Here is a 43,945-nt window from a genome sequence, read left to right as displayed (position 1 = left end):
CGCCGAGGTGCTCACGCTCGACCACCGCCGTCTTCAGCCCGAGCTGCGCGGCGCGGATCGCGGCCACGTAGCCGCCCGGGCCCGAGCCGATCACGACGACATCGTATTGGGTGCTCATGTCTCCCCTCCGGCAAGGATTCTCTCCTGCAGCGTAAGGGTTGACGCTGAGCGAGGCAATCGACGCGCGCAGGGTCGGCGTTGTCCGATCGGTACGGGTTCAGCCGCGGCGGATATCACCCCATGTAACCGCCGCCGGCGCGGTAGCGCCGCTCGGCCTCGGTGTCGCGGCGGCCCAGCGGCCGGTTGCGGCTGGGGAAGCGGCTGAAGCGGCGGATCACCTCGCGGTGGCGCCGGGCATGGTCGAGGTTCTCCGCTCCCGTCTCCGGCAGCCTCAGCTTGATCAGCCGCACGCAGCGCTCCTGGAAGGACAGGTCCTCGGCATGCATCAGCGGCAGATAGAAGAACTGGCGCCCGGGCTCGGCGACGCGCTTGTCGAAGCCGCGGCGCAACGCCTCGTTGGCGGCGCGCAGCGCCCGGCGGTCGGTGCTGTAGGCCTCGGCCGTGCCGCGGTACATGTTGCGCGGAAACTGGTCGAGCACGATCACCAGTGCCAGCGCGCCGGACGGGCTCGCCAGCCAATTGTCGAACTCGCCCGCGGCGGCGCGCCGCCACAGTGGCTCGAACCGCGCGCGGATCCGGGCGTCGAGCTCCGGGTCCGTCCTGTACCAGCGCTTCGGTCCCACCTCCTCAAGCCAGAAGCGCAGCACATCATCGCTGTCACGCCCCATCGTGCCAGCCTCATTTTACCATCCCGATGTGTTGAATATACCGCCATCGCGCGCGCCACGATATTCCCAATCCGGCGCGCGCGCAGCGAAAACCGACGCGGGCGGCGGTCGGTCAGGCGGGGCTGTCCTCGCTGTCCGGCGCGGTCTCCGCCGCCTGCACCGTGACCTCCTGGGCGATCTCGGCGGTGACCTGGGTGCCCGAGACCAGGCTGATCGGCGCCATCGGCGCCGGCTCGACGCGGCTGCGGCCCACGGTGCTGCGATAGAGCGCATAGGCCATGATCAGCGCCATCAGCACGGCGATGAAGGCCAGGAAGGTGTCGGGGCCGATGCGCTGCATCAGGTAGCCGACCAGAACGGGCGTGCCCGCCGCGCCGACGCCGTTCAGCACGATCAGTCCGCCCGAGGCCGAGGCCATGTCCTCGTTCGCCAGGAAGTCGTTGGTGTGGGCGATGATCAGCGAGTAGGTGGGATTGGTGGTGCCGCCCAGCAGGAAGGCGGTGAGCACCAGTGCCTCGAATGTGCCGCCGAAGATCAGGCCGATCAGGCTGCCCACGGCGCCCAGCCCGGTGACGATGGCGATAAGCTGGCGCCGGTCCATGCGGTCCGAGAGCCAGCCGATCGGGTACTGCAGCGCCAGCCCGCCCACATAGATCGCGCCGATGAAGATGGAGATCTCGGGCGTGGTCAGCCCGATCGCGGCGCCGAACACCGAGGCCATGCCGAACTGGCAGGCGAACACGGCGCCGAGCAGGAAGGTGCTGACGCAGCCAAGCGGCGAGGTGCGGAAGAGCTGGCGCAGCGACATGCGCCGCGAGGTCGAGAAGCTCGGCGCCGGCCCGGCCGAGAGCAGCATCGGCAAGAACGAGACCGAGACCGCAACCGACATGATGACGAACAGGTTGTAGCCCGCCGGGTCCGCAGTGTTGACCAGCCCCTGCGCGGCGATGATGCCGAGCATCTGCACGATCAGGTAGCCCGAGAGGATGCGTCCGCGCGTCTCGTTCGTGGCGCTGTCGTTCAGCCAGCTCTCGGCCGTGACGTAGACGCCCGAGTAGCAAAAGCCGACAAGGAGCCGCATCAGCGTCCAGGCCACCGGGTCGACCACCGACGGGAACACGATGAACGCGGCCGAGATCATCGAGCCCAGCGCCGCGAAGACGCGCACATGGCCGACACGGTGCACCAGCCATGGCGTGAGCTGCGCGCCGCCCAGGAAGCCGGCGAAGTACCCGGCCATGACGAAGCCCATGGTGGACGAGCTGAATGCCTCGATGCCGCCGCGCACGCCGATCACGGTGCCCTGCATGCCGTTGCCGAGCATGAGCAGGAACATGCCGAGAAGAAGCGCCCAGGTCTTGCCGATTGCGCCCGTCATGGAGGGAACCCCAAGGCTGTCTCGCCCGAGCCATGCCGGGACTCGCGCGCGAAAGCTATCCTGAAAACGTCATCGGGGCTGTCGGCGAGAAGCCTCGACCTGCGACCTCGTCACTCACCGGGCGCAGCGCGCGGGATGAGCAGCGAAGCGTCGCCGTAGGAATAGAAGCGATAGCGCCGGGCGATGGCGTGGGCGTAAAGCGCCAGCATGCGCTCGCGCCCCATCAGCGCCGAGACCAGCATGAACAGCGTCGAGCGCGGCAGGTGGAAGTTGGTCATCAGCCCGTCGATGGCGCGAAAGCGATAGCCCGGCGTGATGAAGATCTCGGTCTCGCCGCGGAAGGGATGAATGGTGCCGTCCGGCGCGGCGGCGCTCTCCATGAGCCTCAGCGCCGTGGTGCCGACCGCGATCACGCGTCGGCCCGCCGCCCGCGCCGCGTTGATGGCCGCGGCGGCCTCAGCCGATATCTCGCCGTGCTCGGCGTGCATGCGGTGGCGCGAGACGTCCTCGGTCTTGACCGGCAGGAAGGTGCCCGCGCCCACATGCAGCGTCAGCCGGGCCGTGAGCACGCCGCGCGTGGCCAGCGCGCGCATAAGTGGCGCGTCGAAATGCAACGCAGCGGTGGGCGCGGCGACCGCGCCCGGGCGCTCGGCGAAGATGGTCTGGTAGTCCTCGGCATCCCGCGCATCCGCCGGGCGGCGCTGGGCGATGTAGGGTGGCAGGGGCATCACCCCGGCTGCCGCGATGGCGGCGTCGAGCTCGGGGCCCGTGCGGTCGAACGCCAGCGCGATGGTGCCGTCCGCCGCCTTCGCCTCGATGCGGGCCGTGAGCCCGCCGGCGAAGTGCACAAGGTCGCCCGGGCGAAGCCGCCGGCCCGGCCGCGCCAGCGCCCTCCAGCGGCCCTCTGCCCCGTCCTCGATCAGCGTCACCTCGACCCGGGCCGTGCCGGTGCCGTCGCGCGTCTCGCGCCGGCGCTCGCCGAAAAGCCGCGCGGGGATCACGCGGGTGTCGTTGAACACCAGAATGTCGCCGGCCGCCAGCACCCCCGGCAGATCGCAGACGTGCGAATCCTGCGTTTGCTCCCCGCGCGCGACCAGGAGCCGCGCGGCCCGGCGCGGGCGCACGGGGCGGAGCGCGATCAGCTCCTCGGGCAGGGCGAAGTCGAAGTCGGCGAGCTTCATCGGCCCGCCCTTAGCGGGCAGGGCGGCGGGCGTCCAGTCCCGGGCCTACTTGTGGTCGGCCGCGACGTAGACCTTGATCATGCGATCCGGGTCGCTGACCGCGCCCGAGCCGGGAGCCCCGCGCTTGATCTCGTCCACGTATTGCATGCCGCTGATCACCTTGCCCCAGACCGTATACTGACCGTTCAGGTGCGGCGCCGGGGCGAACATGATGAAGAACTGGCTGTTCGCCGAGTTCGGGTCCTGCGTCCGCGCCATGCCCACCGTGCCGCGCTCGAACGGCACGTCGGAGAACTCGGCAGGCAGGTCGGGCAGGTCCGAGCCGCCTGTGCCGACGCGCGCCGGGTCGTAGCCGTGGTTCAGGTTGCCGTACTTCACGTCGCCGGTCTGGGCCATGAAGCCCTCGATCACCCGGTGGAACGCGACGCCGTCATAGGCGCCTTCGCGAGCCAGCTTCTTGATGCGCGCCACGTGCTTGGGCGCGACGTCGGGCAGCATCTGGATATAGACCTTGCCCGTCTTGAGCTCGATCACCAGGGTGTTCTGGGGGTCCTTGATGTCCACGGCCTTGGCCTCCGTCACTGAGAAGGTGAAGATCACGGCCATGAGCGCCGCGACGAGTCTGATCATGGTAGGGCTGAGCTCCTGTCTGCGGGATGGGGGCCGATCCCCGGTTCGGTCCGTTGGCTCCGGGAATCGCGCGCTTAGATATTCCGAGCCTCATAAGCCACAGCGGCGCCGAGCGATACCCCGGCGCACCCGGCGTGGGCGGCACGTCACCCCTCGCGGGTGAAGGTCCCCGTCGCCGTGCTCGCGTCGCTGGGACGCTCATACCTGCCTTTGAGCGTGGTTTCGTCGATGTGCGAATAGGTCGCCTTGGCGCCGCCATACAGGTGCACGGTCAGCGTGCCGCCCTGGATCGAGGCGGCCGGGTCCTCGTAGGTGCCGGGAGCCGCGTTGCCGCAACTGCCCCAGGAATAGAGCACGTGCGCACTGTCCGCCTGAACATCGCTGACCTTGATGGAACCGGAACAGGCGCCGTCCCAGCTTCCCGACCATGTCCCCTCCCATTGCTGCTTCGCTCCGGCAGCATTGGCGTTCATGGGCTGTGTGGAATCCGGCTTCTTCTGCGAAATTCCGCAAGCGCCAACCGCAAGCGCAAGACCAAGTACAGTAATGGCAATCGCATGTTTCATCGCTCTGCTCCCTTTTTGCGCTAAAGGTTTCGCAACGCAATGACTGTCAGCCGCGAGGGCGGGCATCAAGCCGTATAGACTGGACTCATACTTGCTAGAAGCGCTGCTTCAGCGCCGTGGCGACCTCGGGTGAGACGAATTGCGAGACGTCGCCGCCCATGCGGGCGATTTCCTTGACCAGCTTCGAGGCGATCGGCTGGTACTGGGCGCCGGCCATCAGGAAGACCATCTCGATGCCCTCGCTCAGCGCCCGGTTCATGCCGACCATCTGGAACTCGTACTCGAAATCGGCCACCGCGCGCAGCCCGCGGATGATCAGGCTGGCCCCGACCTCTTCGGCGAAGCGCACCAGCAGGTTGTCGAAGGGCTGAACCGCGATCTGCATGCCGCTGGCGGCGCCGATGGGCGCAACCTCGTGCTCGACCAGGGTGACCCGCTCCTCGACCGAGAACAGCGGCTTCTTCTCGGCGTTGATGGCGACGCCGATCACCAGGCGGTCGACCAGCTTCGCCGCGCGGCGGATGATGTCGCCGTGGCCCAGCGTTACCGGGTCGAACGTGCCGGGATAGAGCCCTGTGCGCACCTGAGCCTCCTCAGCCCCCTGCTACGGCGGCACAGGCAACATCGGGCAGGCGCGCGGGTCAAGGGGAAAGCGGGCGGGCGCGACGCTTTATCCACCGATCATGCTGGCCATCGCCTGGTTTTCCTGCTCGATCTCGGTGATTCGCGCCTTGACCACGTCGCCGATCGAGACCAGCCCGACCATGCGGCCGTCCTCGAGCACCGGCATGTGGCGGAAGCGCCCCTCGGTCATGCGCTCCAGCACCGAGATGGCGTTGTCGGACAGGGTGCAACTCTCGACCTCGCCGGTCATCAGCTCGCGCACGCTGAGATCGAGGCAGCCGCCGCCCCGGCGCGCCAGCGCGCGCACGATGTCGCGCTCGCTGAGGATGCCGGCGATGTCCCGGCCATTCTCGCTGACGATGAGCGCGCCGATACGCTTCTTGTCCAGCCGTGTCGCCGCCTCGGCAACGCTGGAGTCGGGCGCGATCGTCTGGATATCGGCGGAGCCCTTCAGCTCGAGGATCTGCTTGACGATCATGACAAATCTCCCAGTTCCAAACACCCCCGATGGTGCGGTGCAGCGCGATTGAAGTCAACGAAATCGGAATTTCACGGCGCAATTTTCGGTCCGACTCTACGACGGAACCCCGACTTGGAGGCGTTAACCATTTACATCGCCTGAAGGCGCTCCGGGGGCCAAGGCAGAGACAGAGACAGGAGAAATCGACATGAAACCGATGCACACCGTCGCCGCCGCTGCAATCGCCCTGAGCGGGCTGGGACTAGCGTCACCCGCCGCGGCCGGCCCCAGGGCCGACCTCGCGCTCTCGACGAGGGCGGCGCCCCTGATCCAGGTCGAAGACCACTATTACCCCTGGCAGAACAATGACTACGGGAACCAGGGCACCGATCGCGGGCGCTATGGCCCCAACCACTGGGACCGCCGCAATGGCAGCAACAACCATTGGGACCGCCGCCAGGGCAGCCCCAATCACTGGGATCGCCGCCAGGGCAGCAACAACCACTGGGACCGCCGCCAGGGCAGCCCCAACCACTGGGATCGCCGCAGCAGCCAAGACAACCATGGCGACTGGAATCGCGGGAATAATGACTGGCGCTGGGGATACGGAGACAACCGCGACTGGCGCGGGGGCCATGACTGGCATCACACGCATTGGCGCGTCGAGCATCACCCGCGTTACCGGTACTGGCGCGGGCGGCCCTTTTACCGCCATGACTACGTGGTGATCCACGACTACCGCGTGTACCGCCTGCCGCCGCCGCGGCCCGGATACTTCTACGCCCGGGTCAACAACAACGTGTTTTTGGTGGCCGAGGCGACCAAGCGCATCGCCGACGCCTTCGAGTTGCTGAACGCGGCCGGGCACTAGGCCACTACTGAACCGGAAGGGTGGCGGCTACTCCGCCGCCATCCGCCCCGCCTTGACCAGCATCGGCCGCAAATAGCGGCCGGTGTGGCTTTCCTCCACCTCAGCCACGCCCTCGGGCGTGACGGCGGCGACGATGCGTCCGCCGCCGTCGCCGCCCTCGGGGCCCAGGTCGATCAGCCAGTCGGCGGTCTTGATGACGTCGAGGTTGTGCTCGATCACCACCACCGTGTTGCCCTGCTCGACCAGCTCGTGGAGCACCTCGAGCAGCGTCTTCACGTCATGGAAGTGCAGCCCCGTGGTCGGCTCGTCGAGGATGTAGAGCGTGCGGCCGGTGGCCTTGCGGCTCAGCTCCTTCGACAGCTTCACCCGCTGCGCCTCGCCGCCCGACAGCGTCGTCGCCTGCTGGCCGATCTTGACGTAGCCCAGGCCCACGCGCTCCAGCGTCTCCAGCTTCTCGCGGATCGAGGGGATGGCGTCGAAGAACCTGACCCCGTCCTCCACGGTCATGTCGAGCACGTCGGCGATCGACTTGCCGCGGTACTTGATCTCCAGCGTCTCGCGGTTGTAGCGCGCCCCCTTGCAGGTGTCGCAGGTGACGTAGACATCGGGCAGGAAGTGCATCTCGATCTTGATCACGCCGTCGCCCTGGCAGGCCTCGCAGCGCCCGCCTTTGACGTTGAACGAGAAGCGGCCGGGCTTGTAGCCCCGCGCCCGCGCCTCGGGCAGCCCGGTGAACCAGTCGCGGATCGGCGTGAAGGCGCCGGTGTAGGTCGCCGGGTTCGAGCGCGGCGTGCGCCCGATCGGCGACTGGTCGATGTCGATCACCTTGTCGAGGTGCTCGAGCCCCTTCAGTGACCGGCAGGGCATGGGCTGCAGGCGCGCGTTGTTCAGCCGGTTGGCGGCGGCCTTGTACAGCGTCTCGACCGTCAGCGTCGACTTGCCCCCGCCCGAGACCCCGGTAACGCAGGCGAAGGTGCCGAGCGGGAACGCGGCGGTGATCTCTTTCAGGTTGTTGCCCGAGGCGCCCTCGACCGTGAGCGTCCGCCCGTTGCCGGGGCGGCGGCGGCGCGGGATCGGCACCTCGCGCCGCCCCGCCAGGTAGTCCCCGGTCAGTGAGCCGGCGCTCGCGGCGATCTCATTGGGCGTGCCGGCAGCGACCACGTGGCCGCCATGCACCCCGGCGCCGGGACCGAGGTCGAGCACGTGGTCGGCGGTGCGGATCGCCTCCTCGTCGTGCTCCACCACGATCACGGTGTTGCCCTGGTCGCGCAGGCCCTTGAGGCTGTCGAGAAGCCGCCCGTTGTCGCGCTGGTGCAGCCCGATCGAGGGCTCGTCGAGCACGTAGAGCACCCCCGTCAGCCCCGAGCCGATCTGGCTCGCGAGCCGGATGCGCTGGCTCTCGCCGCCCGAGAGCGTGCCGGCCATGCGCCCGAGCGTCAGGTAGTCGAGCCCGACATCGACCAGGAATCCCAGCCGCGCCCGGATTTCCTTGAGAATGGCGGCGGCGATCTCGTTGTTCTGCTTGCTGAGCTTCCTGGGCGCCCGCTCGACCCAGTCGAGCGCGTGGCGGATCGAAAGCTCGGTGACCTGCCCGATATGGTCGCCGCCGATCTTCACCGCCAGCGCCTCCGGCCGCAACCGGTGGCCGCCGCAGGCGCCGCAGGGGCGCTCGCCCTGGTAGCGCTCGAACTCTTCGCGGACCCACGCCGAGTCGGTCTCGCGGTAGCGCCGCTCGAGGTTCGGGATCACGCCCTCGAACGGCCGCTTGACCTGATAGACCCGGCCGCCGTCGTCATAGCGGAAGGTGATCGCCTCCTCGCCCGAGCCGTGCAGCAGCACCTCGTGCGCCTGCTCGGGCAGCCTGCGCCAGGGTGTCGTGGTCTTGAAGCCGTAATGGTCGGCCAGTGCCTCGACGGTCTGGCGGAAATACGGGGTCCTGGACTTGGCCCAGGGGGCAAGCGCGCCGTCCATCAGGCTGACCGATTCGTCGGGCACCACCAGCCGCTCGTCGAAGAACAGCTCCACCCCCAGCCCGTCGCAGGCCGGACAGGCGCCGAAGGGGGCGTTGAACGAGAACAGCCTCGGTTCGATCTCGGGGATCGAGAAGCCCGAGACCGGGCAGGCGAATTTCTCGGAAAAGGTGATACGCTCGGGCTCGCCCTCGCCCTGACTTCCGCTCCCTTGCGGCGCCGTCTCGATCACGGCGATGCCGTCGGCCAGCGCCAGGGCGGTGGAGAACGAGTCCGCCAGTCGCGTCTCGATGCCGGGCTTCACCACGATGCGGTCCACCACCACGTCGATGTCGTGGCGGACCTTCTTGTCCAGCGCGGGCGGCGCGTCGAGGTCGTGGAAGGCGCCGTCCACCTTGACCCGCTGGAAGCCCTGCTTCCTCAGTTCCAGGAACTCCTTGCGGTACTCGCCCTTGCGGTCGCGCAAAACGGGGGCCATGAGGTAGGCCCGCGTGCCCTCCGCCATCGTCATCACCCGGTCGACCATGTCCGAGACCTGCTGTGCCTCGATGGGCAGGCCGGTGGCGGGTGAGTAGGGCGTCCCGGCACGCGCGAACAGGAGCCGCAGGTAGTCGTAGATCTCGGTGACCGTGCCGACGGTGGAGCGCGGGTTCCTCGACGTGGTCTTCTGCTCGATCGAGATGGCCGGGCTCAGCCCCTCGATATGGTCCATCTCCGGCTTCTGCATCATCTGCAGGAACTGCCGCGCATAGGCCGACAGCGACTCCACATAGCGCCGCTGGCCCTCGGCATAGATGGTGTCGAAGGCGAGCGACGACTTGCCCGAGCCGGACAGCCCGGTGATCACGCTCAGCGCATTGCGCGGGATGTCGACGTCGATCCCTTGCAGGTTGTGCTCGCGCGCGCCGCGCACGGAGATGAACTTCAGCTCGGCCATGCCCTCAACCCGATTCCGTCACCGCCCCGAGAGATAACTTCCGGGCGGGCGATTGCGAGTCCCGGCGCAGTGTAAACGAAACATGAACATCCGCAAGCGCGACCGAGGGGCGCCGGGCTCGCCCGACTCAGCGGCCTGCGGTGTTTGCCATTGCGCCCGGCGGCGTCAGTCTCTGCTGGCCGCCGCGTCGGCGAGGTTTTCCCGCGACGCCTGGGGGGCTTTTCCGGTTCGCGCCAGTTGCGGCCCCCTGTGCTGCCCGGGCTTGGGCCGGGCCGGCACCAGGCGGTCGCTCATCAGCTCCTCGATGAACAGGCTGAGCAGTTGCGAGCGGCTGTTGACCCCGGCCTTGGAATAGATCGCGTTGCATTGCGCCTTGACCGTGCCCTCCTTGGTGTGGCGCAGCGCCGCGATCTCGGCGATGGAAAAGCCCTTGATCGCCAGCAGCGCCACGTCGCTTTCCGACGGCGTCAGGCGCCAGGCCTCGAAATGCGTCTCGAGAAGCTCCAGGAACGCGCCGGAGGCCGCCTTGAGCTGGGCCTCCACCTTGCCCTGGCGGGTCAGCAGCCGCCGGATCTCGATCGCCGTCAGGCCGATGCTCAGCCCCAGCGCCGCCACCAGAACCCCTTCGAGCTTGTGGTGGTCGATGCCGTCGAGCAGCCCGCGCCAGCCGAACAGGTCGGCGGTCACGTCCGCGAGGAAGAAGCTGGCGCACAGAACCTGCACCACCAGAAGGGTGGTCAGCGCAATGGCCCTGCCGGAAACCCCCGACAGGGCCAGCTTCAGCTTCGATCTCGTCTCTGCCATCCGCTCGCGGCCTCTCGGCCGCGGGCGTTACTCACCCGGGCCAGGAATCTGCTTCTTGCCGGTTATCATAGCGCGAACCAGGTTAACTTTGGAACGCCGCGTGTCGTAAAACACGCCGACAAGATGCAGGCAGACGCAGAGCGCCACCCAGTCGGCCAGCGCGGAATGCAGATTGGCGACCCAGGCCACGCCCCAGTAGGCGTCGGTCGTCATCATGTAGCCGGTGACGCCCAGGGCGATCATCGTGGCCCACAGGTTGTAGACCATCAGTGCGCCCAGCGGGTTGTGCGAGAGATGCAGATCCTCTTCGCCCCGCGCCAGCCCCGCAAGGTGCGACCGCGCCGCCTGCAAGCTCGGAGGGAACGAGCTGAAGCGGGCGTGGCGGGGGCCGATCAGCCCCCAGACCAGGCGCAGGACGACGAGTGTCACGACCGTGTAGCCGACAAGCCGGTGCGTGAGCGAATCGGGGTGCACGACCACAAGCTCGGCCAGCACCATGGTGGCGACGACCCAGTGGGTGACGCGGACGAAGATGTCCCAGACAGGGATGTGGCGCATCGTCGCGGCCCTCCCTCTGCGGGTCAGTTCTTCAGCTTGAACCGCTTCACCACGCCGGTCTTGGTGTCGACGTAGACCTCATAGCGCTTGCCCGACTTCATCGCATAGCCCTCGAGCATGCCGTCCTCGTTCTCGAAGCGGCGAACCGTGTAGCCCATCTTCTTCAGGCTGGCGGTGACCTGCTTGGAGTTCGTGCCAAGCGTCTTGCCCAGCATTTCGGTCGAGGCGGTGGCGAATGCCGGCGACAGGGCCATCGACAGGGCGAGGGCGCCCGCGGCGGCGGCGAGGGTCAGTCGGTTCTTGCTCGATTGCATCGGTTTCTCCAGTTCTGCCGATTGGATTGCGGAGCCACGAAGCGGCGCCGCTGTCGCCAACTGGGAGTCTTGGCGCGCCAGCACCATTGCGCACGGGTTTAGCGCAGCGGTTCTATAACTCAGGTTTAGGGCCGCGCAGGCCCGTGCTGCGCCGATTTCGGGGCCGTTTTCAGGGCTGTGGCGCGCGGTTTTCTGCCCGGTCGCGACCCGCGCGCCGACCTGACGGTGCGGTCCCAGATGGCGCCGGCAAGGCCCGGCCCTCGACAGCGCTCCCCCATGAACGCGGCTCGGGCGTCGTGTCTGCTTGTTCGGTCTTAGGGCAGCGTGGTCGCGGCAGGCAGCACTCGGCGCCGTTCTCGCCGCGCCGCCTACGCCCCGGCCCCGCTCAGTCGCGGGGCCCGGGAATCTCCTTCCTGCCGGTGATCATGGCGCGGACCAGGTTGACCTTCGAATACCAGGTCTCGAAGCCGACACCCGCCACATGCAGCAGCACCGAGATCAGCACCCAGTTGGCCAGCAGCTCGTGCATGCCCGCGACCAGCTCGACGCCGTGCAGGGCGGATGTGGTCGACAGCCAGCCGGTCAGCCCGGTCGCGAGCAGCGATATCCACAGGTTATAGGCCATCAGCGCGCCCAGCGGGTTGTGCGACAGATGCGTCTCGCGCCGCCCGCGCACCAGGCTGCGCAGATGCGCCTTCGCCGCCTCGAGGCTGGGCGGGAAGGCCGTGAAGCGCGCGTGCCGCGTGCCCACCAGCGCCCAAAACAGGCGCAGGGCGATCAGCGCCAGCGCGGCGTAGCCGGCCCAGCGGTGCACCGCCCAGCGCGGGCTGAGCACGGTGAGATCGGCGATCACCAGCAGCGCGACCGCCCAGTGGGTGGCGCGCACGATCAGGTCCCATACGGGGATGCTTCGCATGACGGTTCGTTCTCCGGTTGACTGGGGCCCGGCGCGGCGCAGCCGGCTGCGCGGCGGCGGCCGTCGCGGCTGCGGGGCGTGGGGACCGCTCGATTTCCTCAGGGTCTGCCTCGAAGCGGTGCGGCGGTGCCGCGGCTCCGTGCATCGCCCGACTTGGTGTGCGCCGCAGCATTGCGCAAGGGGCGAGGGCAGGCCTTCCATGTGCCGCGCTCATGCGGCAGCTTGCCGCAGCCGGAGCGAGGGCGCCGGCGCTGCCACTGCTGGCGCGGCGTGTGTTCCGGGCGGCCTTGTGCCCGGCGGCGCTGGGCGCGAGGATGCCGCGAAGCTCAAGGGAGGGACCGATGGAACAGGTTCGCATGACGCTGGCGCAGTGCCATGAGCTGGCCGTCGAGGTGCTCGAGGCCAATGGCTGCGATGCACCGAACGCCGCGGCGATCGCCGACACTGTCACCGCAGCCGAGCGCGACCGGGCCAAGAGCCACGGCCTGTTCCGCCTGCCGGGCTACGTCACCAGCCTGCGCAACGGCAAGGTCAACGGCCAGGCCGCGCCCCGCGTCGAGCGGCTTGGCCCGACGGTGGTGCGGGTGCAAGGCGACCGCGGCTACACGCCGCTCACCCACAAGCTCGGCCTGCCGCTTCTGATCGAGGCGGCGCGCGAGAGCGCCATGGCGGCGCTCGCGATCACCCGCACGCACCATTTCGCCGCGCTCTGGCCCGAGGCCGAGGCGGTCGCCGCCGAGGGGCTGGTGGCCCTCGCCTTCACCTCCTCGCCGCCCTATCTGGCGCCGGCCGGCGGCCGGCACCCGTTCTTCGGCACCAATCCGATGGCCTTCGCGTGGCCGTGCCGCGGCCGCCCGCCGATGGTGTTCGACCAGGCCTCGGCCGCGATGGCGCGCGGCGAGATCATGATGGCGGCGCAGGAGGGCCGGCGCGTGCCCGAGGGCGTCGGCATCGACTCCGAAGGCAACCCGACCGGCGACCCCGAGGCGATCCTTGCGGGCGCGCAGTTGCCCTTCGGCGGCTACAAGGGCTCGGCCATCGCGCTGATGGTGGACCTCATGGCCGGTCCGCTGATCGGCGAGGTGACCAGTATCGAGGCCGGCGACGCCGACAACGGCGACGGCGGCGCCGCCACCGGGGGCGAGCTGATCCTCGCCATCGATCCGGCCCGCCTGGGCGCCGAGGACGCCGCCGCCCATGGCGAGCGCCTGTTCGCCCGCATGCTGGCCGAGGACGGCGTTCGGCTGCCCGGCGACCGGCGGCTCAAGGCCCGCGCCGAGACGCCGGAGCAGGGCATCGAGGTGCCCAAGGGGCTTTACGATCGCATCGAGGCGCTGCGGCGCGGTTAAAGTGCCTTAACCATAAAAATCGTTCAAAGTGCGTATTCAATAAAATCAATGATTTAAACCCGTGTCCACGTGTGGACATGCGCGCACCCCCCGCCTTGGGCCCCGGGCCTGACCCGGGGCCTCATTGGCCAAACTGAATCACGGGAGGTCCCGGCTCGCGGGCCGGGACCCGAGGCGATGCCGGTCCCCGGCGCCTCAGGCGTCGGCCAGCATCTCGGCGCGCTTCTCGATCATCTTATCGGCGTCCTTGCCGTAGAGCTCCTGGTAGTGGTCGAACTCCGCCTCGTAGCGGCCGACCCCCTGGGTGATCGAGCGCAAATCGTTGATCAGGCCCTCGAGCGCCGTGCCGGGAAGCTGGGCGCGGAAGATGTCCCAGCCCTCGGCCTCGCCATCGCGGTCGAAGCCCATGACCTGCCCGCGCCTGGACGACACCAGCGGGTTGAGCGAGCCGGTATAGATCGAGGGGATGTGGAAGCGCACATCGTAGATCGGCTCCAGCAGCACCGGCGCGGCCTGCTCCAGCGCCTCCTTCACGCCGCCGCGCGCGGCGATGCGGAAGGCCATGTCCGAGCTGTCGACCGCATGGTACTGGCCGTCGGTCAGCGTCACCTGCACGTCGACCACGGGAAAGCCCAGCGGCCCGCGCTCGGTGGCGTCCTTCGCCCCGGCCTCGACCGCGGGGATGTAGTTGCGCGGCACCGAGCCGCCGTGGATGGTCTGCTCGAACACGAAGCCGGCGCCGCGCGGCCCGGGCGCCACGGTCAGCTTCACGTCGGCGAACTGTCCGGCGCCGCCGGTCTGCTTCTTGTGCCGGTAGTGCACGTCCTGCTTGCGGGTGATGGTCTCCTTGAGCAGCGGCGCGATCGGCGCCTCTGCCGTCTCGACGCCGAACTCCTCGGCCAGGACCTCGCGGGCGTGGCGCAGGTGCTGCGCCCCCTGGCCCGAGAGCACATGCGCCCCGGTCTCGCGGTCGGTGGCGACGCCCAGCGACAGATCCTCGGCCACGATCTTGTTCAGTGCCTCGGAGAGCTTGGCGTCGTCGCGGTCGCTGGCTGCCTTGACCCCCTGCGCCATCACCGGGTTGAGCGCCCTGTGCCAGGCGGGCGCGGCCACCGGCTGGGCCGCGTAAAGCCGTCCCGGCTCGAGATGCTCGGACTTGATCGCCGCGACCACGTCGCCCGCGGCTGCCTCGGGCAGCGGCTGCGGCTTCGCCTCGGCCACCGTGGTCAGCGGCCCCAGCGGCGCGCCCCCCAGCGTGTCGCCGGTCTTGAGCGGCTGGAAGGCACGCAGATAGGCGGTCTTGCCCACATGCTTGCGGTGGCGGGCAAGCAGCACGCCGGCGGTCGCCTCGCCGCCGAGCCGCTCGGCCAGCCCCTCGACCTGCGGGGTTTCGTGGCGCAGCGCCTTCATCAGCCGCACCATGCCGTTGCCATGCGCCGCCGAGCCGATGAAGGCCGGGGCCACGCGCCCCTCCTGCAGCACCCGGGCGCACAGCGCATAGACCGGCCCGGCGGCAGGCTCGCGGTCCTCGATCAGCTCCTCGAGCAGCCAGTCGTCGTAGTCGGAGAGGCTCTCGAGGAACTCGGCCCGGGCCTCGTGCTCGCGGTCGGCGAGATCGCCGGGAATCTCGATCAGCTGCGAGGGCTCACCCTCGCGGTAGCGCCAGGCGCGCTCGGAGACGAGGTCGACGGCGCCGACGGCGCGCCCCTCCTCGCGGATCGGGATCTGGCGCAGCACAACCGGGTGGCGTGAATAGCCCTGCAACGCGGCGACGATATCGCGCGCCGGCGATTGCGCCTCGTCGATCCGGTTGACCATCAGGAAATGCGGCACGCCCGCCTGCTCGGCCAGGCGGATGAAGGGCGCGGCCAGCACCGCGTGGTCGGGCTGGGGCGAGACGACGATCACCGCGGCATCGGCGACCAGCAACGCGTCCAGGCTCTGCTGCAGGAACTCGAGCGAGCCAGGGCAGTCGAGGGCCACCCAGTCGTCGCCGAGAAAGCCGAACCGGACGATTCGCGTCTCCGCCGGCGCAGGGGGCTGGGGGTGTCCGTCCTCGAGCCCGGCAAGCCGGTCGACCAAGGCCGACTTGCCCGTGCCCGAGGCCCCCAGCACGGCTATGCATCTCGTCATGGTGTTCCTCCCGAAACCGGTCCCGCTGCTTCTCTGGGCCGCCCGGGACGCGCCCTGATGCTGTCACCGGGTGCAGCTTGTCGAGTTCTGTCCTGCCACCATAAGCTCGCTCAGCGCGAAGTCCAGCCGGCCGGATCGACTCGCGCCGGCCCGTTTTAACGCGGGCTTAACCGTGCTGCTGGCCTGTGGCGCGGAGCGCCGTTATGGTGCGAGGCGAGCGGAATCGGGCAGCACGGGACCGGGCAAGGAGACAGGGGCGATGGCGGGCAGCGTGAACAAGGTGATCCTGATCGGCAATCTGGGCGCGGATCCGGAGGTGCGCAGCTTCCCCGACGGCGGCAAGCTGTGCAATCTCAGGATCGCGACTTCCGAGAGCTGGCGCGACCGCGAGTCGGGTGAGCGGCGCGAGCGCACCGAGTGGCACAACGTGGTGATCCGCTCCGAGCCGCTGATCCGCATCGCCGAGCAGTACCTGCGCAAGGGCTCGAAGATCTATGTCGAGGGCCAGCTCGAGACCCGCAAGTGGCAGGATCAGTCCGGCCAGGACCGCTACACGACCGACGTCGTGCTGCGCCCCTATCGCGGTGAGCTGACCATGCTTGACGGCCGCGGCGAGGGCGGCGGCGGGCGCTCCGACTTCGGCGGCTCGCAAGACGGCGGCGGCGGCTTCGAGCGCGGCGGCGGGGGCGGGCGCGACGCCGACGACGAGATCCCGTTCTAGCGGCGGCCGCGATCTTCCCGCGCGCCCTCAGCCGATCGCGATCTGCCTGCCGCGCTGGCGACGCACCCGCAGCTCCAGCCACAGCGTGAACATTGCCAGCGCCATCCAGCTGCCGTGGAACAGCACGCCGGCAAAGACGACGACCTCTCCGGGAATCGGCCCGATCGCGGCACGCGTGAACAGCTGGCTCACGCTCTCGATCGGCGTCGGGTGGATCGCCAGCTTGCCGTAATAGGCGATGGCCTGGACCAGCAGGATAAAGCCGTAGTTCTTGCGCAGCCGCCGCCCGATGGCGCGGATGTAGCTGATGTGGAAGTTCGGCCGCAGATAGTCGTCGGCCAGAAGCCTGTCCCAGCGCCCGTCGCGCCGGATGCCTTCGCCGTGCAGCATGGGCGTGATGATGTCGATTTCCATCAACCGGCAACGCGCGCGCCAGATGTTGAAATAGCGGTAGCGCCGGGCCTCGAGCATCAGGAAGACCACGACCAGCAGACCGACCAGGATCAGCGGCAGGGGCGAGGCGAAGGCATTCGAGAACGACACTGACAGCGCGATGCCCGTGGTCACCACCGCCCAGTTCGTGGTGTGGTCCAGCCGCGCCCGCCACGTGGTCGAGCGGTAGACTTCGGCGCGGTAGAGATGCGCGATGGCGGCGAGATGCGCGCTGGAGAAATCGTCGGGCGGAACGTCGCCTCGGGCCGGCCCGGCGGCCTCCCGATCGGGCGCGCCGACGGTACCTTGAACGGTATCCATGGTCATGTCTTCCCCCTGCCGCGCCTGGGCTGGCGTTTTGCACCAGCTTACTCCCGCGGGGCGGCGTCGCACAGGGATTTACGAGAATTCGCGGCTGTCCACAGATGCTAGTGTTCCCGCCCGGATGCGCCGCAAGATTTCGGGGCCGCCATTGCTCCCGGCGGGGCGCTGTCCTATACTCCGCGCGCGCGAGACGATCCCACCGATGATCCCGCTCGGCACGGTCGAGGCCAGGAGCGCCCCTTGAACGACGACGACGATTCCACGGGCGGCGGCGAGGGCCCGGACGAGCCGAGCCGCCAGCCCCACTCCGGCCCCTCGATCTCGGTCGAGGAGGAGATGAAGCGCAGCTATCTCGATTACGCCATGAGCGTGATCGTCAGCCGCGCGCTTCCCGACCTGCGCGACGGGCTCAAGCCGGTGCACCGGCGCATCCTGTTCGCCATGCACGAGGCCGGCTACACGCACGACAAGCCCTACCGCAAGTCGGCCCGCGTGGTCGGTGACGTCATCGGAAAATACCACCCGCACGGGGACTCGGCGGTCTACGACGCGCTGGTGCGCATGGCGCAGGACTTCTCCATGCGTCTGACCCTGATCGACGGCCAGGGCAACTTCGGCTCGATGGACGGCGATGCCCCGGCGGCGATGCGCTACACCGAGGTGCGCATGGCCAAGGCCACCGCCGCCTTGCTCACCGACATCGACCGCGACACGGTCGACTTCCACCCCAACTACGACGGCCAGGACCGCGAGCCCGAGGTCCTTCCGGCGCAGTTCCCCAACCTCTTGGTCAACGGCGCCGGCGGCATCGCAGTGGGCATGGCCACCAACATCCCGCCGCACAATCTGGGCGAGATCGTCGACGCCACCCTGGCGCTGATCGAGCGCCCGGAGATGACGCTGATCGAGCTGATGGAGATCGTTCCCGCGCCCGATTTCCCGACCGGGGCCCTGATCCTCGGCCAGGCCGGCGCGCGCAAGGCCTATGCTACCGGCAAGGGCTCGGTGGTGATGCGCGCCAAGACCCGGGTGGAAGAGATCCGCAAGGACCGCTTCGCCATCGTGGTCGACGAGATCCCCTACCAGGTGAACAAGTCGACCATGGTCGAGCGCATCGCCGAGCTCGCCCGCGAAAAGCGGATCGAGGGCATCGCCCACGTCCAGGACGAGTCCGACCGCTTCGGCGTGCGCGTGGTGATCGAGCTCAGGCGCGACGCCACGCCCGAGGTGGTGCTGAACCAGCTCTACCGCTTCACGCCGCTGCAGACATCGTTCGCCTGCAACATGCTGGCGCTGAACCACGGCCGGCCCGAGCAGCTCGACCTCAAGGCGATCCTTCAGGCCTTCATCGCCTTCCGCGAGGAAGTGGTCGCGCGGCGCACCGCGCATCTGCTGGCCAAGGCGCGCGAGCGCGCCCACATCCTGTGCGGCCTCGTGGTCGCGGTCGGCAATGTCGACGAGGTTGTGGCCACCATCCGCGCCTCGGCCGATCCCCAGACGGCGCGCGAGCGACTGAAGGAGCGGCGCTGGCCGGCCGGCGACATCCTCGAATACCTGCGCCTGATCGACGACCCGGCGCACCCGGTCAACGAGGACGGCAGCTACAACCTCTCCGACACCCAGGCCCGCGCCATCCTCGACCTGCGCCTGCAGCGCCTCACCGCGCTCGGCGTCTCCGAGATCGGCGACGAGCTCAAGGGCCTGGCCGAGAACATCCGCGACTATCTCGAGATCCTGCGCTCGCGCGAGCGCATCCTCGGCATCGTCTCGGACGAGCTCAGCGCCGTGCGCGACGAGTTCGCCACGCCACGCCGCACGCAGATCGTCGAGGACGAGGGCGAGGTCGAGGACGAGGACCTGATCGAGCGCGAGGACATGGTGGTGACCGTCACCCATGGCGGCTACATCAAGCGCACCCCGCTCACCGAGTTCCGCGAGCAGCGCCGCGGCGGCAAGGGGCTCGCCGGCATGGCGACCAAGGAGGAGGATTTCATCATCCGCCTCTTCGTCGCCAATACGCACACGCCGCTCCTGATCTTCACCACCGACGGCATGGTCTACAAGCTCAAGACCTGGCGCCTGCCGGCGGGCGGGCGCACCAGCCGCGGCAAGGCGATGGTCAACATCCTGCCGATCCCGCAGGGCGTCTCGATCGCGGCCCTCATGCCCGTCGACGTGCCCGAGGAGGAGTGGGAGAGCCTGCAGATCGTCTTCGCCACCTCGGACGGACAGGTGCGGCGCAACGCGCTGAGCGACTTCACCAATGTCCGGGCCAACGGCAAGATCGCCATGAAGCTGCCCGAGGACGTGTCGCTGATCGGCGCGCGCATCTGCGACGACGGCGACGACGTCATGCTGGTCACCGCCCAGGGCAAGGCGATCCGCTTCCGCGCCACCGACGTGCGCGTCTTCAAGGGCCGCGAATCCACCGGCGTGCGCGGCATCCGGCTCGCCCAGGCCGACGAGGTGGTCTCGATGGCCGTGCTGCGCCACTTCGTGGCCGAGCCCGACGAGCGCGCCGCCTACCTGAAGATGCGCCGCGCCATGGCCGGCCTCGCCGACGAGCCCGAGGACGCCGAGGAGCCCGAAGAAGCGGTCGCCGAGATCGCGCTGGCCCAGGAGCGCTATGCCGAGATGTCCGCCGCCGAGGAGCTGATCCTGACGGTGACCGAGACCGGCTCGGGCAAGCTCTCCTCGAGCCATGACTACCCGGTGCGCGGGCGCGGCGGGCAGGGCGTGTGGGCCATGGACTCGAAGATGCGCGCCGGCCGGCTGATCGCCTCGTTCCCGGTGATGCAGGACGACCAGGTCATGCTGGTCACCAACACCGGCAAGTCGATCCGCTGCCCCGTCGCCGGCATCTCGTTCCGCTCGCGCACCGCCGGCGGCGTGCGCGTCTTCCACACCGCTGAGGGCGAGCACGTGGTCTCGGTGGCGCTGATTGCCGAGAACGGCGAAGAGGACGACGAGCCGGGGGCGGAGTGACCCGGCCCGAGGCGAGCGATCCCCGCCGCGCGCGACGATAGCCGCTGGTGCGCCGCGCTTCGGTGCGCTGGGCCTCAGTGGTGGTGGTAGGCGGCGATCCGGCGCACGGTCCAGATCACCGCGTCGCGCATCGACTCGCCCAGTGCCTTGTCGAAGGCGGCGATGATCGGAAGCATCTTCGAGGAGGAGACGTCCGCCACGCGGCCGAAGGATTTCGAGCCGATGATCAGGCCCTCCGGCTCCTTGACGATCTTCATGTTGAGCCGGACCTCCACGCGCAGGGGCCCCTTGTCGCCGTCGATCTCCTCGGCCTGGAACTCGCGCAGCTCGCTCATCAGCGTGAAGTCCGGGCTCAGCCCGATCGCCTCGAGGCCCACCGATTCCACCTTGTCGGTGTTCTCGAAGGATTCGACCAGCCGCGTCTGAACCATCAGCGGCGCCCGGTCGACCCAGCGGGCGTCGGGGAAATACTCCACCTGGTACGCGTTGGGCTTGACCGCGATACGGTCGGTGTTGACCGAGCTGGCCGCCGTCGGTTCCTCGACCACCAGCTGCGCGGTGATCTTCGGCAGGTCCGCGGGGTAGGTGCTCTTGGGCGAGACCTCGTAGAGATTCACCGGCTTGGTCGCGGCCCCCAGCGTCGCGAGGCCGGTGCAGCCGCCGAGCAGGGAGAGCGCGAGCACCGCCAGGGCGGTGCGGGCGGGAGCTGCAAGCATCGTCATCTCCTGTATTCGGGGGCCTGGGTGCCCAGGAAGAACCGCGCGGGGTCGCTCTCGATCTTCGCCGTCAGGCGTTGCAGGTTGTTGATCAGCCGGCTTGCTTCCTCGACGAAGCGCACGAACTGGGGCAGGCCCGCCTGCATGAAGGTCTGCAGCTGGCCGGAGTTGTCCAGCACCAGCTTGTCCAGCCGGTTCACCAGCTGGGAGGTTCGTGCCAGCGTCCCCTTGAGCTGGCCGGTGATGCCGGGCAGGTCGGCCGAGACCTGGTCGAGCGAGCTTTGCAACTTGGCGATCGTCTCGCGCGAGTCCGACAGGATCTGCGTGACGTCCCCGTCGACCAGCTTGTTGACGCGTTTGAACGTGCCCTGTGCCGTGGTCAGGGTGCCGCTCGCGGCGTCCATCGTGCGGTTGACCGCGGCCAGCGTGTCGTTGGCAGTGTGGAAGGTCTCGGTGGCCGCGGCGATCGCATTCTGCGCGCCACTGGCAATGCCGTCGAGCTTGCCCGAGGCGCCGGTCAGGTTGTGACTCAGCGTCGCCACCGTCTTGTTGACGTTGTCGGTGGCGGTGCGAACATTGGCGATGATCGCCGGCAGGTCGTCCTTAATCGCCTTGTTTGCCGTGGTGATCGCCACGTTCGCCGACGCCAGCGTCCGCCGTGCATCGGCCACCAGCGCGGCCGCGTCGCCGTTGACCAGCGTGTTCACGCTCTGCGCCGTCTGGTTGACGCTGTGCAAGGTGTCGGTCGCGGCGTCGATGGCGGTATCGAGCTTGGCCAGCGTCGCCTGGCTCTCGGTCAGCCGGGCGCTGGCCACGTTGGCCAGTTGCTCGACCTTCGCCGCCATGCTGTCGGCCCGCGTGCCGACCTTGGTCACCACGGTCTGAATCGACCCGGCGGTGGACTGCACCTTGTCGATCAGGCCGGGCAGACGCCGGGTCATCAGCCCGTTGGCACTGTCGAAGGTCTGCTTGGCGCTCGCGAGCGTGGTCGAGGCGGTGGCCATGGTCGCCTGCGCGGTGTCGATGGCGCGCCGCGCGTCGGCCACCAGTTGCGCGGCCTGGCCCTTGGTCAGGCTGTCCACGCTCTGCGCCGTCTCGTCGATCGAGGCCATGGTCTGGCGGGCGGTGTCGAGGGTCGCGCCGAGCTTGCTCATCGTCTCCTGTGCATCGGCCAGCCGGGCCGCGGCCAGGTCGCTGATGCCGCCCAGCTTGTCGGCGACCGCGCCGGCCTTGTTGCCCACCTCGGTGACCACGCTCTGGATCGTGCCGGCAGTCGACTGCACCTTGTCGATCAGGCCGGGCAGCTGGCCCCCGATCATGCTGTCCGCGGTCTCGAAGGTCTTGCGTGCGGCGGCCAGCGTCTTGGTCGCCTCGTCGATCGTCGCCTGGCCCCGCTCGATTGCCGCGCGCGCGGTCTTCAGCGTCTCGTCCGCCGTGCCGAGCGCCGTGGTGGCACTAGAGGCCACGCTGTCGAGCTTGTCGGAAAAGGCGCCGATCGCCTGCGAGGCCTGGCCCAGCTTGCTGGACAGGTTCGAGAAGTCGCCCAGCGCCGAGTCCAGTTTGCCCGACGCGCTAGCGAGGTTGCCCAGCATGGTGGTAATGGCCTGCCGGTTCTTGTCGCTGACCAGGCCGTTCAGGTCGTCCATCAGGGTGTTCGCCTTCGCCAGCAAGTCCGGCGCCGCCTGCACCAGGCTCTGCACCGCCGATTTCTTTGACTGGATCACCGCCACGTTCTGGCCCGGCTTGGGCCGCAGCGGCTTGGCCTCAGGCGTGCCACCGGTCAGCGAGACATAGGTCACGCCGGTCAGACCCTGGTACTCAAGCGTGGCATAGGTGTCTCTCTTGACCGGCGTCTCGGCGGCGACCTCGATGCGCACCCGGATCTTGGAGGGGTCCGGCTTGTAGAGCGACAGCTGCACCACCTGGCCCACCAGCAGGCCGTTATAGCGCACGTCGCTGGCCTGACTCAGCCCCGAGACGTCACTGAACAGCACGTCGTAATAGGCGTATTGTTGGTTCACCTCGACCTTGGCCAGCCACACGACGAAGGCGAGCGCACCCAGGATCCCGGCCAGGGTGAAGGCCCCGATGAGCACGAAGTTCGCGCGTGTCTCCATCTCGTTCGCTCCCCTCGTCCTCAGCCCGCCAGGGCCGAGCGCGCCCGCGGTCCGTGGAAATACTCGCGGACCCACGGGTGCTCGACCCGCATCATGTCCTGCATCGTGCCGGCAACCAAGACCTTCCTATCCGCCAGCACCGCGATCCGGTCGCACACCGCGTGCAGCGTGTCGAGATCGTGGGTGACCAGGAACACGGTCAGCCCCAGCGCCTCGCGCAACTGGACGATCAACTCGTCGAAGCCCGAGGCGCCGATCGGGTCGAGCCCCGCCGTCGGCTCGTCGAGGAACACGATCTCGGGGTCGAGCGCCAGCGCCCGCGCCAGCCCGGCGCGCTTGCGCATGCCGCCCGACAGCTCGGCCGGGTACTTCCTCCCCGCCTCCGGCTGCAGCCCGACCATGGCGACCTTCAGCGCCGCCAGCTCGCGCGCGATCGCCGGGCGCAGCCCCAGATGCTCGCGTATCGGCACCATGACGTTCTCGAGCACGGTGAGCGAGGAGAACAGCGCCCCGTCCTGGAACAGCACGCCCCAGCGCTCCTCGAGCCGCCGCAGCTCGGCCTCCGGCGCCGTCAGCACCTCCGTTCCGAGCACCCGGATCTGCCCGGCCTCGGGCCGGTTCAGCCCGACGATCGAGCGCAGCAGCACCGACTTGCCCGCGCCCGAGCCCCCGACCACGCCGAGGATCTCGCCGCGCCGCACGTCGAGGTCCAGCCCCTCGTGCACAAGTTGCGCCTCGAAGCGGTTGACCAGCCCGCGCACCTCGATGACCGCTTCGCGGTCCCGCTCGCCCGGCGCGCTCAAAGCCCGATCTCCGCAAAGAAGATCGAGAACAGCGCGTCCGCCACGATGACGCCGAAGATCGCCAGCACGACCGAGGCCGTGGTGCGCTGGCCCACCGACTCGGCGCTGCCCTGCACCTGCATCCCCTCATAGCAGCCGACCACGCCGATGATCGCCGCGAAGAACGGCGCCTTGATGAAGCCGATGGCGAGGTGCCACACGCTGGTGGTCTCGTAGAGCCGCGTGACGAACATGCTGGGCGAGACGCCGAGCTCGAGCCAGGACATCAGCGCGCCGCCCACCAGCCCGGCCACGTCGGCGATGACGCCGAGCACCGGCAGCATCACGATCAGCGCCAGCACGCGCGGCAGCACCAGCACCTCGACGGGGTCGAGTCCGATGGTGCGCATGGCGTCGATCTCCTCGCGCAGCTTCATCGAGCCGATCGCCGCCGTGAAGGCCGAGCCGGAGCGCCCCGCCACGATGATCGCGGTCAAGAGGATGCCCAGCTCGCGCAGCACCGAGACGGCGATCAGGTTGACGACGAAGATCTCGGCTCCGAACTGGCGCAGCTGCACCGCCCCCTGGAAGGCCAGCACGACGCCGATCAGGTAGGCCAGCAGCACCACGATCGGCACTGCGTTCAGCCCCACCTCCTGCATGTGATAGACCAGCGAGGTCAGCCTCAGCCGCCAGGGCCGCACCAGCGTGCTGCCGAGCCGCGCCACGATCAGGCCGAGGAAGCCAAGCATGGCGACGAAGCCGCCGACCCCCTCGACGGTGTGCCGTCCGAGCGCCTCCAGCCAGGTCGAGAGCCCGCGCGCCGGCGCGGCGGGAATCCCGGCCCGGGCGCGGCTGCGGGCCACGGTCTCGATCAATCCCCGCTGTGCCGCCGTGCCGCCCTCGATCGTGGCGGCCACGCCCTCGGCCTCGAGCCGCGCGATCAGGCGGGCGATCAGCCAGGCGCCGCCGGTATCCAGAGCCTTGAGCCCCGACAGATCGACCACCACCGGTCCCCGGCGGGGCGGCTCGGCGAGCGCCCGCTCGATCGCGTCGAGCGTCGAGGTGACCAGCGCGCCGCCCAGGCGCAGCACCACGCGCCCGTCGCGCTCGTCGATGGCGACCGCCGGCTCCGTCATCGGCTGACCCGCACCTGTGCCCCCGCTTTGCCCTCGCGTCCGCACCGCATCCGTCCTGCTTAGCAGAAATGCCGGAAAATCGACACGTTTGGCAGGAGGCGCGCGCCCGCCGTGCCCGGCGTGATGCACCCCGGCACCGCCTTTGACCTGAATCAAGGCTGCCGGACGGGGCGGGCACTAGCCACCGCGACATCGCCGGCGGCCTTGAAATGGCGGCATGTCCGCCGACATGGATGGCGAACCGCAGGCGCCGGGCGCTCCGCCCCGGCCCGGAGCATGGACCGAGCACGGATCGAGGACGAAGCATGGGCAAGGAGGGGCCGGTCATGGGGGCGCACAGGCTCGAGGGCCTGTTCAATCCGAGGGCGATCGCCGTGGTCGGCGCCAGCGCCGAGCCCGGCGCGGTCGGCGCGCGGGTGTTCGCCAACCTCGCCGAGGGCGTCTACAAGGGCGCGGTCCTGCCGGTGAATCCGAGCCATCGCAGGCTTGCCGGTCGCCGCTGCTATGCATCGCTCAAGGAGATCGAGGAGGATGTCGATCTCGCGGTGATCGCCACGCCGGGTCGCACGGTGCCGGGCATCCTGCGCGACTGCGGCGAGGCCGGTATCCGCGCCGCCATCGTGCTCTCGGCCGGCTTCGGCGAGACCGGCGAGGGCGGGCGCGGCGCCGAGGCCGAGCTGCTGGATACGGCGCGTCGCCACGGCGTGCGCTTCCTCGGCCCCAACTGCCTCGGGCTGGTCCGGCCCGGGATCGGCATGAACGCCACCTTCCTCGAGGCGCCGGCCCCGCCGGGGCGGCTCGCCATCGTCTCGCAGTCGGGCGCGCTGCTCTCGGCCATCGCCGACTGGGCCGGGCCGCACCATCTGGGCTTCTCGGCCATGGCCTCGCTCGGCAACGCGGTCGACATCGACTTCGGCGACGTGCTCGACTACCTCACCAGCGACGCGAAGACCGACGCGATCCTGCTCTATGTCGAGGGCGTGCGCCATTCGCGCTCGTTCATGAGCGCGCTCAGGATCGCCGCGCGCGCCAAGCCGGTGATCGTGCTCAAGGCCGGGCGGCACATGAAGGGCTCGGCCGCGGCCAGCACGCATACCGGCGCGCTGATCGGCTCGGACCAGGTCTTCGACGCCGCGCTCGAGCGTGCCGGCGTGGTGCGCGCCCGGACCTTCGGCCAGCTCTTCGGCGCCGCCGAGATTCTCGCCGCCAAGACGCCGGCCGCGGGCAACCGGCTGGCCATCGTGACCAATGGCGGCGGGGCAGGGGTGCTGGCCGCGGACCGCGCCGGCGACCTCGACGTCGAGGTCGCCGCGCTGTCGGGTGCCACGGTGGAGCGTCTGAACGCGCTGCTGCCCGCCTACTGGTCGCGGGCCAATCCGGTCGACATCCTCGGCGACGCCGCGCCTGCGGCCTACCGCGAGGCGGTTGCGGCCTGCCTCGCCGACCGCCAGATCGACGGCGTGCTGGTGCTGCTCACCCCCCAGGCCATGACCCGGCCACAGGAAGCGGCGAAGGCCGTCATCGAGGCCGGCAAGGGGCGCAACAAGCCGCTCCTCGCCTGCTGGATGGGCGAGACCTCCGTCGCGGCCGCGCGCACCGTGCTCAGCGAGGCCGGCATCCCCGACTTCACCACGCCCGAGCGCGCCGTCGAGGCCTTCGCCCACCTCGCCAGCCACCAGCGCAACCAGCGCCTGGCGCTCGAGCTGCCGAACCCGCTCTCCGACCTGCCCGCACCCGACGCCGAGGGCGCCGCGATGATCGTCGAGGCGGCGCTGGGCGAGGGACGCGAGATGCTCTCGGACATCGAGTCCAAGGCCGTGCTGCGCGCCTTCCACATCCCCACCGCCATGACGCTGGAGGCCGACAGCCCGGCGCGCGCCCTGACCGCCGCCGAGACGCTGGGTTTCCCCGTTGCGATGAAGATCGACTCGCCCGAGATCTCGCACAAGTCCGACATCGGCGGCGTGCGCACCAACATCATGTCGGCAGCCGACGTGCGCCGCGCCTACCGCGAGATCACCGAAGCCGCCGCCGCGGCCCGGCCCCAGGCGCGCATCCGCGGCGTCACGGTCGAGGCCATGGCCCGCGACCCGGAGGCGCGCGAGCTGGTCGTCGGCACCAAGCGCGACGCGGTGTTCGGCCCGGTCATTATGTTCGGCGCCGGCGGCACCATGGTCGAGGTGCTCGAGGATAACGCCGTGGCGCTGCCGCCGCTCAACGAGGTGCTGGCATCGCGGCTGATCAACCGCACCCGGGTCTCGCGGCTCCTGGCTGCGGTGCGCAACCGTCCGGCGGTCGACCGGCAGGCGGTGATCGAGGTGCTGCTGCGCATCTCCGATCTCGTGTGCGAGCTGCCGCATGTGGAGGAGCTCGACATCAACCCTCTGTTCGCCGGACCGGCCGGCGTGCTGGCGGTCGACGCGCGCATCCGGGTGCGCCGTCCGCCCGCGGCGGCGCGGCCCTACGCGCACATGGCGGTGACGCCATACCCCAAGCATCTCGAGCAGACGGTATTTCTCGCCGACGGCGCCGAGCTGACGATCCGCCCGATCCGTCCCGAGGACGCCGAGAACGAACAGGCATTCGTGCGCGGCCTCTCCTCCGAAGCCAAGCGCTTCCGCTTCATGCGGGCGCTCAACGAGCTGACGCCCGAGATGCTGGCCCGCTTCACCAACATCGACTACGACCGCGAGATGGCGCTGGTCGCGGTGGTGGGAGAGGGCGCGCAGGGCCGCCAGATCGGCGTCGCCCGCTACGTCATCAACCTAGACGAGCGCAGCGCCGAGTTCGCCATCGTGGTCGGCGACGAGGCGCAGAACAAGGGCATCGGCACGCGGCTCATGCGCGCCCTGATGCAGGCGGCGCGCGAGCACGGCCTGCAGGCGCTCGTCGGCGAGGTGCTGGCCGACAACGCGCCGATGCTCAAGCTGGTGCGCGAGCTGGGCTTTTCCACGCGCCGCTCGGCCGAGGATGCCGGGGTCTACACGGTCGAGCGCTGGCTGTGAGAAAGGCCACTCCCGCCTTCCCTCGTTCCGAACAATTTTGATTAGTCAACGGCCGCTGCGGGGGCTAATCTCCCGGGCCATCGGACCGTACTGGAGGGAACATGAAAAGGCTTTTGTTGGCCGCGGCCGCCGCTGCGTTGATCGCTGGCAGCGCCCAGGCAAAGACCCTGGTCTACTGCTCCGAGGGCTCGCCCGAGGGCTTCAACCCGCAACTCTACACCGCAGGCACCACCTTCGATGCCTCGTCGAAGACCATCTTCGACCGGCTGGTGCAGTTCAAGCCGGGCACGACCGAGGTGATCCCGGGCCTGGCCGAGAGCTGGGAGGTCTCCGATAACGGCCTCGAATACACCTTCCACCTGCGCAAGGGAGTCAAGTTCCAGACCACCAAGAACTTCAAGCCGACCCGCGACTTCAACGCGGACGACGTGCTCTACTCATTCAACCGCCAGCTCAAGAAGGATAACCCGGACCACGGCCTGTCGGGCGGCAACTACGAATACTTCAACGCCATGTCGATGCCCGAGCTGATCAAGAACATCGTCAAGGTCGACGACATGACCGTGAAGTTCGTGCTCACCAAGCCGGATGCGCCGATGATCGCCAACCTGGCGATGGACTTCGCCTCGATCATGTCGGCCGAGTACTCGAAGAAGATGCACGAGGCGGGCACGCCGGAGAAGATCGATCTGCAGCCGGTCGGCACTGGCCCGTTCCAGCTGGTCGACTACCAGAAGGACGCAGTGATCCGCTACAAGGCCAACCCCGACTACTGGCAGGGCAAGGCGGCGATCGACAACCTGATCTTCGCCATCACGCCGGACGCCTCGGTGCGGCTGCAGAAGCTGAAGGCGAACGAATGCCAGATCATGCCCTATCCGAACCCGGCGGACCTCGACGCGATCCGCTCGGACCCGCATCTCAAGATGCTGCAGCAGGAGGGCTTGAACGTCGGCTACCTCGCCTACAACACCAAGCAGCCGCCGTTCGACAACCCGATGGTGCGCAAGGCGCTGAACATGGCGATCAACAAGAAGGCGATCATCGCCGCCGTGTTCCAGGGGGCCGGCCGGGTGGCCAAGAACCCGCTTCCGCCGACCATCTGGTCCTATAACAAGGATACGGTGGACGATCCCTATGCGCCTGCGGTGGCCAAGAAGATGCTCGCCGAGGCGGGGGTCAAGAACCTGCACATGAAGATCTGGGCGATGCCCGTGCAGCGGCCCTACAACCCCAACGCCCGGCGCATGGCCGAGCTGATCCAGGCCGACTTCGCCAAGGTCGGCGTCACGGCCAAGATCGTCTCCTACGAGTGGGGTGAGTACCTGGCGCGCTCGAAGGACGTGCATCGCGACGGCGCGGTGCTCCTGGGCTGGACCGGCGACAACGGCGACCCGGACAACTTCCTCGCCGTGCTGCTGGGCTGCGACGCCGTCGGCGGGGCCAACCGTGCCAACTGGTGCTATCCGCCGTTCGAGGACCTGATCCAGAGGGCCAAGACGCTGTCCGACCGCAAGGCGCGGGCCAAGCTCTACGAGGCCGCGCAGCTGGTGTTCAAGAACCAGGCGCCCTGGGCGACCATCGCCCACTCGATCGTCTTCATGCCGATGCGCAAGGACGTGGTCGGCTACAAGATCGATCCGTTCGGCGGGCACTACTTCTACGGTGTCGACATCAAGGGCTGATCGAAGCCTCTTGCGGGGCGCGCGCGCTCGCGGGTGCGCCCCGCTCCGCCCCCGGGGGGGAGAGGTGGACGGGCCGCCAGGCCATGCGGTCCACGCCTGACTGCCTTCCGAGGCCCCGCGACCCCTCGCCGGCCGGGAGCCCCTGAGCGATGCTGCGCTTCCTGATCAACAAGATCGCGCTGCTGATCCCGACCTTCATCGGGGTCACCATCGCTGCCTTCGCCTTCATCCGGCTGCTGCCCGGCGACCCGATCCTGCTGCTCGCGGGCGAGCGCGGCGTGACGCCCGCGCGCCACGCCATGCTCGAGGCCGAATACGGCTTGAACAAGCCGCTGTGGCTGCAGTACCTGCACTTCCTCGACAATGTCGTGCACGGCAATCTCGGCGTCTCGGTGGTCACCAAGACCCCGATCCTGCAGGAGTTCCTGGCCCGCTTCCCGGCGACGCTGGAGCTGTCGATCTGCGCCATGATCTTCGCCGTCGCGCTCGGCCTGCCCGCGGGCGTGCTCGCCGCAGTGCGGCGCGGCTCGGTGTTCGACCACGCGGTGATGGGGGTCAGCCTGACCGGCTACTCGATGCCGATCTTCTGGTGGGGGCTGATGCTGATCATCCTGTTCTCCGGCATCCTCGGCTGGACGCCGGTCTCGGGGCGCATCGACCTGGTCTACTATTTCGACCATCCGACCGGCTTCATGCTGATCGACTCGCTGCTGTCGGACCAGCCGGGCGCCTTCCGCTCGGCGGTCGCGCACCTGATCCTGCCCTCGATCGTGCTCGGCACCATCCCCCTGGCGGTGATCGCGCGCCAGACCCGCTCGGCCATGCTCGAGGTGCTCGGCGAGGACTATGTGCGCACCGCCCGCGCCAAGGGCCTGTCGACCTTCCGCATCGTCGGTATCCATGCGCTGCGCAACGCGCTGATCACCGTCATCACGGTGATCGGCCTGCAGGTCGGGGTGCTCATGGCCGGCGCCATCCTGACCGAGACCATCTTCGCCTGGCCCGGCGTGGGCAAGTGGATGATCGACTCGATCTCCCGGCGCGACTACCCCGCCGTGCAGGGCGGGCTCCTGTTGATCGCCGGCATCGTCATGCTGGTGAACCTGGCCGTCGACCTGGCCTACGGGCTGGTCAACCCGAGGATCCGCCATGACTGACGAGGCGATCGAAACCGTCGCACGCCCGGCCGGGCCGCCGCCGGGCACGTTCGGCCATGACCTGCGCGTCTTCTGGGCCTATTTCTCCGAGAACCGCGGCGCCCTGGTCGGGCTCGGCTTCGTCGTGCTGGTCGTGTTCCTCGCGCTGTTCGCCAACTTCGTGGCACCGCTCGATCCGGCGGCGCAGAACCGCGCCGCCTTCCTGGTGCCGCCGATCTGGTCCGAGGGCGGGCGCTGGCCCTACATCCTGGGCACCGACGCGGTCGGCCGCGATCTGCTCAGCCGGCTGATCTACGGCGCGCGCTACTCCATGTTCATGGGCGCCATCGTGGTCACGCTGTCGATGCTCGTTGGCATCACGCTGGGGCTCCTGGCGGGATATTTCCGCGGCGTGCTCGAGACCGCGATCATGCGGGTGATGGATGTGATCCTCGCCTTCCCCTCGCTCTTGCTGGCGCTCGGGCTGGTGGCCATCCTCGGGCCGGCGCTGATCAATGCCATGATCGCCATCGCCATCGTGTACCTGCCGCATTTCGTCCGGCTCACGCGCGCCAACGTGCTCAGCGAGAAGGGCCGCGAATACGTGATCGCCAGCCGGCTGGCGGGGGCGGGCAATGGCCGGCTGATGTTCAACACCATCCTGCCCAACTGCATGGCGCCGCTGATCGTGCAGGGCACGCTCAGCTTCTCCAACGCCATCCTCGATGCCGCCGCGCTCGGCTTCCTCGGCATGGGCGCCCAGCCGCCGACGCCTGAATGGGGCGCCATGCTGGCGGAGGCGCGCGAGTTCATCCTGCGCGCCTGGTGGGTGGTCACCTTCCCCGGCCTCGCGATCCTGCTCACGGTGCTCGCCATCAACCTCATGGGCGACGGGCTGCGCGACGCGCTCGACCCGAAGCTGAAGCGGAGCTGAGGCATGGCGCTGCTGGAGATCGAGAACCTCACCGTCCGCTTCGCCACCGCCTCGGGCGCCTTCACCGCGGTCGAGGGCGTCGGCCTGAGCGTCAACCCGGGCGAGGTGCTGGCCATCGTCGGCGAGTCCGGCTCGGGCAAGTCCGTGGCCATGCTGGCGGTGATGGACCTCTTGCCCTGGACCGCGACGGTGACCGCCGACCGGCTCGCCTTCGACGGCCAGGACATGCGCTCCATGAGCGCCGCCCAGCGCCGCGACCTGCGCGGCGGCGCCATGTCGATGATCTTCCAGGAGCCGATGAGCTCGCTCAACCCCTGCTTCACCGTCGAGTTCCAGATCGACGAGATGCTGCGCGCCCACACCGATCTGGGCCGGCGCGAGCGGCGCGCGCGCGCCGAGGAGCTGTTGCGCCAGGTCGGCATCCCCGACCCCAAGAGCCGGCTCAAGGCGTTCCCGCACCAGCTTTCGGGCGGCATGAGCCAGCGCGTCATGATCGCCATGGCGATCGCCTGCCAGCCGCGGCTCTTGATCGCCGACGAGCCGACCACGGCGCTCGACGTCACCATCCAGGCGCAGATCCTCGATCTCCTGCTCGAGCTGCAGGCGGAATACGGCATGGCGCTGATCCTGATCACCCACGACATGGGCGTGGTGGCCGAGACCGCGCACCGCGTCGCGGTGCAATACGCCGGCTGGCAGGTCGAGACCCAGCCGGTGCGCAGCCTGTTCCGCACGCCCCACCACCCCTACACCGCGGCGCTGCTCTCCTCGCTGCCCGAGCGTGGTCAGGGCGCGCGGCGCCTGCCGGTGATCCCCGGCGTGGTGCCGGGCCAGTTCGACCGCCCGGCAGGCTGCCTGTTCAACCCGCGCTGCCCGCGTGCCGACGCGCGCTGCCGCCGCGAGGTGCCGATGCCGCGGGCGGGCGACCCGACCGGCACGCTGTGCCATTACCCGCTCGCCGGAGACCGGCCATGAGCCCCCAGCCACCGATCCTCGTCGCCCGCGACCTGACCCGCCACTACCAGGTCTCGCGCGGGCCCGTCGCCAGGCCCGCGGTGGTCAAGGCGCTGAACGGCGCCTCGCTGTCGGTGCGCGCCGGCGAGACGCTGGCCGTGGTCGGCGAGTCCGGCTGCGGCAAGTCCACGCTCGCCCGCGTGCTGACCATGATCGAGCCGCCCACCAGCGGCGAGCTCGAGATCGCGGGCAAGGTGATCGACATCTCCGCGGGCCGTCCCTCGGCCGAGCTGCGCCGCTCGGTGCAGATCGTGTTCCAGAACCCCTACGGCTCGCTCAACCCGCGCAAGACCGTGGCGGACATGCTCGACGAGCCGCTCAAGCTCAACACCTCCATGCGCCGGCGCGAGCGCCGCGAGGCCGTGCTCGAGATGATCGCCAAGGTGGGGCTGCGCCCCGAGCATGCCGACCGCTTCCCGCACATGTTCTCGGGCGGCCAGCGCCAGCGCATCGCCATCGCCCGGTCGCTGATGCTGAACCCCAGGATCCTGGTGCTCGACGAGCCGGTCTCGGCGCTCGACCTCTCGATCCGCGCCCAGATCCTGAACCTGCTCGCCGACCTGCAGGACGAGTTCGGGCTGGCCTACATCTTCATCAGCCACGACCTCAGCGTGGTGCGCCTGATCGCCGACCATGTCATGGTGATGTATTTCGGCCGCCCCGTGGAGGAGGGCTCGGCCGAGGCCATCTTCGCCGAGCCGCGCCACCCCTATACGCGCGCCCTGTTCACCGCCACCCCGGTGGCCGACCCCGAGCGGCAGAAGCTGCGCATCAAGCTCGAGGGCGAGCCGCCCTCGCCGCTGTCGCCGCCCACCGGCTGCCCCTTCCACCCGCGCTGCCCGCTGCGCGTGGATCGTTGCGTCCGCGACGAGCCGCAGGTCTTCAGCTTCGGCGAGCAGCACTCGGCCTGCTGGCGCGCGGCGGAGGTGCCGACGGCCTGGAAGGCGCGCGCCTCGACCGTCGGGGCCTGAGCATGGCGGCGGGGTGTGCACATGGCACAAAAGCATAAATTATTGTAATTATAGTGAAAAAAATTCAGCGCATATTTTCGGCCAAAGCGCTCTGCTAAGCTAGATGGCCGCATGAGCAGCCCCCCTGTCGATATCCTGGTCGTCCTCGCCGCGCCCTTCATCGGCAGCTTCATCGGGCTTGCCGTGAGACGCCGGGGCACCGGCGCCTCGATCGTGCGCGGGCGCTCGCGTTGCCCTGCCTGCGGGCGGACGCTGCGCCCGGCCGAGCTGGTGCCGCTCGTCAGCTGGCTGGCGTTGCGCGGCCGCTGCCGCGGCTGCGGCGCGCGCATCGGCTTCTACGAGCCGGCGGTGGAGCTGGCCGCGCTGGGCCTGGCGCTTTGGGCCGTCCTCGCCGCGCCCGGCTGGATCGGCTGGCTCGGCGCGGGGCTCGGCTGGACGCTCCTGGCGCTCAGCCTGATTGACCTGCGCGAGATGGCGCTGCCCGACCTCCTCACCCTGCCGCTGATCGGCGTCGGCCTCGCGGTCGCGGCCGCCGCCGGCTGGCAGCCGCTCGACCACCTGATCGGCGCGGGTCTCGGCTTCGCCGGCTTCGCCGCGCTCGGCTGGGGCTGGGAGCGCGCCACCGGGCGCGAAGCGCTGGGCCTGGGCGATGCCAAGCTGTTCGCCGCCGCCGGCGCCTGGCTCGGCTGGCAGGGCCTGCCCTCGTGCATGCTGATCGCGGCGCTGGCGGGGCTGGGCCTGGCGCTGGCGCGCGCGCTGGCCGGCAGCGGCGGCCTCGGCCAGCCATTGCCCTTCGGCCCGGCGCTGGCCGCAGGGTTCTGGCTGACCTGGGCGCTGGGGCCGATTCAGTTTGCGTGAAGCACGGCCTTAACCGATACTGTTAAGCCCAAGGGGGACAAGGCAATGCTCGTCTCGCTCGATGACCGCGAAGACTTCACGCGCGCGCTGGGCACGGCGCTGATCGAGCGCGCCAAGCTGAGCGAGGCCGGCTTCGAGCGCGCCGCCCGCCTCGCCGGGGCGCAGAACGAGAGCGTGGTGCGCGTGCTGGCCCAGCTTGGCCTGGTCTCCGAGCGCGACCTCGCCCAGACCATGGCGGCGCTGACCGGCCGGCCCGTGGTGGCGGCCGAGGAGATGCCCGAGGCGCCGGTCGAGATCGGCGGCCTCAGCCCGCGCTTCCTGCGCGAGCGGCGCATCCTGCCGATCGGCGCGGCCGAGGGGCGCATCGTGCTCGCGGTGGCCGACCCGCTCGACCGCTATGCCATCGACGGGGTCCGGCTCGCCACCGGCGTCGCGCCCGAGCTGCGCATCGCCGAGCCGGGCCTGATCGAGGCGACCATCGAGGCGCTCTACGCCGCGCCCGATCTCGCCCCCGCGGCCGAGGTCGAGGGCGACCTCGAGCTCGACGTGGCGCGGCTGCGCGACATGGCCAGCGAGGCGCCGGTGGTGCGCTGGGTCAACGCCCTGATCGCCCATGCAGTCGAGGCCCGCGCCTCCGACATCCACATCGAGCCCTTCGAGGCCAGCGTGCGCGTGCGCTTCCGCATCGACGGCGTGCTGGTCGACCAGGACCCCGCCGCCATGCGCCTGCGCGCAGCCATCGTCTCGCGCATCAAGATCATGGCGCGGCTGAACATCGCCGAGCGCCGCCTGCCGCAGGACGGCCGGGTGAAGATCGTGATTCGCGGCCGCGCCATCGACCTGCGCGTCTCCACCATCCCGACGCTGCACGGCGAGAGCGTGGTGATGCGCGTCCTCGACCGCGACGCGGTGACGCTGGACTTCCGCGCGCTCGGCTTCTCGGACGCCGAGCGCACCCAGCTCGAGGAGGTGCTGGACCAGCCGCACGGCGTCTTCCTGATCACCGGGCCCACGGGCAGCGGCAAGACCACCACGCTCTATGCCGGGCTGGTCCGCCTCGCGAGCCCGGAGAAGAAGATCTTCACCGTCGAGGACCCGGTCGAGTACCAGATCGACGGCGTCAACCAGGTACAGGTCAAGCCCGATATCGGCCTGAGCTTCGCCCATGTCCTGCGCTCGATCCTGCGCCAGGACCCCGACGTCATCATGGTCGGCGAGATCCGCGACACCGAGACCGCGCGCATCGCCGCCCAAGCCGCGTTGACCGGCCATCTGGTGCTCTCGACGCTGCACACCAACGATGCCGCCTCGGCCATCACGCGGCTGATCGACATGGGGGTGGAGGAATACCTGATCGCCTCGACCATCATCGGCGTCTCCGCCCAGCGGCTGGTGCGCCGGCTGTGCCCGCACTGCTCTGAGAGCGAATCGGCGCTGCCCGAGGTGGTCGAGCGTTTCGGCCTGCGCGCCCGCCAGCCCGAGGGCGAGATCCTGCTCGCCCGCGCGGTGGGCTGCGAGCGCTGCCGCGGGCGCGGCTTTGCCGGGCGCACGGCGTTGATCGAGACCATGCCGATGACCGATGCGCTGCGCCGCAAGGTGCTGGCCCGCGCCAGCGCCCGCGAGATCCTGGCCACCGCCGCCGAGACCGGCTTTCGCACCATGTTCGAGGACGGCGTGGCCAAGGCGCTGAGGGGCGAGACGACGCTGGGCGAGGTGCTGCGCGTGGCGCGGGCGAGTTGAGCGGTCCGGCGGACCGGGCGGGTTGATGGCGCGTTTCCAGTACAAGGCGGTGGCTCCCGGCGGCGAGGTCCTCGACGGCGAGGTGAGCGCCGAGACGCGCGCCGCCGCGCTCGACCTGATCCGCCGCCGCGGCGCCGTGCCGGTCGCGGTCAGCCGGGCCCGCGAGGTGCGGCTCGCGGGCCTGCGCCTGCGCCGCCGCCGCGTCAGCCGGCGCGATCTGATGCTGTTCACCCGCCAGCTCGAGATGATGCTCTCGGCCGGGGCGCCGGTCGACCGGGCGCTCGAGATCCTGCGCCGGGTGCATGACGAGACGCCGCTGGGCCCGCTCGCGGGCGAGGTGCTCGAGCGCCTGCGCGGCGGCGCCTCGCTGGCCGAGGCGCTGGAGACGCGGCCCGACATCTTCCGCCCCGACTATATCGGCATGGTCCGCGCCGGCGAGGCCGGCGGCGCGCTCGCCCCCGCACTCGCCCGGCTCGCCGACATGGTCGAGCGCGCCGAGCGGCTGGCCCAGTCGGTGCGCTCGGCCATGGCCTATCCGCTGCTGGTGCTGATCCTCACCGGCATCTCGCTGGTCATCCTGATGGTCTATGTGGTGCCGCAGTTCCGGCCGATGTTCGAGGACGCGGGCGTCAAGCTGCCGCTCGCCACCGCCATCGTCGTCGCCGTCTCGGACTTCTCCGTGCACTACGGCTGGCTGGTGGCGATCGCCGTGGCGGCGGCGCCGCTGTTCGTGCTCTCGGCGGGGCGCACTCCGCGCGGGCGCGTGGCGCTGGGCCGCGTCCGGCTGGCGCTGCCGCTGATCGGCGAGCTGACCCGCCGGGTCGAGACGGCGCGGTTCTGCCGCACGCTGGGGGTGCTGCTGCAAAACGGGGTCACGATCCTCAACGGCCTCGAGATCGCCGCCGGCACCATCGCCAACCCGGTGATCGCCGCCGCGGCGCGGCGCACCGCCGGGCCGCTGTCGCGCGGCGAGGGGCTGGCGCGGCCGCTGGCCGCCACCGGCGCCTTCCCCGGCATGGCCGTGCAGCTCATCGAGGTGGGCGAGGAAAGCGGCCGCCTGCCCGACATGCTCGAGCAGGTCGCGGCGGTCTACGACCGCGAGACGGCCGCGGCGATTCAGCGCATGCTGGACCTGCTCACGCCGGTCGTGACCATCGGGCTCGGCGTATTGATCGCTTTCATTATCGGGTCTATCCTCTCGGCAATACTCGGTTCTTACAGTCTTGCGGTCTGAGGGGCCGGGCGATGGAGTGCGACGTGACCCCGACAGGCGCAACCCCCACAAGCGCAACCCCGACAGGCGCAACCCCCACAGGCGCACGCGTCCCCGACCGGCCCAGGCGCCGCCGCGAGCGCGGCCTGACGCTGGTCGAGCTTCTGGTGGTGCTGGTCATCATCGGCCTGATCGCCGCCTTCGCGGTGCCGCAGGTGATGAAGTATCTGGGCGGCGCCCGGCACGACAGCGCCAAGATCCAGGTCAGCCAGCTCGCCGGCATCCTCGATCTCTACCGGCTCGACGTCGGGAACTACCCCACCGCTTCCCAGGGGCTCGACGCGCTTCTCGAGAAGCCCTCGGGCGCGAATGGCTGGAACGGCCCCTATGTCAAGAAGAAGGAATCGCTGATCGACCCCTGGGGCCACCCCTACCACTACCGCATTCCGGGCGAGCACGGCGAGTACGACCTCTACAGCCTCGGCGCCGACAATGCCGAGGGGGGCCAGGGCGAGAATGCCGATGTGGTCAGCTGGTAGGCGCGCCCGCCAGCGCGGCTTCACGCTGGTCGAGCTGATCGTCGTCCTCGGCATCATCGCCATGATCACGCTGATGGCCCTGCCGCGCCTCAACAACATCGCGCCGGGAACGGCACTGCGCGCCGCCGCCGAGGACCTGCGCGGCGACATCCGCCGCGTGCGCAACGATTCGCTCAACCAGAGCCGCGAGACGGTGCTGATGATCGACCTCAAGTCCGGCAGCTGGCGCAGCGACGACGGCCAGGTGCATGGTCGCCTTCCCAAGGGCATGACGCTGGCCATGACCATCGCCCGGCAGGAGCGGACCGGCGCCGAGCGGGGCGGCATCCGCTTCTACCCCGATGGCACCTCCACCGGCGCCAAGCTCACGCTCAGCCGCGGCGACCGCGCGCTGCTGCTCTCGATCGACTGGTTCGACGGAAATGTCCGGATCGCCGAACACAAGGCGTGAGCGTGGCTTCACGCTGGTCGAGGTCCTGGTGGCCTTCGTCATCCTGTCGCTGACGCTGGCCAGCACCTATGCCGCGCTGACCGGCGGGCTCACCTGGGAGCGCCGCGCCCGTGCGACCGCCTCTGGCGTGCTCATCGCCCGCTCCTACCTGGCCGAGATCGGCGTCTCGCGCCCGCTGGCCGCGGGCAGCAGCGAGGAGACGCTGGCCGACGGCCGCACCGTGCGCATCGCCATGCGCCGGGTGCAGCCGGTGCCGCTCGATCACGAGCCGCGCCTGGCCGCCTGGGACGTCACGGTCGAGGTCACCGAGCCCGGTGGCGCCGCCGTCCGCCTCTCCGAGCTGAAGCTGGCCCCGCCATGACGCGGGCCCGCAGCCGCCGCCGCGACCGCGGCATGACGCTGGCCGAGCTTCTGGTCGCGCTCACGCTGCTCGGCATGCTCTCGGTGATGATGATGGGCGGCCTGCATTTCGGCGGCCGCGCCTGGGAGCGCACGCGCCAGGCCTCGGACCAGGTCAACGCGGTCGTGCGCACCCACGCCTTCCTGCGCGCGCGGCTGTCGCAGACCGCGCGGCCCGCCTCGGTCAGCGGCGAATCCGACCGTCTTGTCTTCGATGCGCTGTGGATGACGGCGCTGGGCGGCGCCGATTTCTATGAGTTCCACCTCGCGCTGCGCGACGACGCCCTGGTGCTGTCCTGGCGCCCCGCGCCCAAGGACTCGAACGACACCACGCCGCCGCCCGAGGCGCTGACCGGCGAGCGCGTGCTGCTCAAGGGCGTCACGGCGCTGAAAGTGTCCTGGTTCGGCCAGGCGCCGGGCCACCCGGCGCCCGAATGGACGACGCGCTGGCAGCCGGACTGGCCCGCCGCGCGGCTCGTGCGCATCGAGGTCGCGCTCGCCGACCCGCGGCAGCACTGGCCGACGCTGACGGTGGGCTTGCCGGGCTAAAGCTGATATCGCTAAACGGGTCGGGGGTGCGGGCACGGCGCCTCCGCAGGCGGCTAGGGAGCAGGCTCACGAGACATGGCAAGCGCGCTCGACACCCGCGTCAGGCAGTTTCTTCACTGGTGGGGCGCCGAGTTGCGCGGCTGCCTGCCCGCCGGCCTGCGCCAGATGCTGTTCCCCGCGCCGACGCGGATCGAGCTGGTGCTCGACCGTGGCAGCATCACGCTCGCGCGCTTCGACGGCCGCCGCCGCGAGCTGCTGGCCGAAGTCGCCCCCGATCCGCGCCGCGCCGACGAGACAGTGGCCGCGCTGCGCGCCGCGCTGGGCCGGGCCAGGGCCGACGAGGTGGTGGTGCGGCTGCCGCCCGAGAAGGTGCTCGAGCCCGAGCTCGAGGTCCCCGCCATCGCCGCCGGCGCGCTCGGCGAGGTCATCGCGCAGGAGATGGACCGCAAGACCCCGTTCAGCGCCGCGGACGTGCATTTCGACTACCGGGTCACCGGCAGCGATTCCTCCGGCGAGACGCTCCGCGTCACCATGCGCGTCGCCCGGCGCTCGGACGTGGCCGAGGCCCTCGGCCTCGCTCGCGCCATCGGGCTCAGGCCGGCCCGGGTCGACGGGGCGCCCGGCGGCGAGGACTACAACCTCTTGCCGCCGGCCGAGCGCGCCCGCCCGTCGCATTTGATGCCCCGCCTCGTCGGTGCGGCGGCGGTCCTTGCCGTCGTCCTCGGGGCCTGCGCGTTCTACCTCGCCTTCGAGCGCGCCTCGGCGCGGCTCGCTGCGCTCGATGCCCAGGTCGTCGAGGCGCGCGCCCGCGCCGGCGAGGTGCGCAAGCTTCAGGACCGCACCCAGGCGCTCGAAGCCTCGGCCGAGACCCTGGTCAAGGCGCGGCGCTCCCAGGTCACCGCCGCCGGGCTGATCGACGAGGTGACCCGGCGCATGTCCGACGGGCAATGGCTGTTCGAGATGCGCTACCGCGAGGGCGATCTCTATCTGTTCGGATTCTCGCCCGCGCCGACCCAGCTCCTGCGCGATCTCGAGGCCTCGCCGATCCTCTCCGGCGCCAGCTTCGCCGCGCCCGTGGTGGCGGGGCAGGGGTCGGCGGACCGCTTCACCATCCGCCTGACGGTCGGCCCGCGCCAGACCAGCCCGACGACGGCGGAGGCGAAGCCGTGATCCGCCCGGGCTCCCTCGCCTCGCGCCTGCTCGCGCTGGCGCTGCTCGTCGGGCTGCTGGCCGTGACCGCGCTGGGCGTCGCGGCGCCGCTGGCCGGGCGCTGGGCGCGGCTGGAGGACCAGCGCAGCCAGGCGGCCAACATGCTGGCGCGTCTGCGCGCCATCGCCGCCGAGCACGACGTCCGCGCCGCCGAGCTGGCCCAGGCCCGCAAGGCCATCGCCGACGCCGGCCTGTACCTGAAGGCCGAATCGCGCGCGCTCGCGGGCGCGCGCATGAGCGAGCTGGTGCGCAAGGTCGTCGAGCGCCACGGCGGCGAGGTGCGCAGCATCCGCGTGGTCGAGGGCGGCGAGGCCGACCGCAAGGCGGGCCGGGTGGCGCTCAGCGTTGCCATGCGCGGCGCCTGGGCGCAGCTCTTCCCCGTGCTGCACGACCTGGAGACCGGCGAGCCCTACCTGTTCATGCGCTCGTTCACCATCAGCGCCCGCGGCCGCCGCCGCCCCGGGCGTACCAGCGAGCAACAGCCACAGCTGCTCGAGCTCGACTTCGAGCTCTACGGCTACCTGCCGCCGGAGGTCTCGGGATGAGACGGGCGGTGCGCGACTCGGTGCTGCTGGCGGCGTTTCTGGGCGCCTCGGCCTGGTTCGCGCTGGACATCCTGCGCCCCGCGCCGGCCCCCTCGACGAGCGGCGCGCGCGCCGTGCCGGCGGCCCGCACGCCCGCGCCCTTCACCCTGCCAAAGCCGCAGCCCGAGCCGATCGAGGCGCTCGCCGCGGCGCTGGAGCGCCCGCTGTTCATCGCCTCGCGGCGCCCCCCCGCGGCGCCGGTCACCGCACCGGCCGCGCTCGACGCGACGCTGGCCGGCGTGCTGACCGACGGCCCGGAGAAGGTGGCGATCGTGACCCTGGCCGGCGCCGACCAGGCGCTCAGGCTGCGCGAGGGCGACACCTTCCAGGGCTGGAGCGTGGTGCGCATCGACACCGATGCGGTGGTGCTCGAGCGCAACGGCCGCACCGAGCGGCTGGTGCTCACCTACAAGGCACCGGCGTCCCCACCCGGGTCGGGGCCGAAGCCGAGAGGGTCGCGGCAGCCGGTGCGGAAGTAATCGCCATCGTCAGCGAAACCCCGGCCGCGGCAGGCGCCGCGGCCGGGGTGTGTGCGTGCCGATCGAGTGGCCGGAGGGGTAGGCTGGCCGCCCCGCCGGCTTGCCGATCACGGGTAAGAGGCGGGATTTCCCTGATCCAGCGCCGAGTCATAGGTGTAGCCGGACAGCACCACGCTCGTGACGGTGAACGTGTAGGTCGTGCTGGCGATGTGCATCAGCTTATAGGTCGCCTGGCCACTGCTGTCCGTCGTCGCCGCGCTGGTCGTGAAGTAGCATGCGCCGCCGCCGCACATCTTGACCGTCAGCACCGCGCCCGCCACCGGCGAGTCGCCAGCATCGGCACTTGAGTTGCCGTTCGAATCCCACTTGATGGTCACCGTGGTGTCGAGGTTCGGGCCCTTCTGCTGGAAGGCGATCCCGGCGACATAAATGTTCTTCCCGGCGCTACCGCCGGCGCTTGCAACCGTCACGCTTTGGGTTGTCGAGTCGGTCAGGCTGCCATCACTCACCGTCAGTTTGACCGGGAAGCTGCCGCCGACGCCATATATGTAAGTCGGATTCTGTGCGGTGGAATCGATCTGGCCATTGCCATTGAAATCCCAGGCCCACGATTTGATGGAGCCTCCCTGGTCAGTGGACGTGTCGGTGAACTGGCAGGGCTGGCCGGCGGTGCAGGCGGCGTGCGTGAAGCTTGCGCTGAGCGTGGTGCTGCCACCGGAGCCGCCCCCACCGCTCGCGGACACGAAGACGGGCTTGAAGGTCGAGACATCGAGCAGTGGTTCATCAGGAACGCCGTCAGCCGTGTCCCTGTCGACCCAGTTCTTGTTGCCGGCGGCGACCAGGGCGTCCCGGATGTCCTGCACGTCGGTCCCGTTCTGCGGGTGGTTGACGCTCGCCAAAAGCGCCGCCGCTCCGGCAACATGCGGCGAGGCCATCGAGGTGCCGCTGTAGGTGCCGTAGCTGTTGTTGGGCAGGGTTGACAGGATGCACACGCCCGGCGCCGCGATGTCGACCGCCGAGCCCCAGTTGCTGAAGGCGGCCAGCGTGTCGTCCACGTCCGACCGGCAGGTCGGCGAGCCCAGGCCGCCCGACTTGCCGTCGAAGTCCGCCAGCGCCGAGACCGTGATCGCGTTCGGTACATAGGCCGGCGAATAGTTGTTGGCGTCGTCGTTGTTGTTGCCGGCGGCGACCACGATCACCACGCCGTCCGTCACCGCCTGGTCGATCGCGTCCATCTCCGCCTGGCTGCGGCCCGAGCCGCCCAGGCTCATGTTGGCGACGTCGATGGTGCTCGCGTGCTGGTCGACCCAGTCGATCCCGGCGACCACCGTGGAATCATAGCCCGAGCCGCTGGCATCGAGCACCTTCACCGCCCACAGCCGGACACCCGGCGCCACGCCGACCACGCCGATGCCGTTGTCGAGGGCGCCGATCGTGCCCGAGACATGGGTGCCGTGATCGTTGTCGTCCTGGTAGCTGGCGTTGTCGTCGCAATAGTAGCTGCGCGCCCAGACGGGGCCCTTGCCACTATACTGCAGGCAGTTTGTGCCGCCGACCACGTTGAGGTCGGGATGTGTGCTGTCGATGCCGGTGTCGATCACCGCCACGTCCGCGTCGACGCGCTTGTCGTCGGCGCTGTTGATGGAAAGCGCACTGTCGATGGCGGAGCCGCTCGTCGCCACCGGATCGTTGGTCGCGGGGTTGAAGATGCGGTCGACCCCGGTCGGCAGCGTCTCGGCCGAGATCGAGACCGGCTGGTCCTCCTCGACATAGGCGACGCGCCGGTCGTTCCTGACCCCGGCGACCGCCGCGCGCGGCATGGTGATCGAGAAGCCCTTCAGCGCGTGCTCGTAGACATAACCGACCTGCCCGCCGGTGCGCTGCGCCACATCGGCCGCCACGTCCCCGGGCATGCCGAGGCCTGCGTTCAGCACGACGATATAGCGGCCCTGCGGCGCCCCGACCTGCGCCATGGCGGCAAGTGGCAGCGCACAGGAGACCAGTGCGGCGAGGCAAAGACGGCGGATCATGGCTCTCTCCCGAACGGAAGGCATCTTGGGAAGAATCGAAAGCTGAACAGATCGATAGCAGATTTTCAAAGAGTTCAATGTGAATTCTTTTACCACACAGACTATGAGTCGTCACGCAGACTCCAGTCGCCAGCCTTGGTGCGTAAGACTTCGTGCGGACCTCGTTGGTCGAGGCACAAGTCATTGATCATATTTGTATTCAGGCGCTCGAGAACTGTCACTGGCCGCGTCTGGAAATCAAAGAAATTGGTTCCGGATAGTAACTCTTCGCCAAAGAATTTGGTCGTGTGCGGCGTGTTTTGCGGGTCGACCGGGCGAGGCGCTCGCACAACAGTTGCGAAAATTGTCGCGGCTGGGTGCTGCGCATCCTACATTGCGCCGTCCCTTGATGGCATCAAGGGTGTGGCGGTGCTGGTGCGGGGACGAGAGCGACGAGCGGCCGCCGTCGAGAGGG

At 69.7% G+C, this 43,945-nt stretch carries 40 protein-coding genes; 20 read left to right on the top strand and 20 right to left on the bottom strand.

Translation table 11 applies throughout. The features are described from left to right. The 8 genes from AC32QD_RS06405 to AC32QD_RS06370 form a co-directional block, all read right to left on the bottom strand. On the bottom strand, positions 1–118 hold a 118-nt coding region (locus tag AC32QD_RS06405), incomplete at its 3' end, for an FAD-binding protein (RefSeq protein ID WP_492009655.1). A 115-nt stretch (positions 119–233) separates the two neighbouring features. Beyond that, positions 234–788, bottom strand: a complete 555-nt coding sequence (locus AC32QD_RS06400; RefSeq protein WP_492009653.1) for a DUF924 family protein — start codon at positions 786–788, stop codon at positions 234–236. 112 nt (positions 789–900) lie between these two features. Then, the gene (locus tag AC32QD_RS06395) at positions 901–2,166 is read right to left on the bottom strand and encodes an MFS transporter (RefSeq protein ID WP_492009652.1); all 1,266 of its coding nucleotides are present in this window, start codon (positions 2,164–2,166) and stop codon (positions 901–903) included. Between the two features lie 110 nt (positions 2,167–2,276). Beyond that, complete coding sequence (queA, locus tag AC32QD_RS06390; RefSeq protein ID WP_492009651.1) at positions 2,277–3,347, bottom strand: tRNA preQ1(34) S-adenosylmethionine ribosyltransferase-isomerase QueA; 1,071 nt, start codon at positions 3,345–3,347, stop codon at positions 2,277–2,279. Between the two features lie 45 nt (positions 3,348–3,392). Then, positions 3,393–3,953, bottom strand: a complete 561-nt coding sequence (locus AC32QD_RS06385) for a peptidylprolyl isomerase (protein WP_492009654.1) — start codon at positions 3,951–3,953, stop codon at positions 3,393–3,395. A gap of 170 nt (positions 3,954–4,123) precedes the next feature. Further along, complete coding sequence (locus tag AC32QD_RS06380; protein ID WP_492009650.1) at positions 4,124–4,543, bottom strand: hypothetical protein; 420 nt, start codon at positions 4,541–4,543, stop codon at positions 4,124–4,126. Between the two features lie 94 nt (positions 4,544–4,637). Continuing rightward, positions 4,638–5,126, bottom strand: a complete 489-nt coding sequence (coaD, locus tag AC32QD_RS06375; protein ID WP_492009649.1) for a pantetheine-phosphate adenylyltransferase — start codon at positions 5,124–5,126, stop codon at positions 4,638–4,640. Positions 5,127–5,213: 87 nt separating this feature from the next. Continuing rightward, a complete protein-coding gene (locus AC32QD_RS06370) occupies positions 5,214–5,645 on the bottom strand; it encodes a CBS domain-containing protein (protein ID WP_492009648.1) in 432 nt (143 codons plus the stop codon). 190 nt (positions 5,646–5,835) lie between these two features. On the opposite strand from AC32QD_RS06370, the gene AC32QD_RS06365 reads away from it, so the two are divergent. Beyond that, positions 5,836–6,498 carry an RcnB family protein gene (locus AC32QD_RS06365; protein WP_492009647.1) on the top strand — a complete coding sequence of 221 codons (663 nt, stop codon included), beginning with the start codon at positions 5,836–5,838 and terminating at the stop codon, positions 6,496–6,498. Between the two features lie 27 nt (positions 6,499–6,525). Here the strand turns inward: AC32QD_RS06365 and uvrA are convergent, their stop codons facing one another. The 5 genes from uvrA to AC32QD_RS06340 all read right to left on the bottom strand — a co-directional run bounded on the left by uvrA (position 6,526) and on the right by AC32QD_RS06340 (position 11,997). Next, positions 6,526–9,405 carry an excinuclease ABC subunit UvrA gene (gene uvrA, locus AC32QD_RS06360; RefSeq protein ID WP_492009646.1) on the bottom strand — a complete coding sequence of 960 codons (2,880 nt, stop codon included), beginning with the start codon at positions 9,403–9,405 and terminating at the stop codon, positions 6,526–6,528. A gap of 165 nt (positions 9,406–9,570) precedes the next feature. Beyond that, positions 9,571–10,209, bottom strand: coding sequence for a response regulator transcription factor (locus tag AC32QD_RS06355; protein WP_492009645.1), 639 nt, complete (start codon positions 10,207–10,209; stop codon positions 9,571–9,573). 27 nt (positions 10,210–10,236) lie between these two features. Then, positions 10,237–10,767: a cytochrome b/b6 domain-containing protein gene (locus AC32QD_RS06350; RefSeq protein WP_492009644.1), complete on the bottom strand. Its 531-nt coding sequence runs from the start codon at positions 10,765–10,767 to the stop codon at positions 10,237–10,239. A 23-nt stretch (positions 10,768–10,790) separates the two neighbouring features. After that, the gene (locus tag AC32QD_RS06345) at positions 10,791–11,081 is read right to left on the bottom strand and encodes a PepSY domain-containing protein (RefSeq protein WP_492009643.1); all 291 of its coding nucleotides are present in this window, start codon (positions 11,079–11,081) and stop codon (positions 10,791–10,793) included. 385 nt (positions 11,082–11,466) lie between these two features. Then, positions 11,467–11,997 (bottom strand): cytochrome b/b6 domain-containing protein, encoded by a 531-nt coding sequence (locus AC32QD_RS06340; protein WP_492009642.1) that lies wholly within the window; start codon positions 11,995–11,997, stop codon positions 11,467–11,469. A gap of 341 nt (positions 11,998–12,338) precedes the next feature. On the opposite strand from AC32QD_RS06340, the gene AC32QD_RS06335 reads away from it, so the two are divergent. Beyond that, the gene (locus AC32QD_RS06335; protein WP_492009641.1) at positions 12,339–13,346 is read left to right on the top strand and encodes an Ldh family oxidoreductase; all 1,008 of its coding nucleotides are present in this window, start codon (positions 12,339–12,341) and stop codon (positions 13,344–13,346) included. Positions 13,347–13,541: 195 nt separating this feature from the next. On the opposite strand, the gene AC32QD_RS06330 is transcribed toward AC32QD_RS06335, so the two are convergent. After that, positions 13,542–15,479, bottom strand: coding sequence for an elongation factor G (locus AC32QD_RS06330; protein ID WP_492009640.1), 1,938 nt, complete (start codon positions 15,477–15,479; stop codon positions 13,542–13,544). A 259-nt stretch (positions 15,480–15,738) separates the two neighbouring features. Between AC32QD_RS06330 and ssb the strand changes: the two genes are divergently transcribed. Then, positions 15,739–16,200 (top strand): single-stranded DNA-binding protein, encoded by a 462-nt coding sequence (ssb, locus tag AC32QD_RS06325; RefSeq protein ID WP_492009639.1) that lies wholly within the window; start codon positions 15,739–15,741, stop codon positions 16,198–16,200. Positions 16,201–16,227: 27 nt separating this feature from the next. Here ssb and AC32QD_RS06320 read toward each other — a convergent pair whose 3' ends face one another. Next, positions 16,228–16,959 (bottom strand): DUF2270 domain-containing protein, encoded by a 732-nt coding sequence (locus AC32QD_RS06320; protein ID WP_492009638.1) that lies wholly within the window; start codon positions 16,957–16,959, stop codon positions 16,228–16,230. A 237-nt stretch (positions 16,960–17,196) separates the two neighbouring features. On the opposite strand from AC32QD_RS06320, the gene gyrA reads away from it, so the two are divergent. After that, positions 17,197–19,941 carry a DNA gyrase subunit A gene (gyrA, locus tag AC32QD_RS06315; protein ID WP_492009637.1) on the top strand — a complete coding sequence of 915 codons (2,745 nt, stop codon included), beginning with the start codon at positions 17,197–17,199 and terminating at the stop codon, positions 19,939–19,941. Between the two features lie 74 nt (positions 19,942–20,015). Here the strand turns inward: gyrA and AC32QD_RS06310 are convergent, their stop codons facing one another. From AC32QD_RS06310 to AC32QD_RS06295, 4 genes are read right to left on the bottom strand one after another with little or no spacing between them, the layout of a single operon-like run. Further along, the gene (locus AC32QD_RS06310; RefSeq protein ID WP_492009636.1) at positions 20,016–20,657 is read right to left on the bottom strand and encodes an ABC-type transport auxiliary lipoprotein family protein; all 642 of its coding nucleotides are present in this window, start codon (positions 20,655–20,657) and stop codon (positions 20,016–20,018) included. A 2-nt stretch (positions 20,658–20,659) separates the two neighbouring features. Next, positions 20,660–22,774, bottom strand: a complete 2,115-nt coding sequence (locus tag AC32QD_RS06305; RefSeq protein ID WP_492009635.1) for an MlaD family protein — start codon at positions 22,772–22,774, stop codon at positions 20,660–20,662. Between the two features lie 20 nt (positions 22,775–22,794). Beyond that, positions 22,795–23,577: an ABC transporter ATP-binding protein gene (locus AC32QD_RS06300; RefSeq protein ID WP_492009634.1), complete on the bottom strand. Its 783-nt coding sequence runs from the start codon at positions 23,575–23,577 to the stop codon at positions 22,795–22,797. Next, entirely contained in the window at positions 23,574–24,695 is a 1,122-nt protein-coding gene (locus AC32QD_RS06295) for an MlaE family lipid ABC transporter permease subunit (RefSeq protein ID WP_492009633.1), read from the bottom strand. The genes AC32QD_RS06300 and AC32QD_RS06295 overlap by 4 nt, the downstream gene beginning before the upstream one ends. A 305-nt stretch (positions 24,696–25,000) precedes the next feature. On the opposite strand from AC32QD_RS06295, the gene AC32QD_RS06290 reads away from it, so the two are divergent. From AC32QD_RS06290 to AC32QD_RS06215, 16 genes are all read left to right on the top strand, one after another. Next, a complete protein-coding gene (locus AC32QD_RS06290; RefSeq protein ID WP_492009632.1) occupies positions 25,001–27,700 on the top strand; it encodes a bifunctional acetate--CoA ligase family protein/GNAT family N-acetyltransferase in 2,700 nt (899 codons plus the stop codon). 101 nt (positions 27,701–27,801) lie between these two features. After that, positions 27,802–29,385, top strand: a complete 1,584-nt coding sequence (locus AC32QD_RS06285) for an ABC transporter substrate-binding protein (protein WP_492009631.1) — start codon at positions 27,802–27,804, stop codon at positions 29,383–29,385. A gap of 149 nt (positions 29,386–29,534) precedes the next feature. After that, complete coding sequence (locus AC32QD_RS06280) at positions 29,535–30,542, top strand: ABC transporter permease subunit (RefSeq protein ID WP_492009630.1); 1,008 nt, start codon at positions 29,535–29,537, stop codon at positions 30,540–30,542. Continuing rightward, positions 30,535–31,455 (top strand): ABC transporter permease subunit, encoded by a 921-nt coding sequence (locus AC32QD_RS06275; RefSeq protein ID WP_492009629.1) that lies wholly within the window; start codon positions 30,535–30,537, stop codon positions 31,453–31,455. The genes AC32QD_RS06280 and AC32QD_RS06275 overlap by 8 nt, the downstream gene beginning before the upstream one ends. A 3-nt stretch (positions 31,456–31,458) precedes the next feature. Further along, positions 31,459–32,430 (top strand): ABC transporter ATP-binding protein, encoded by a 972-nt coding sequence (locus tag AC32QD_RS06270; protein ID WP_492009628.1) that lies wholly within the window; start codon positions 31,459–31,461, stop codon positions 32,428–32,430. Beyond that, positions 32,427–33,440 (top strand): ABC transporter ATP-binding protein, encoded by a 1,014-nt coding sequence (locus tag AC32QD_RS06265; RefSeq protein ID WP_492009627.1) that lies wholly within the window; start codon positions 32,427–32,429, stop codon positions 33,438–33,440. The genes AC32QD_RS06270 and AC32QD_RS06265 overlap by 4 nt, the downstream gene beginning before the upstream one ends. A gap of 111 nt (positions 33,441–33,551) precedes the next feature. Further along, a complete protein-coding gene (locus AC32QD_RS06260; RefSeq protein WP_492009626.1) occupies positions 33,552–34,298 on the top strand; it encodes a prepilin peptidase in 747 nt (248 codons plus the stop codon). A gap of 45 nt (positions 34,299–34,343) precedes the next feature. Then, positions 34,344–36,038, top strand: coding sequence for a GspE/PulE family protein (locus AC32QD_RS06255; RefSeq protein ID WP_492009625.1), 1,695 nt, complete (start codon positions 34,344–34,346; stop codon positions 36,036–36,038). 25 nt (positions 36,039–36,063) lie between these two features. Continuing rightward, entirely contained in the window at positions 36,064–37,272 is a 1,209-nt protein-coding gene (locus tag AC32QD_RS06250; RefSeq protein ID WP_492009624.1) for a type II secretion system F family protein, read from the top strand. A 23-nt stretch (positions 37,273–37,295) separates the two neighbouring features. After that, positions 37,296–37,790: a type II secretion system major pseudopilin GspG gene (gspG, locus tag AC32QD_RS06245; RefSeq protein WP_492009623.1), complete on the top strand. Its 495-nt coding sequence runs from the start codon at positions 37,296–37,298 to the stop codon at positions 37,788–37,790. Beyond that, a complete protein-coding gene (locus AC32QD_RS06240) occupies positions 37,774–38,241 on the top strand; it encodes a GspH/FimT family pseudopilin (protein ID WP_492009622.1) in 468 nt (155 codons plus the stop codon). Before gspG ends, AC32QD_RS06240 begins: the two co-directional genes overlap by 17 nt. After that, positions 38,213–38,602: a type IV pilus modification PilV family protein gene (locus AC32QD_RS06235; RefSeq protein WP_492009621.1), complete on the top strand. Its 390-nt coding sequence runs from the start codon at positions 38,213–38,215 to the stop codon at positions 38,600–38,602. The genes AC32QD_RS06240 and AC32QD_RS06235 overlap by 29 nt, the downstream gene beginning before the upstream one ends. Then, complete coding sequence (locus tag AC32QD_RS06230) at positions 38,599–39,189, top strand: prepilin-type N-terminal cleavage/methylation domain-containing protein (protein WP_492009620.1); 591 nt, start codon at positions 38,599–38,601, stop codon at positions 39,187–39,189. Before AC32QD_RS06235 ends, AC32QD_RS06230 begins: the two co-directional genes overlap by 4 nt. A 75-nt stretch (positions 39,190–39,264) precedes the next feature. Further along, positions 39,265–40,359, top strand: coding sequence for a PilN domain-containing protein (locus tag AC32QD_RS06225; protein WP_492009619.1), 1,095 nt, complete (start codon positions 39,265–39,267; stop codon positions 40,357–40,359). Continuing rightward, complete coding sequence (gene gspM, locus AC32QD_RS06220; RefSeq protein ID WP_492009618.1) at positions 40,356–40,943, top strand: type II secretion system protein GspM; 588 nt, start codon at positions 40,356–40,358, stop codon at positions 40,941–40,943. The genes AC32QD_RS06225 and gspM overlap by 4 nt, the downstream gene beginning before the upstream one ends. Beyond that, complete coding sequence (locus AC32QD_RS06215; protein WP_492009617.1) at positions 40,940–41,461, top strand: type II secretion system protein N; 522 nt, start codon at positions 40,940–40,942, stop codon at positions 41,459–41,461. Before gspM ends, AC32QD_RS06215 begins: the two co-directional genes overlap by 4 nt. A 107-nt stretch (positions 41,462–41,568) precedes the next feature. Here the strand turns inward: AC32QD_RS06215 and AC32QD_RS06210 are convergent, their stop codons facing one another. Next, the gene (locus AC32QD_RS06210) at positions 41,569–43,491 is read right to left on the bottom strand and encodes a S8 family serine peptidase (RefSeq protein WP_492009616.1); all 1,923 of its coding nucleotides are present in this window, start codon (positions 43,489–43,491) and stop codon (positions 41,569–41,571) included. Positions 43,492–43,945 lie beyond the last annotated feature (454 nt).

The organism is Thermohalobaculum sp. (assembly GCF_058622915.1).
The sequence above is the reverse complement of the archived record's forward strand: the minus strand, read 5'-3'. Positions and strand labels throughout refer to the sequence as shown.

What these genes read in the sequence shown, in the direction of transcription:
- AC32QD_RS06400 (WP_492009653.1), bottom strand. Translation starts at nt 788, where the DNA reads ATGGGGCGTGACAGCGATGATGTGCTGCGCTTCTGGCTTGAGGAGGTG.
- AC32QD_RS06395 (WP_492009652.1), bottom strand. Translation starts at nt 2,166, where the DNA reads ATGACGGGCGCAATCGGCAAGACCTGGGCGCTTCTTCTCGGCATGTTC.
- queA (WP_492009651.1), bottom strand. Translation starts at nt 3,347, where the DNA reads ATGAAGCTCGCCGACTTCGACTTCGCCCTGCCCGAGGAGCTGATCGCG.
- AC32QD_RS06385 (WP_492009654.1), bottom strand. Translation starts at nt 3,953, where the DNA reads ATGGCCGTGATCTTCACCTTCTCAGTGACGGAGGCCAAGGCCGTGGAC.
- AC32QD_RS06380 (WP_492009650.1), bottom strand. Translation starts at nt 4,543, where the DNA reads ATGAAACATGCGATTGCCATTACTGTACTTGGTCTTGCGCTTGCGGTT.
- AC32QD_RS06370 (WP_492009648.1), bottom strand. Translation starts at nt 5,645, where the DNA reads ATGATCGTCAAGCAGATCCTCGAGCTGAAGGGCTCCGCCGATATCCAG.
- AC32QD_RS06365 (WP_492009647.1), top strand. Translation starts at nt 5,836, where the DNA reads ATGAAACCGATGCACACCGTCGCCGCCGCTGCAATCGCCCTGAGCGGG.
- uvrA (WP_492009646.1), bottom strand. Translation starts at nt 9,405, where the DNA reads ATGGCCGAGCTGAAGTTCATCTCCGTGCGCGGCGCGCGCGAGCACAAC.
- AC32QD_RS06355 (WP_492009645.1), bottom strand. Translation starts at nt 10,209, where the DNA reads ATGGCAGAGACGAGATCGAAGCTGAAGCTGGCCCTGTCGGGGGTTTCC.
- AC32QD_RS06350 (WP_492009644.1), bottom strand. Translation starts at nt 10,767, where the DNA reads ATGCGCCACATCCCTGTCTGGGACATCTTCGTCCGCGTCACCCACTGG.
- AC32QD_RS06345 (WP_492009643.1), bottom strand. Translation starts at nt 11,081, where the DNA reads ATGCAATCGAGCAAGAACCGACTGACCCTCGCCGCCGCCGCGGGCGCC.
- AC32QD_RS06340 (WP_492009642.1), bottom strand. Translation starts at nt 11,997, where the DNA reads ATGCGAAGCATCCCCGTATGGGACCTGATCGTGCGCGCCACCCACTGG.
- AC32QD_RS06335 (WP_492009641.1), top strand. Translation starts at nt 12,339, where the DNA reads ATGGAACAGGTTCGCATGACGCTGGCGCAGTGCCATGAGCTGGCCGTC.
- AC32QD_RS06330 (WP_492009640.1), bottom strand. Translation starts at nt 15,479, where the DNA reads ATGACGAGATGCATAGCCGTGCTGGGGGCCTCGGGCACGGGCAAGTCG.
- ssb (WP_492009639.1), top strand. Translation starts at nt 15,739, where the DNA reads ATGGCGGGCAGCGTGAACAAGGTGATCCTGATCGGCAATCTGGGCGCG.
- AC32QD_RS06320 (WP_492009638.1), bottom strand. Translation starts at nt 16,959, where the DNA reads ATGACCATGGATACCGTTCAAGGTACCGTCGGCGCGCCCGATCGGGAG.
- AC32QD_RS06310 (WP_492009636.1), bottom strand. Translation starts at nt 20,657, where the DNA reads ATGCTTGCAGCTCCCGCCCGCACCGCCCTGGCGGTGCTCGCGCTCTCC.
- AC32QD_RS06305 (WP_492009635.1), bottom strand. Translation starts at nt 22,774, where the DNA reads ATGGAGACACGCGCGAACTTCGTGCTCATCGGGGCCTTCACCCTGGCC.
- AC32QD_RS06295 (WP_492009633.1), bottom strand. Translation starts at nt 24,695, where the DNA reads ATGACGGAGCCGGCGGTCGCCATCGACGAGCGCGACGGGCGCGTGGTG.
- AC32QD_RS06290 (WP_492009632.1), top strand. Translation starts at nt 25,001, where the DNA reads ATGGGCAAGGAGGGGCCGGTCATGGGGGCGCACAGGCTCGAGGGCCTG.
- AC32QD_RS06285 (WP_492009631.1), top strand. Translation starts at nt 27,802, where the DNA reads ATGAAAAGGCTTTTGTTGGCCGCGGCCGCCGCTGCGTTGATCGCTGGC.
- AC32QD_RS06280 (WP_492009630.1), top strand. Translation starts at nt 29,535, where the DNA reads ATGCTGCGCTTCCTGATCAACAAGATCGCGCTGCTGATCCCGACCTTC.
- AC32QD_RS06275 (WP_492009629.1), top strand. Translation starts at nt 30,535, where the DNA reads ATGACTGACGAGGCGATCGAAACCGTCGCACGCCCGGCCGGGCCGCCG.
- AC32QD_RS06270 (WP_492009628.1), top strand. Translation starts at nt 31,459, where the DNA reads ATGGCGCTGCTGGAGATCGAGAACCTCACCGTCCGCTTCGCCACCGCC.
- AC32QD_RS06265 (WP_492009627.1), top strand. Translation starts at nt 32,427, where the DNA reads ATGAGCCCCCAGCCACCGATCCTCGTCGCCCGCGACCTGACCCGCCAC.
- AC32QD_RS06260 (WP_492009626.1), top strand. Translation starts at nt 33,552, where the DNA reads ATGAGCAGCCCCCCTGTCGATATCCTGGTCGTCCTCGCCGCGCCCTTC.
- AC32QD_RS06255 (WP_492009625.1), top strand. Translation starts at nt 34,344, where the DNA reads ATGCTCGTCTCGCTCGATGACCGCGAAGACTTCACGCGCGCGCTGGGC.
- AC32QD_RS06250 (WP_492009624.1), top strand. Translation starts at nt 36,064, where the DNA reads ATGGCGCGTTTCCAGTACAAGGCGGTGGCTCCCGGCGGCGAGGTCCTC.
- AC32QD_RS06240 (WP_492009622.1), top strand. Translation starts at nt 37,774, where the DNA reads ATGTGGTCAGCTGGTAGGCGCGCCCGCCAGCGCGGCTTCACGCTGGTC.
- AC32QD_RS06235 (WP_492009621.1), top strand. Translation starts at nt 38,213, where the DNA reads ATGTCCGGATCGCCGAACACAAGGCGTGAGCGTGGCTTCACGCTGGTC.
- AC32QD_RS06230 (WP_492009620.1), top strand. Translation starts at nt 38,599, where the DNA reads ATGACGCGGGCCCGCAGCCGCCGCCGCGACCGCGGCATGACGCTGGCC.
- AC32QD_RS06225 (WP_492009619.1), top strand. Translation starts at nt 39,265, where the DNA reads ATGGCAAGCGCGCTCGACACCCGCGTCAGGCAGTTTCTTCACTGGTGG.
- AC32QD_RS06215 (WP_492009617.1), top strand. Translation starts at nt 40,940, where the DNA reads ATGAGACGGGCGGTGCGCGACTCGGTGCTGCTGGCGGCGTTTCTGGGC.
- AC32QD_RS06210 (WP_492009616.1), bottom strand. Translation starts at nt 43,491, where the DNA reads ATGATCCGCCGTCTTTGCCTCGCCGCACTGGTCTCCTGTGCGCTGCCA.